Annotated in this window: 61 protein-coding genes, 2 pseudogenes and 1 other annotated feature (1 of these 64 cut by a window edge); of the genes and pseudogenes, 21 read left to right on the forward strand and 42 right to left on the reverse strand. The window is 41.4% G+C overall.

Features of this window, described 5'->3' with window-relative positions; translation table 11 throughout:
• Positions 1 to 306 precede the first annotated feature (306 nt).
• Positions 307 to 1,437, forward strand: a complete 1,131-nt coding sequence (locus DWY31_RS05210) for an ROK family transcriptional regulator (protein WP_118519715.1) — start codon at positions 307 to 309, stop codon at positions 1,435 to 1,437.
• Between the two features lie 6 nt (positions 1,438 to 1,443).
• Here the strand turns inward: DWY31_RS05210 and DWY31_RS14255 are convergent, their stop codons facing one another.
• The 9 genes from DWY31_RS14255 to DWY31_RS05255 form a co-directional block, all read right to left on the reverse strand.
• Complete coding sequence (locus tag DWY31_RS14255; protein ID WP_330422620.1) at positions 1,444 to 1,626, reverse strand: transglutaminase domain-containing protein; 183 nt, start codon at positions 1,624 to 1,626, stop codon at positions 1,444 to 1,446.
• A 293-nt stretch (positions 1,627 to 1,919) separates the two neighbouring features.
• A complete protein-coding gene (locus DWY31_RS05220) occupies positions 1,920 to 3,074 on the reverse strand; it encodes a sugar ABC transporter permease (RefSeq protein WP_021861525.1) in 1,155 nt (384 codons plus the stop codon).
• A 12-nt stretch (positions 3,075 to 3,086) separates the two neighbouring features.
• The gene (locus DWY31_RS05225; protein WP_021861524.1) at positions 3,087 to 4,637 is read right to left on the reverse strand and encodes a sugar ABC transporter ATP-binding protein; all 1,551 of its coding nucleotides are present in this window, start codon (positions 4,635 to 4,637) and stop codon (positions 3,087 to 3,089) included.
• Positions 4,638 to 4,663: 26 nt separating this feature from the next.
• On the reverse strand, positions 4,664 to 5,806 hold the full coding sequence (locus DWY31_RS05230) for a substrate-binding domain-containing protein (RefSeq protein ID WP_117537727.1): 1,143 nt from the start codon (positions 5,804 to 5,806) through the stop codon (positions 4,664 to 4,666).
• A gap of 209 nt (positions 5,807 to 6,015) precedes the next feature.
• Complete coding sequence (locus DWY31_RS05235) at positions 6,016 to 7,152, reverse strand: ROK family transcriptional regulator (protein ID WP_118519717.1); 1,137 nt, start codon at positions 7,150 to 7,152, stop codon at positions 6,016 to 6,018.
• 133 nt (positions 7,153 to 7,285) lie between these two features.
• Positions 7,286 to 8,311, reverse strand: a complete 1,026-nt coding sequence (locus tag DWY31_RS05240) for a threonine aldolase family protein (RefSeq protein WP_118519718.1) — start codon at positions 8,309 to 8,311, stop codon at positions 7,286 to 7,288.
• Between the two features lie 203 nt (positions 8,312 to 8,514).
• A complete protein-coding gene (gene rplL, locus DWY31_RS05245; protein WP_021861520.1) occupies positions 8,515 to 8,892 on the reverse strand; it encodes a 50S ribosomal protein L7/L12 in 378 nt (125 codons plus the stop codon).
• A gap of 38 nt (positions 8,893 to 8,930) precedes the next feature.
• A complete protein-coding gene (gene rplJ, locus DWY31_RS05250; RefSeq protein WP_021861519.1) occupies positions 8,931 to 9,464 on the reverse strand; it encodes a 50S ribosomal protein L10 in 534 nt (177 codons plus the stop codon).
• A 44-nt stretch (positions 9,465 to 9,508) separates the two neighbouring features.
• Positions 9,509 to 9,653 (reverse strand) — a sequence feature (ribosomal protein L10 leader region).
• A gap of 88 nt (positions 9,654 to 9,741) precedes the next feature.
• On the reverse strand, positions 9,742 to 10,989 hold the full coding sequence (locus tag DWY31_RS05255) for an aminotransferase class I/II-fold pyridoxal phosphate-dependent enzyme (RefSeq protein ID WP_118519719.1): 1,248 nt from the start codon (positions 10,987 to 10,989) through the stop codon (positions 9,742 to 9,744).
• A gap of 139 nt (positions 10,990 to 11,128) precedes the next feature.
• On the opposite strand from DWY31_RS05255, the gene DWY31_RS05260 reads away from it, so the two are divergent.
• On the forward strand, positions 11,129 to 12,082 hold the full coding sequence (locus tag DWY31_RS05260; protein ID WP_021861517.1) for a LysR family transcriptional regulator: 954 nt from the start codon (positions 11,129 to 11,131) through the stop codon (positions 12,080 to 12,082).
• Between the two features lie 101 nt (positions 12,083 to 12,183).
• Here DWY31_RS05260 and DWY31_RS05265 read toward each other — a convergent pair whose 3' ends face one another.
• From DWY31_RS05265 to DWY31_RS05295, 7 genes are all read right to left on the reverse strand, one after another.
• Positions 12,184 to 12,918: a DUF975 family protein gene (locus DWY31_RS05265; RefSeq protein WP_021861516.1), complete on the reverse strand. Its 735-nt coding sequence runs from the start codon at positions 12,916 to 12,918 to the stop codon at positions 12,184 to 12,186.
• A 216-nt stretch (positions 12,919 to 13,134) separates the two neighbouring features.
• Positions 13,135 to 13,827 (reverse strand): 50S ribosomal protein L1, encoded by a 693-nt coding sequence (gene rplA / locus DWY31_RS05270; protein ID WP_021861515.1) that lies wholly within the window; start codon positions 13,825 to 13,827, stop codon positions 13,135 to 13,137.
• A 44-nt stretch (positions 13,828 to 13,871) separates the two neighbouring features.
• Positions 13,872 to 14,297 carry a 50S ribosomal protein L11 gene (rplK, locus tag DWY31_RS05275; protein ID WP_021861514.1) on the reverse strand — a complete coding sequence of 142 codons (426 nt, stop codon included), beginning with the start codon at positions 14,295 to 14,297 and terminating at the stop codon, positions 13,872 to 13,874.
• A 96-nt stretch (positions 14,298 to 14,393) separates the two neighbouring features.
• Positions 14,394 to 14,909 (reverse strand): transcription termination/antitermination protein NusG, encoded by a 516-nt coding sequence (gene nusG, locus DWY31_RS05280; RefSeq protein ID WP_021861513.1) that lies wholly within the window; start codon positions 14,907 to 14,909, stop codon positions 14,394 to 14,396.
• 28 nt (positions 14,910 to 14,937) lie between these two features.
• Positions 14,938 to 15,135 (reverse strand): preprotein translocase subunit SecE, encoded by a 198-nt coding sequence (gene secE / locus DWY31_RS05285; protein WP_021861512.1) that lies wholly within the window; start codon positions 15,133 to 15,135, stop codon positions 14,938 to 14,940.
• 24 nt (positions 15,136 to 15,159) lie between these two features.
• The gene (gene rpmG, locus DWY31_RS05290) at positions 15,160 to 15,309 is read right to left on the reverse strand and encodes a 50S ribosomal protein L33 (RefSeq protein ID WP_117537725.1); all 150 of its coding nucleotides are present in this window, start codon (positions 15,307 to 15,309) and stop codon (positions 15,160 to 15,162) included.
• Positions 15,310 to 15,461: 152 nt separating this feature from the next.
• On the reverse strand, positions 15,462 to 16,697 hold the full coding sequence (locus DWY31_RS05295) for a threonine/serine ThrE exporter family protein (protein WP_021861511.1): 1,236 nt from the start codon (positions 16,695 to 16,697) through the stop codon (positions 15,462 to 15,464).
• A 249-nt stretch (positions 16,698 to 16,946) separates the two neighbouring features.
• Here DWY31_RS05295 and DWY31_RS05300 point away from each other — a divergent pair, with 249 nt between their 5' ends.
• From DWY31_RS05300 to hcp, 3 genes are all read left to right on the forward strand, one after another.
• Positions 16,947 to 18,086, forward strand: a complete 1,140-nt coding sequence (locus DWY31_RS05300; protein WP_021861510.1) for a glucose-1-phosphate adenylyltransferase — start codon at positions 16,947 to 16,949, stop codon at positions 18,084 to 18,086.
• A 1-nt stretch (position 18,087) separates the two neighbouring features.
• Positions 18,088 to 19,203: a glucose-1-phosphate adenylyltransferase subunit GlgD gene (gene glgD / locus DWY31_RS05305; protein WP_118519720.1), complete on the forward strand. Its 1,116-nt coding sequence runs from the start codon at positions 18,088 to 18,090 to the stop codon at positions 19,201 to 19,203.
• 169 nt (positions 19,204 to 19,372) lie between these two features.
• Complete coding sequence (gene hcp / locus DWY31_RS05310; RefSeq protein ID WP_334294652.1) at positions 19,373 to 20,938, forward strand: hydroxylamine reductase; 1,566 nt, start codon at positions 19,373 to 19,375, stop codon at positions 20,936 to 20,938.
• Positions 20,939 to 21,014: 76 nt separating this feature from the next.
• Here the strand turns inward: hcp and DWY31_RS05315 are convergent, their stop codons facing one another.
• From DWY31_RS05315 to DWY31_RS05350, 8 genes are all read right to left on the reverse strand, one after another.
• Positions 21,015 to 22,898, reverse strand: coding sequence for an ABC transporter ATP-binding protein (locus tag DWY31_RS05315; protein ID WP_118288067.1), 1,884 nt, complete (start codon positions 22,896 to 22,898; stop codon positions 21,015 to 21,017).
• Positions 22,891 to 24,624 carry an ABC transporter ATP-binding protein gene (locus DWY31_RS05320; protein WP_117537722.1) on the reverse strand — a complete coding sequence of 578 codons (1,734 nt, stop codon included), beginning with the start codon at positions 24,622 to 24,624 and terminating at the stop codon, positions 22,891 to 22,893. The genes DWY31_RS05315 and DWY31_RS05320 overlap by 8 nt, the downstream gene beginning before the upstream one ends.
• A 58-nt stretch (positions 24,625 to 24,682) precedes the next feature.
• Positions 24,683 to 25,186 (reverse strand): MarR family winged helix-turn-helix transcriptional regulator, encoded by a 504-nt coding sequence (locus DWY31_RS05325; protein WP_118519721.1) that lies wholly within the window; start codon positions 25,184 to 25,186, stop codon positions 24,683 to 24,685.
• A 403-nt stretch (positions 25,187 to 25,589) separates the two neighbouring features.
• Positions 25,590 to 26,900 carry a sarcosine reductase complex component B subunit beta gene (grdF, locus tag DWY31_RS05330; RefSeq protein WP_118519722.1) on the reverse strand — a complete coding sequence of 437 codons (1,311 nt, stop codon included), beginning with the start codon at positions 26,898 to 26,900 and terminating at the stop codon, positions 25,590 to 25,592.
• A gap of 14 nt (positions 26,901 to 26,914) precedes the next feature.
• Positions 26,915 to 28,201 carry a sarcosine reductase complex component B subunit alpha gene (gene grdG / locus DWY31_RS05335; protein WP_118519723.1) on the reverse strand — a complete coding sequence of 429 codons (1,287 nt, stop codon included), beginning with the start codon at positions 28,199 to 28,201 and terminating at the stop codon, positions 26,915 to 26,917.
• Between the two features lie 90 nt (positions 28,202 to 28,291).
• The gene (locus tag DWY31_RS05340; RefSeq protein ID WP_021861500.1) at positions 28,292 to 28,681 is read right to left on the reverse strand and encodes a GrdX family protein; all 390 of its coding nucleotides are present in this window, start codon (positions 28,679 to 28,681) and stop codon (positions 28,292 to 28,294) included.
• Between the two features lie 561 nt (positions 28,682 to 29,242).
• Complete coding sequence (locus tag DWY31_RS05345) at positions 29,243 to 30,232, reverse strand: relA/SpoT domain protein (RefSeq protein ID WP_021861499.1); 990 nt, start codon at positions 30,230 to 30,232, stop codon at positions 29,243 to 29,245.
• A 147-nt stretch (positions 30,233 to 30,379) separates the two neighbouring features.
• A complete protein-coding gene (locus tag DWY31_RS05350) occupies positions 30,380 to 31,393 on the reverse strand; it encodes a hypothetical protein (RefSeq protein WP_118519724.1) in 1,014 nt (337 codons plus the stop codon).
• 278 nt (positions 31,394 to 31,671) lie between these two features.
• Between DWY31_RS05350 and DWY31_RS05355 the strand changes: the two genes are divergently transcribed.
• Positions 31,672 to 32,472 (forward strand): LytTR family DNA-binding domain-containing protein, encoded by an 801-nt coding sequence (locus DWY31_RS05355; RefSeq protein ID WP_118519725.1) that lies wholly within the window; start codon positions 31,672 to 31,674, stop codon positions 32,470 to 32,472.
• Here the strand turns inward: DWY31_RS05355 and DWY31_RS05360 are convergent.
• Both DWY31_RS05360 and lepB read right to left on the reverse strand, forming a co-directional pair.
• Positions 32,438 to 33,373 carry a DMT family transporter gene (locus tag DWY31_RS05360; RefSeq protein WP_118519726.1) on the reverse strand — a complete coding sequence of 312 codons (936 nt, stop codon included), beginning with the start codon at positions 33,371 to 33,373 and terminating at the stop codon, positions 32,438 to 32,440. The two genes, DWY31_RS05355 and DWY31_RS05360, sit on opposite strands and share 35 nt — an antisense overlap.
• Before the next feature lie 74 nt (positions 33,374 to 33,447).
• Complete coding sequence (lepB, locus tag DWY31_RS05365; protein WP_118519727.1) at positions 33,448 to 34,005, reverse strand: signal peptidase I; 558 nt, start codon at positions 34,003 to 34,005, stop codon at positions 33,448 to 33,450.
• Between the two features lie 303 nt (positions 34,006 to 34,308).
• Between lepB and DWY31_RS05370 the strand changes: the two genes are divergently transcribed.
• The 10 genes from DWY31_RS05370 to DWY31_RS05415 all read left to right on the forward strand — a co-directional run bounded on the left by DWY31_RS05370 (position 34,309) and on the right by DWY31_RS05415 (position 41,473).
• Entirely contained in the window at positions 34,309 to 35,010 is a 702-nt protein-coding gene (locus DWY31_RS05370) for a GGDEF domain-containing protein (RefSeq protein ID WP_118519728.1), read from the forward strand.
• A gap of 4 nt (positions 35,011 to 35,014) precedes the next feature.
• Positions 35,015 to 35,608, forward strand: coding sequence for an RNA polymerase sigma factor (locus DWY31_RS05375; RefSeq protein WP_226977313.1), 594 nt, complete (start codon positions 35,015 to 35,017; stop codon positions 35,606 to 35,608).
• Positions 35,601 to 36,338: a hypothetical protein gene (locus tag DWY31_RS05380; RefSeq protein WP_021861492.1), complete on the forward strand. Its 738-nt coding sequence runs from the start codon at positions 35,601 to 35,603 to the stop codon at positions 36,336 to 36,338. Before DWY31_RS05375 ends, DWY31_RS05380 begins: the two co-directional genes overlap by 8 nt.
• A gap of 28 nt (positions 36,339 to 36,366) precedes the next feature.
• Positions 36,367 to 37,302 carry a transglutaminase domain-containing protein gene (locus tag DWY31_RS05385; RefSeq protein WP_243060427.1) on the forward strand — a complete coding sequence of 312 codons (936 nt, stop codon included), beginning with the start codon at positions 36,367 to 36,369 and terminating at the stop codon, positions 37,300 to 37,302.
• A gap of 64 nt (positions 37,303 to 37,366) precedes the next feature.
• Complete coding sequence (locus DWY31_RS05390; protein ID WP_021861490.1) at positions 37,367 to 38,413, forward strand: type II secretion system F family protein; 1,047 nt, start codon at positions 37,367 to 37,369, stop codon at positions 38,411 to 38,413.
• A 214-nt stretch (positions 38,414 to 38,627) separates the two neighbouring features.
• Positions 38,628 to 38,828, forward strand: a complete 201-nt coding sequence (locus DWY31_RS14140; protein WP_243060429.1) for a hypothetical protein — start codon at positions 38,628 to 38,630, stop codon at positions 38,826 to 38,828.
• Positions 38,828 to 39,343, forward strand: a complete 516-nt coding sequence (locus tag DWY31_RS05400; RefSeq protein WP_118519731.1) for a DUF4860 domain-containing protein — start codon at positions 38,828 to 38,830, stop codon at positions 39,341 to 39,343. The genes DWY31_RS14140 and DWY31_RS05400 overlap by 1 nt, the downstream gene beginning before the upstream one ends.
• A complete protein-coding gene (locus tag DWY31_RS05405; protein WP_118519732.1) occupies positions 39,340 to 39,849 on the forward strand; it encodes a PulJ/GspJ family protein in 510 nt (169 codons plus the stop codon). Before DWY31_RS05400 ends, DWY31_RS05405 begins: the two co-directional genes overlap by 4 nt.
• Before the next feature lie 5 nt (positions 39,850 to 39,854).
• Positions 39,855 to 40,394, forward strand: coding sequence for a hypothetical protein (locus DWY31_RS05410; protein ID WP_118519733.1), 540 nt, complete (start codon positions 39,855 to 39,857; stop codon positions 40,392 to 40,394).
• A 17-nt stretch (positions 40,395 to 40,411) separates the two neighbouring features.
• Positions 40,412 to 41,473, forward strand: coding sequence for a type IV pilus twitching motility protein PilT (locus DWY31_RS05415; protein WP_118519734.1), 1,062 nt, complete (start codon positions 40,412 to 40,414; stop codon positions 41,471 to 41,473).
• A gap of 56 nt (positions 41,474 to 41,529) precedes the next feature.
• Here the strand turns inward: DWY31_RS05415 and DWY31_RS05420 are convergent, their stop codons facing one another.
• The 3 genes from DWY31_RS05420 to DWY31_RS05430 form a co-directional block, all read right to left on the reverse strand.
• Positions 41,530 to 42,390 (reverse strand): Ig-like domain-containing protein, encoded by an 861-nt coding sequence (locus DWY31_RS05420; protein ID WP_118519735.1) that lies wholly within the window; start codon positions 42,388 to 42,390, stop codon positions 41,530 to 41,532.
• Positions 42,391 to 42,471: 81 nt separating this feature from the next.
• Positions 42,472 to 42,822 (reverse strand): Ig-like domain-containing protein, encoded by a 351-nt coding sequence (locus DWY31_RS05425; protein WP_118519736.1) that lies wholly within the window; start codon positions 42,820 to 42,822, stop codon positions 42,472 to 42,474.
• An 88-nt stretch (positions 42,823 to 42,910) separates the two neighbouring features.
• Positions 42,911 to 44,251 carry an MATE family efflux transporter gene (locus DWY31_RS05430; protein WP_118519737.1) on the reverse strand — a complete coding sequence of 447 codons (1,341 nt, stop codon included), beginning with the start codon at positions 44,249 to 44,251 and terminating at the stop codon, positions 42,911 to 42,913.
• Between the two features lie 194 nt (positions 44,252 to 44,445).
• On the opposite strand from DWY31_RS05430, the gene DWY31_RS05435 reads away from it, so the two are divergent.
• Complete coding sequence (locus tag DWY31_RS05435) at positions 44,446 to 45,360, forward strand: DMT family transporter (RefSeq protein ID WP_158575488.1); 915 nt, start codon at positions 44,446 to 44,448, stop codon at positions 45,358 to 45,360.
• Between the two features lie 326 nt (positions 45,361 to 45,686).
• On the opposite strand, the pseudogene DWY31_RS14460 reads toward DWY31_RS05435, so the two are convergent.
• From DWY31_RS14460 to DWY31_RS05455, 3 genes and pseudogenes are all read right to left on the reverse strand, one after another.
• Positions 45,687 to 45,854 (reverse strand): annotated as a pseudogene (locus DWY31_RS14460) (ATP-binding protein); the annotation flags it as partial.
• Positions 45,842 to 46,432 (reverse strand): cytidylate kinase-like family protein, encoded by a 591-nt coding sequence (locus tag DWY31_RS05450; RefSeq protein WP_118288081.1) that lies wholly within the window; start codon positions 46,430 to 46,432, stop codon positions 45,842 to 45,844. The gene DWY31_RS05450 and the pseudogene DWY31_RS14460, both read right to left, overlap by 13 nt.
• 13 nt (positions 46,433 to 46,445) lie before the next feature.
• Positions 46,446 to 47,813, reverse strand: a complete 1,368-nt coding sequence (locus tag DWY31_RS05455; RefSeq protein ID WP_118519739.1) for an MATE family efflux transporter — start codon at positions 47,811 to 47,813, stop codon at positions 46,446 to 46,448.
• A 408-nt stretch (positions 47,814 to 48,221) separates the two neighbouring features.
• On the opposite strand from DWY31_RS05455, the gene DWY31_RS14590 reads away from it, so the two are divergent.
• A complete protein-coding gene (locus tag DWY31_RS14590; protein WP_243060430.1) occupies positions 48,222 to 48,641 on the forward strand; it encodes a nitroreductase family protein in 420 nt (139 codons plus the stop codon).
• A 78-nt stretch (positions 48,642 to 48,719) separates the two neighbouring features.
• Here the strand turns inward: DWY31_RS14590 and DWY31_RS05465 are convergent, their stop codons facing one another.
• Complete coding sequence (locus tag DWY31_RS05465; RefSeq protein WP_330422611.1) at positions 48,720 to 49,820, reverse strand: PDDEXK nuclease domain-containing protein; 1,101 nt, start codon at positions 49,818 to 49,820, stop codon at positions 48,720 to 48,722.
• A 25-nt stretch (positions 49,821 to 49,845) separates the two neighbouring features.
• A pseudogene (locus DWY31_RS14470) lies at positions 49,846 to 50,797 on the reverse strand (Fic family protein).
• Between the two features lie 680 nt (positions 50,798 to 51,477).
• Here DWY31_RS14470 and DWY31_RS05480 point away from each other — a divergent pair.
• The gene (locus DWY31_RS05480) at positions 51,478 to 51,864 is read left to right on the forward strand and encodes a dCTP deaminase domain-containing protein (RefSeq protein ID WP_279220066.1); all 387 of its coding nucleotides are present in this window, start codon (positions 51,478 to 51,480) and stop codon (positions 51,862 to 51,864) included.
• 4 nt (positions 51,865 to 51,868) lie between these two features.
• Entirely contained in the window at positions 51,869 to 52,147 is a 279-nt protein-coding gene (locus DWY31_RS05485) for a helix-turn-helix domain-containing protein (RefSeq protein ID WP_118519741.1), read from the forward strand.
• A 62-nt stretch (positions 52,148 to 52,209) separates the two neighbouring features.
• On the opposite strand, the gene DWY31_RS05490 is transcribed toward DWY31_RS05485, so the two are convergent.
• The 8 genes from DWY31_RS05490 to DWY31_RS05525 all read right to left on the reverse strand — a co-directional run bounded on the left by DWY31_RS05490 (position 52,210) and on the right by DWY31_RS05525 (position 56,655).
• Positions 52,210 to 52,641 (reverse strand): hypothetical protein, encoded by a 432-nt coding sequence (locus tag DWY31_RS05490; RefSeq protein WP_118519742.1) that lies wholly within the window; start codon positions 52,639 to 52,641, stop codon positions 52,210 to 52,212.
• Between the two features lie 17 nt (positions 52,642 to 52,658).
• Positions 52,659 to 53,837, reverse strand: a complete 1,179-nt coding sequence (locus tag DWY31_RS14015; protein ID WP_199671925.1) for an HNH endonuclease domain-containing protein — start codon at positions 53,835 to 53,837, stop codon at positions 52,659 to 52,661.
• Positions 53,798 to 54,400: a class I SAM-dependent methyltransferase gene (locus DWY31_RS05500; RefSeq protein ID WP_118519831.1), complete on the reverse strand. Its 603-nt coding sequence runs from the start codon at positions 54,398 to 54,400 to the stop codon at positions 53,798 to 53,800. Before DWY31_RS05500 ends, DWY31_RS14015 begins: the two co-directional genes overlap by 40 nt.
• Before the next feature lie 394 nt (positions 54,401 to 54,794).
• The gene (locus DWY31_RS05505) at positions 54,795 to 55,277 is read right to left on the reverse strand and encodes a 3'-5' exonuclease (protein WP_243060436.1); all 483 of its coding nucleotides are present in this window, start codon (positions 55,275 to 55,277) and stop codon (positions 54,795 to 54,797) included.
• Between the two features lie 23 nt (positions 55,278 to 55,300).
• The gene (locus DWY31_RS05510) at positions 55,301 to 55,618 is read right to left on the reverse strand and encodes a hypothetical protein (RefSeq protein ID WP_199671927.1); all 318 of its coding nucleotides are present in this window, start codon (positions 55,616 to 55,618) and stop codon (positions 55,301 to 55,303) included.
• A gap of 203 nt (positions 55,619 to 55,821) precedes the next feature.
• On the reverse strand, positions 55,822 to 56,085 hold the full coding sequence (locus tag DWY31_RS05515) for a hypothetical protein (protein ID WP_117537674.1): 264 nt from the start codon (positions 56,083 to 56,085) through the stop codon (positions 55,822 to 55,824).
• Positions 56,085 to 56,405, reverse strand: coding sequence for an HIRAN domain-containing protein (locus DWY31_RS05520; RefSeq protein WP_118519834.1), 321 nt, complete (start codon positions 56,403 to 56,405; stop codon positions 56,085 to 56,087). Before DWY31_RS05520 ends, DWY31_RS05515 begins: the two co-directional genes overlap by 1 nt.
• Before the next feature lie 16 nt (positions 56,406 to 56,421).
• Positions 56,422 to 56,655 carry a hypothetical protein gene (locus DWY31_RS05525; RefSeq protein ID WP_118519743.1) on the reverse strand — a complete coding sequence of 78 codons (234 nt, stop codon included), beginning with the start codon at positions 56,653 to 56,655 and terminating at the stop codon, positions 56,422 to 56,424.
• A gap of 379 nt (positions 56,656 to 57,034) precedes the next feature.
• Between DWY31_RS05525 and DWY31_RS05530 the strand changes: the two genes are divergently transcribed.
• Positions 57,035 to 57,184: the start of a helix-turn-helix domain-containing protein gene (locus DWY31_RS05530; protein WP_028087387.1), read on the forward strand. 366 nt of this gene lie beyond the right edge of the window; only the first 150 of its 516 coding nucleotides appear in the window; its start codon is at positions 57,035 to 57,037; its stop codon lies beyond the right edge, outside the window.

Below are 57,184 nucleotides of genomic sequence, written 5' to 3' on the forward strand. Positions count from 1 at the left end.
CCCTCACCGGCTCTTGGTGTGTCCACCATCTCAAATCTGTAGTCTCCAGGTGCATACGCTACGATTGCTTTCATTTTCTCTGGTAAATTGCTCATTTCTTTTCCTCCTTGATTCAAATCTTCTTCGTCACTTTTTTAATTTACTTCTGTAAACCTCTTTTACATAAGTGTATTTCTTTTTTCTATTTTTGTCAATTATCACAAATTTACTATTATTTTTTTTATTTTTTATGCACTTTGCACTATCATTGTCCATCTAATTTTGTGATATACTTCCTTTAAGAACGAATTTGAATGAGGTGCGATTATGAGTCCAATGACAACATCTGATGTAAAAAAGAATAACAAGCAGGCACTTCTCCGCCATATTTATGAAAACGAATCCAGTCAGCAACAGGTTTTATGTGAATTGCTGCATCTGAGCCGTCCGACCGTGATCAATCTGATCCGTGAGTGTTCCGAAGAAGGGCTGATCGAGAAGAGCGGCTATTACGAATCCACCGGCGGACGAAAAGCGAATGCGATCGTATTTATCCCGGATTCTAAGATCTCCATCGGTGTCGAGTTACTGCAGGACTCTTATGAAATTACGGCAATTGACCTGTACGGGAATACGATCTGCACGGCATGGTATGAAATTGGTTTTGTCAACGAAGATTCTTATTTCCGGAATATCTGTAACAGCATTACACATTTTATTAACGGAAATAAAATTGACCATAAAAAAATCCTTGGAGTCGGCATTGTACTCCAGGGACTGATTTCTGCAGACGGAACGACTGTCACTTACGGTAAGATTTTAAATTGTACAGGACTTCATATTTCTGTATTTACAGATCATCTTCCGTACCCGTGCAAATTTTTCCACGATGCGGAAGCTGCCGCGCAGTTTGAACTGTGGTCTCATCCTTCTTTGAAGGACTTCATTTACCTGAATATCCGCAGTCATCTAAGCGGTGCACTGATTGTAAACCGTAGCTCTCTTAAAGGCACAGATCTGAAGAGCGGTGTCTTTGAGCATATGACTCTGATTCCGAATGGCCGCCCATGTTACTGCGGCCGCCGTGGCTGCATGGAAACTTACTGTTCTACACAGCCACTTATTGACGTGACCGGGCATCTGCATACATTTTTTGAAGAATTAAGAAAAGGCAACCGCACTTGTCAGGAATGTTGGAATACCTATCTCCTGAATCTTGCGACTGCCATTAATAACCTGCGTATGTTTATTGATTATCCGGTACTGATCGGTGGTACGCTCTCTCCGTATCTTACGAAAGAAGATATCGATACTCTGCACCGTTATGCATCTGAAAAATCTGCCTTTCCTACGGAACAGCGTTTTATCCGTCAGGGACAGAATCAGAAAGCGCTCCGATGCGAGGGCGCCGCGATCAGTTATGTCAAAGAATATCTGCATGAAATTATGAATCTGTAGTCTCCCTCACAAGTTCTTCCAGATAACTGTCCGTAGCTCTGCCGTATCATAATAATAGCCCGGTGTGACATCTACCGGAAGCCATCCCACACCGTCAAAATAAACTTTCGCCCATGCATGCATATCTTCTCCCGACAACAGCTCATGTCCGTCATCGCTCTGCGCAATCTGGTAATCTTTCCAGAAAATATTATTTACCGTCTGTTACTTTCTACAAAGTACCTGTTGTGTAAAAATAATCTATCGATGCACTGCTCACCTGGATCTTTACATCATTTTCAGACAGTTTATCTTTTCCGCCAATCCGGTAATAGTCGGACACCTGCTTCAGCGGATCAAAATTTTTCTCCTTAAGCCAGTCTGACGGACTTCACTGTTAGTCTGAAAATTCATCTGCATAATTTCATTATAAAATGCCGGAGTCTTTCTCTTCTCATTCTGAAAGAGAAAGACTCCGGCATTTTATTTCCTATTATTCCGTTTTATGCTTTTCCTGTTTTCTTATTAGAAACTACATCGAAAATTACAGCAGCAAGAAGTACAACTCCTTTTACTACATACTGCCACTGATCCGGCAGTCCGTAAATTGACATTCCCTGATTGATAACACCCAGCAGAACGGCACCGACCATAACTCCTCCGACAGTTCCTGAGCCACCATATGCAGAAGCTCCTCCGATGAAGCAAGATGCGATGGCATCCATCTCATATGTATTTCCCATGTTTCCATCTACAGAACCGATTCTGGCAGCTACCAGCAGACCAGACAGACCAGCCAATGCACTCATCAGGAAGTAAGCCCAGAAATACACTCTTCTAGGATCAATTCCTGAAAGCTTTGTCGCCTTCTCATTTCCACCAACTGCATAGAAATAACGTCCAAATACAGTAGATGAAGTAACAAAAGCGAAGATAATGACAACTGCAAGAATCCAGAGTAACATGACCGGAATTCCTTTGAACTGTGAAAGTTTCCATCCATATATAACAATTAATGCATCAATAATGATCAATTTGATTAGCATGGAAATAAATGGTTTCGTTTCATAGCCATGTTTTTTCTTTCCATAATAACTAAAGAGCATACAAGCAGCAATAACTACTGCAACAATTACTGCAACGATCAGAGAGGAAGTACATGCTCTTGGTTTTTCACCTGGCATTCTTAAGTATGAAGAGAAAATATCCAGGAATTTTTCATTTGTAATACCACATGTTTTGGAATCCAGTACCGCACGTGCCAGACCTCTGTATAAAAACATACCTGCCAGTGTACAGATAAACGGAGGAACATGGATATATCCAATTAAAATACCCTGAAACAGTCCGATAACCAGTGCAGCAGCCATTGCCATTATGATCGCAACAACCGGTGATTTGCCGGACTGCAATGCTGTTGCTGCCAGCGCAGCGGAGAGACATAAGGTTGCTCCTACTGACAGATCTACGTTACCACCTGTTAAAATACATAAAAGCATTCCACATGCCATTACCATTACATATGCGTTCTGCAAAAGTAAGTTGGAGATATTCTGTGCAAGAATCAGTCTACCCCCTGTCAATACTGTAAAAAATATAAATACAATAACCAATGCAATAACCATGGTATATTGTTTTAATGTTGACTTCAGTTTCATGCCGTTACCTCCTTAGTTTTCCTTTTCATCATTTGAGGAAAGAATCTTATCCATGATTCGCTCCTGCGTTGCTTCACTGGCTTCTAACTCTCCCACCAGTCTTCCTTCGTTCATAATATAAATTCGATCACACATTCCAAGAAGTTCCGGCAGTTCTGAAGAAATCATAACAACTGCTTTGCCTTCTTTTACCATTTCATTCATAATGCAGTAAATCTCATATTTTGCTCCTACGTCAATACCTCGTCCCGGCTCATCCAGGAATAAAACATCCGGTTCTGCGAACATCCATTTTGACAGGAGTACTTTCTGCTGATTTCCTCCTGACAGGTTACCGGCTTTCTGGAAAATCCCCGGTGTCTTTGTACGCATCCTTTTTACATACTCTTCGGCAACTTTATTCTCTTTATCTACATCGATCACACCAAAGCGATTAGATATTTTTTCCATTCTTGCCATTGTTGTATTCCGTGCAATTGTGTCACTTAGAATCAATCCGTTTGTTTTCCGGTCTTCCGTTGCATATGCCAGTCCATGTAAAATTGCATCTTTTTCATTTTTCAAATGAACTTCTTCACCTCGGATAAACTCCTGTCCGGAAATATGGCTTCCATAATTTTTTCCAAATAAAGACATTGCAAGTTCTGTTCTTCCGGCGCCCTGAAGCCCGGAGAATCCTACAATCTCTCCTCTGTTTACATGAAAGTTCACATGATCTACCATACATTTTTCTGTATAAACCGGATGATAAACAGTCCAGTCTTTCGCCTCAAAAAGTACTTCATCACTAATGTTATGCTCACGCTGCGGATAACGGTTGGACAATTCTCTTCCGACCATTCCCTTGATGATTCGTTCTTCATCTATGTTGTGATCTTTATTATCCATAGTTTCGATTGTTGATCCATCACGGACTACCGTAATCTTATCAGCAACATAAGCAACTTCGTTCAATTTGTGGGTAATGATGATCGCCGTCATTCCCTCTTCTTTGAATTTTAAAAGCATGTCCAGAAGCATCTTGGAATCTTTTTCGTTTAAAGATGCTGTAGGCTCATCCAGAATCAGAAGTTTTACATCTTTGGAAAGTGCTTTTGCGATCTCAACCAGTTGCTGTTTTCCGGTTCCGATGTCTTTGATCAACATGGAAGACTGTTCTTTTAAGCCTACTTTTTTCATATTTTCATCAGCCTGTTTGTACGCTTCATTCCAGTTAATTTTTCCGAATCTGTTTTTCCGTTCATTTCCAAGAAACATATTCTCCGCAATTGTCATTTCAGGAATCAACGCAAGTTCCTGGTGGATAATTACGATTTTTTTGTCCTCACTGTCATGAATATTATGGAACTGACAAACTTCTCCATTATATACAATATCTCCGGTGTATTCCCCGTAAGGAATCGTTCCGGAAAGAACATTCATAAGCGTTGATTTTCCGGCACCATTTTCACCGACCAGTGCATGAATCTCTCCTCTTTCGACTTTGAGATTTACATTGTCAAGCGCTTTTACTCCCGGATAAAGCTTTGTAATGTTCTTCATTTCCAGAATATAATCAGCCATCTCTTTCTTCCTCCCGTCTCATCAGGTTAATTTGCATTCTTCGGATATCCCTTCTTATCCAGTTTGTAATATCCTGTATCAATCAATTCTTTTTGAAGATTATCTTTTGTGACAACCACCGGAGTCAGCAGGTAAGACGGAACAACCTTTTTACCGTTATCATAAGTCTTTGTATCATACTTACATGAAAAATCCCAGTTGGCTTTTTTTATCAAATCCGCATCTGGTTTTTCTCCATTTAAGATTGCTTTTCCTACATCAATGGCTACTTCTGCTTCATTTGCTGATGTTTTGTAAATAGTCATCGTCTGTTTTCCATCTACAATCTTTGCAAGATTGGCTTCGTCCGCATCCTGCCCGGTAAGCAGTACTTTATTATCTCCGGCATAGTCCGAATCAATTGCCTGAAGTACTCCTAATGCTGTTGCATCATTGGAACATACCACTGCATCCAGTTGTTTTCCTTTGGAATAGTTAGATCCTAAAATATTCTGGAATCTGGTCATCGCAGTTGCCGTATCCCAGGCTTTTGTTGCAACCTGATCAAACTTTGTCTGTTTAGAAGGAACTTTCAGGATTCCTGCATCCAAGTAAGGTTTTAATGTGTCATAAGCACCATTAAAGAAATATGTCGCATTATTGTCTGCCGGATCACCTGCTGTAAATTCAATGTTATAACTCTTTGATTTGTCCTTCAGATCCAGTCCAAATTTGTCAATTACAAATTGTCCCTGCATCTGTCCAACCTTGTAATTATCAAAGGAAACATAATAATCAATTGCATCCGATTCACGGATCAGACGGTCGTATGCAATTACAGGAATTCCCATATCCTTTGCATCTCTTAATACTTGCGTCATAGACTCACCGTCGATCGTTGCTACCAGAAGCAGATTCACATCATCTGCGATCAGACTTTCTATATCCTTTACTTGCTGATCGATCTTGTTATCCGAATAAGTAAGCTCTACATTATACCCGGCATCTTCGAACTTCTTTTTCAGGTATGCACCATCACGGTTCCATCGTTCCAATGTCTTTGTCGGCATCGCAATTCCAACCGTCTTCTTTCCATCATTCTTCTTTGGTTCCATGATGCCGCTGCATGCGGTAAGCGAGAAGACCATTGCTACTGCCAGCAGTCCTGACAATATTCTTTTCACCTTCATCTCGTTCCTTCCTTTCTTTTTACTACTTTTGTAATTACTTATGAAATTATTTTTGTAAAACAACTTTCATAAGTAGAATATACCTGTATTCTACTTTTTTTTCAATAGCTTTTCGTTTTTTTGTTAAAAACAAACAATACCTTTTTTATTTTTTGTGCACTTTATATAATCAAAAAATATGCTGGAGCCTTTCGTACTCCGACATATTTTTATATATTTTCTATATATTCATTTGTAAAATGCCATGCGACACCCATCATGACAGCCCGTCTTGGGTATTGACCTATCTTAATATATTCTGCATCTTCCCCGAAAATACTCAGATCAGCAACCATCTCTTTTAATTTCCCCATATATGGCTGCAAATAGTATGACAGAAAACCGCCAAGTACAACATCACAGTCGAATGCGAGTCTTAAATTATTAATACCGACTGCCAGATGTTCCAGAACATCCTCCCAGATTTTCTGATATTCCGGATTATCTTCCAGATCTTCAAAGAATTTATCTATCGTGATTCCCAGCTCTGTGCTCAGTCTCAGTGCACTGCAGTAGGCTTCCAGACATCCTCTCTTTCCGCAGTTACAGATCTTCCCATTAGATTCTACTTTCATGTGTCCAAACTCAGCACTTCTGTGTGAAACTCCGTAAAAAGGTGCTCCATTTAAAAAAATAGCTCCCCCTACTCCTTCTTCCAGGAATAAATACACAAAATCCTTCTTTTTCTCTTCGGCATCCCGCGAAAGCCATTCTGCGACGCCACCACTAATTCCGTCATTTTCAAAATACAGCGGATATGGAATTTTTTTACAGATCTCTTCTATACGAAAATCTTTTAGTTTTATTGTTGGTGAAAGTATTAGATTCTTGGTATTTTCATCAAATACTCCTGGTATTGTAATTCCGACTCCCAACAGGCGTTTCCGGTCTACATGATTTTCTGTGAGAAATACTTCAAGCTGTTCTTCTGTAATCGCAAATACATCTGAATCTGTCTGATACTCCAGATCTATCTCCTTATATGCCAGTACATTCTGCTTCAGATCCGAGAGCAGAAATTTGAGTTGATTTGCTGACAGCGACACACCAAGCGCCATCTTAATATCCCCCTTTGCCACATAAGCTGCCGGTGGTCTTCCTCCCTGGGATTCTCTGATTTCTGCCATTTCTACCAGACCGGCCTCTTCTAACTCCAGAAGATTCTGGAGCACTGTTGGACGGCTGACATTCAGTGCATTTGCAATTTGCTGCTTGCTGACCGGTTCTTTGGAATAAAAAATATAGCGGTAGATATCATTTCTCATCTGCCGTCTTCTTTCTGTTGCCACAGGTTTTAACTTTTCCAAAACTATATCCTCCCTGTTGTATGACTGCAATTTATTATATACTCCGCAAAAAAACGTGTCAACTTGTCCATTGCAGCCTAGGAGAACGTCCTTTACAGGTGTATCGTTGAAATGTCACATATTTTCTGCAACTTTACAAAGCCGCGATTAATTCATCAACCTCTTCTTCTGTGCTGCTCCAGCTTGTACAGAAGCGCACGCAGACACGTTCTTCATCTACTACATGATCAAATTCATAAGTAAACTCTTCTGCAAGTTCGTCTGCCTTTTCATTTGTCAGAATTACAAATAACTGATTTGTAGGGCTGTCCATGTACAGCGGGATCGAAGCATCGGCAAATCCCTGTTTCAGTTTTGCTGCCAGATCATCTGCATGTTTTGTAAGTTCAAAATAAAGTCCATCTTTGAACAATGTATAAAACTGCACACCGAGCAGCCAGCCTTTTGCAAGGATTCCGCCACTCTGTTTCATGTAAGTGCGGAAATGGTCGCGCAAGTTTTTGTTTACAATTACAAGTGCTTCTCCAAATAAAGCGCCGCACTTCGTTCCACCTATGTAAAATACATCCGCGATCCGTGCAAGATCTTCCAGCGTCACATCACATGCACTGCATGAAAGCCAGTAACCAAGTCTTGCACCGTCCACGTACAGATATATATTGTACTGATCGCATACTTTCCGAATCTCTAAAAGCTCTTTCTTACTGTAGATAGTTCCATATTCGGAAGGCGAAGATAGAAATACAATCTTCGGAGCAGTCAAAAATTCCACCTGTCCGTGATCGTAATAATGTGCGGCTGTCTCTCTGACTGCTTCTGCCGTTAATTTTCCTTCTTTCGCAGGAACTGACAATATCTTATGCCCGGTATGTTCAATAGAACCTGCCTCATGGTGATTGATATGTCCGTTTTCTGCACAAATCACACTTTCATAAGGACGTAAGGCAGCAGTCATTACGGTAATATTCGCCGGTGTTCCCCCAACCATAAAATGAATATCTACATCTGCACCGCCAAGATATTTCCGGATCTCGTCGGCTCCTTTCTGACACCACTCATCTTCTCCATATCCCGCATAAGATTCTGTATTGATCTCACCAATCGCCTGAATAATCGCATTATGCGCGCCATGATTGTAATCATTGTTAAAACGTATCATTTGAAAACCTCCTGTTAAGTTTTGTGCTATTTCACTTTTATAACATATTCCTCAAACAAGTTCAACAGAAACTTGTTTGTATCATATTACTCAAATAAGTTAAGTTCAAACTTATTTATAACATATTACTTAAACAAGTTTCATATAAAAAAGAGTCCGCATAATGCGAACTCTTTTTACACTCAGTGTATGAAAACTCAAAATTATTTAAGGTTAACTTCTGCACCTTCGCCCTCAAGTTTAGCTTTGATTTCCTCAGCCTCAGCTTTAGAAGCGCCTTCTTTAACTACCTTCGGAGCTCCGTCTACTAATTCTTTAGCTTCTTTTAATCCAAGTCCTGTGATCTCACGAACAACTTTGATTACTTTAACTTTAGAAGATCCAGCAGATACTAATTCTACGTCGAACTCATCTTTCTCTTCTGCTGCTCCTGCTCCATCAGCTCCTGCTGCTGCAACTACTACACCTGCTGCTGCAGAAACACCAAATTCTTCTTCACATGCTTTTACTAAATCATTTAACTCTAATACTGATAACTCTTTGATTGCATCAATAAATTCAGCTGTTGTTAATTTTGCCATTTTATTATCCTCCATTTTTTAATATTTGTTATAATTGATTACTCCTCTGTCGGAGCTTCTTCTGCTGCTTCTTCAGCCGGAGCAGCTTCGCCTCCCTGCTCTGCGATCTGATTAAGAACACGAGCAAGATTGGTGATAGGTGACTGTAAGCTTCCAAGCAACTTGGACAGTAACTCTTCTCTTGAAGGAACTTTGGAAAGTTCTGTAAGTCCTGCTACATCGTAAACTGTACCTTCAACAACACCAGCTTTTAATTCAAGTGCTTTTGCATCTTTTGCAAATTTGCAAAGGATTCTTGCAGGAGCTGTAGCGTCATCTTTAGAAATTGCGATAGCGCTTGGACCTTCCAAGTGTTCATCTAAAGCTGCAAAATCAGTTCCTTCAAAAGCTCTTTTCATCATTGTGTTTTTACAAACTTTGTAGACGATACCAGCTTCTCTTAACTGTTTACGAAGAGCAGTGTCCTCTGCAACAGTCAGTCCACGATAGTCAACTAAGACAACGCTTGCTGCATCTTTGATATCTTCTGCAATAGCCTGTACGATTGGTTGTTTTAATTCAACTTTTGCCACGAATGGTGCACCTCCTTATAGATTTTGAGTTTTACACCGCCGATAGATAAAAAATAAAACCTCTACATCCTAAGACATAGAGGTTGTAAAGTCATACATTTTGTATCGATCTTTCCTCGGTAGGCGTCTGAATCTCATCCTTACATTCTTGCGAATACCTACTGTCTTCGGCAGTCCTTGAATAGGTTATCACACCTGCATGTATTTGTCAATACTTTTTTTGTATTCATCCGTTATTTTTTATGAACATTTTTATAATCTGTTTTCACGATCTGTTTTACGCAGATTTTCTCTCTATTTTAAAGGACTTTCTCTGGTCATAACCATCCAGGAACTCTCCCATACGTTTCATCGCATCAGAGAGAACTTCTGCCTGTGGAAGCATAACCAGACGGAAGTGATCCGGTCTGTGCCAATCAAATCCGCTTCCCGGTACAAGCAGAATATTTGTCTCATGAAGCAGATCACTTGCAAACTGCTTGTCATCTGTAATGTGGAACTTATCTACATCCAGTTTCGGGAAGATATAGAATGCACTGTTGTTCTTTACAAATGAAAGTCCGTCGATCTTCTCAAGCTCACGGATCGTTGCTTCTCTCTGCTCGTAGATTCTTCCACCCGGGCGAACCATGGACATCGGTGTCTCCATATCATCAAGTGCAGCCGGGATAACAATCTGTCCCAGTGTATTTGCGCACAAGCGAAGAGATGTAAGCTGTACGATTCCCTGTTTGTAATCTTCTGTCAGTGCTCTCGGTCCGCTGATGATCATCCATCCACATCTGTATCCGCACAGGCAGTGGGATTTGGAAAGTCCGTTCAGCGTTACCATCGGCACATCATCCGCAAGTGATGCGATCGATGTATGCTCCAGTCCGTCCATTACAAGGCGGTCGTAGATTTCATCGGCAAATACCATGATTCCGGCTTCTCTTGCGACTTCAACGATCTGTTCCAGAATCTCTCTTGGATATAACATTCCGGTCGGATTATTCGGATTGATCACAACGATTGCTTTTGTTCTGGATGTGATCTTAGAACGGATATCGTCGATATCCGGATACCAGTTTGCCTTCTCATCGCAAACATAGAACACCGGTTTTCCTCCTGCAAGATATACAGAATTTCCCCAAATTGAATAACTCGGTGTCGGTACAAGCACTTCATCGCCATCATTTAAAAGTGGCATTAATGCAAACGAAACAACCTCACTGACTCCATTACCAATAAATACATCATCAGCTGTTACGCCTTTGATTCCTTTTGATCTGTGATATGAGCTAATCGCTTCACGGGACTGCGGCATCCCCCTGAAATCACAATAGCCTACCCCATCAGCTGTGTGATGCTCCAGCGCATCTTCAATGCTCTTCGGCTGTTTAAAACCAAATGTTGCCGGATTACCGGTATTCAATTTCAGCACGTCGATTCCCTTTGCCTGCATGTTCATAGCTTCAACAAATAATGGTCCTCTGATATCTGAGTGTACATGTTCCATTCTCTTTGCTCTTAAGATTTTATTCATTGTATTCCCCACCTTTATATTTTATATCATTATTTGTTTATCTTTCTCTTGTTGCTATTATCATAACGCAGTAGTATACTATATTCAAATATTTATAATTATATAAATGTTATATCACTTTAACTATAAGGAGTATTTTATGTTTACGTGGAAGAAATATATTTATGAAGTTTACAGAGAAAAGAGCTTTTCAAAAGCCGCGCAGAACCTTTATATCAGCCAGCCTTCTTTAAGCGCCCGTGTAAAGAAAGTAGAGAAAGAAATCGGGTTTCCTTTGTTCGACCGCAGCACCAGCCCACTGCAGCTTACAGAAGTCGGGGAAGTTTATATAAAAGCTGCGGAAGAGATTTTCCAGATTGAGCAGCGGGTGGAAAATTACATCAACAATCTGACTACACTGAAAACCGGAAGTCTGTCGCTTGGCGCCAGCACGCTCTTCGCCGGTTATGTTCTGCCACCGATCGTCACAGATTTTAAGAAAAAATTCCCTGACGTTGACATCCAGATCACAGAGGGAAATACAACGCTTCTGGAATCTTTGCTCAGCAATAACTCCGTTGACTTCGTAATCGACAACTATCATTATGACAGTACACTTTACAGCCGTGAACTCTACTGCATGGAAAATATTTTTCTCGCTGTCCCACGTCATTTCCGCGAAAACGAAAAGCTTGAATCATACCAGTTATCTCATGAATCAATCCAAAACAAGGACTATCTGAAAGGTACCTGCCCTGCTGTGCCACTGGAACATTTTTCAAAGCTTCCTTTTATCACTCTTGCACCGGGAAATGACACAAGGATCCGTGCAGACAGGCTGTGCCGCGAAGCAGGCTTTCATCCACATATTATTCTGGAACTGGATCAGCAGTCCACCGCCTACATGGCTGCATCCACACAGCTCGGTGCCACATTTATTAGCGATATGCTTGTAAGACAGCTCCCGGCATTTGAGCATTTCGTTTATTACAAATTAGCCGGTGACAGCGCCCACCGTCAGGTTTATTTCTACTACAAGAACCACAAATATAAAACAAGAGCCATGGAAGAATTTCTCTCCATGACTCATCTTCAGAATCTGCCATCTGCATAATTGCCGACTTCATTGCTGTAGCAGAAAGCTACTATACAAAAACAGGCTTGCAAATACTTCATAATAGACTTTGCAAGCCTGTCAGCTTTTAATATTCCGTTCTAATGAATCCATCCCTGCTGGAATGCTTTTTCTTTATTATATGCGTACAATTCAGCATACGTTGCATATACATATGGATATACATAGAAAACACCTGCAATTCCACATGTTATAATAGTTAAAATATACCAACCAATAAAGGACAGTCCCAGCATAAATGCATTTGCTTTCTCTCCGTCCATCATCTGTTTACTCAATGCAAATGCCTCTCTACTGTCCATACCCGGATTTTCCGCAAGAATATACGGAACCATCAGGTATTCAAAACTCTTTACAATCCCCGGAATGATCAGCAGTAATGTCCACAGGAAAGTATATAAGTCTTTCAGAAACATTGTCTTTACAATATTCAGATAATTGCCAGACTTGAATCCGTCAAAAATTGTTCCGACTGTCGGCGCTGAATCTCTGTTCTGGATAAAGAAGCGGTCTCCACCAACTTCCATTACATTACTGACAAATAAGCTAAACAATACTGCAAGGATAGCTACTACTCCCAAGATGCTGACTGCCATTCCTGCAAGCCCTGTTGGAATGCTCATAATGTAGTCTGTAGCAGATGTTGAACCCGAAAATGTATTCGTCGCCAGGCTCGACACATCTGATGCATTACTGGCTACAGATGTGCCACCCCCTGTAAGTAAACTAACCACAAGCGTTGCTCCGACACACGGCCAGTAATTTCTACGGAAAGCATTCTTTCCATTCATTTTCAATTCTGTGTTTAAATACATAACCCTCGTCCTCCTTCTCATCTTCAGTATGCAGAAACGCTGCAAGCTGTTACATTCTGAAAGATAATCCCATCTTACTATCTTTCGACACGAAACACAAGGCTCTTCATAAATTCTTAATCTTTCCTTCAACGCTAAAACAAAAAAGAGCCTTCGCTCCGCGGATGAACACTTCATCCGTTTTGCAAAGACTCCATGATATTATTCTGCCTTTAATTAAGCAAGTTTCATTGGGTTAACCTTAACACCAGGTCCCATTGTAGATGTCAGAACAACACTCTTTAAGTACTGTCCTTTAACAGCTGCTGGTCTTGCTTTGTTAATTGCATCGATAAGCGTCTGGAAGTTGTCCGCAAGTTGTTCTTCAGTAAAGGATGCTTTACCTACTGGCACATGGATAATGTTTGTTTTATCAAGTCTGTACTCAATCTTACCGGCTTTGATTTCCTGAACAGCTTTTGTAACGTCCATAGTTACTGTACCAGCCTTCGGGTTCGGCATAAGTCCTTTTGGTCCAAGTACACGACCAAGACGACCAACAACACCCATCATATCTGGTGTAGCTACTACTACGTCAAATTCGAACCAGTTCTCGTTCTGGATCTTCGGAATGAGTTCTTCTCCTCCAACATAATCAGCTCCAGCTGCTTTAGCTTCTTCAGCTTTAGCATCTTTAGCAAATACTAAGATACGAACTTTTTTACCTGTTCCGTGTGGCAGTACAACTGCTCCACGAATCTGCTGGTCAGCGTGACGTCCGTCACATCCGGTTCTGATATGAGCTTCGATTGTTTCATCGAATTTTGCTACTGCAGTTTTCTTTACTAATGCTACTGCATCAGCAGCATCATACAGAGTTGCTCTGTCGATTGCTTTTGCAGCTTCAACGTATTTCTTTCCTCTTTTCATTCTAAATAAACCTCCTTGTGGTATTATCGGGAAAACCCTCCCACTTATTCTTCAACTGTTACACCCATGCTGCGGCAAGTTCCTGCGATCATGCTCATAGCAGATTCAACAGATGCAGCATTTAAGTCCGGCATCTTAAGCTCAGCGATTTCCTGAACCTGTGCTTTTGTAATAGTAGCAACTTTCTTCTTATTCGGAACGCCTGATCCAGATTTGATGTTGCAGGCTTTCTTAATCAGAACTGCTGCCGGTGGTGTCTTTGTGATGAAGCTGAAGCTTCTGTCATTATAAACAGTAATTACTACAGGGATGATCATATCTCCCTGATCTGCTGTCTTAGCGTTGAACTGTTTTGTAAATTCAACGATGTTTACACCGTGCTGACCAAGAGCTGGTCCAACCGGTGGTGCCGGAGTTGCTTTTCCAGCAGGAATCTGTAATTTAATGTAACCTTGTACTTTTTTTGCCATTTCAATTACCTCCTTGTGGTGATTGCGGGACTTACGTGTACCCTCCCACATCTTCTTCTAACTTTCGTAATGGGTACAGAATAAATCTCTGTGCTCTTACATCTTTTTAACTTCTGCGAAACCAATTTCTACCGGCGTTTCGCGGCCGAACAGTTCAACATTGATCGTCAGGCTCTGCTTCTGCGGGTTAATCGTCTGAATAACACCAACAGTGTCAGCCCATGCTCCGGCAATAACCTGAATGGTATCTCCTTCTTCAAAATCTACCACAATGTTGTCCTGTGCAATTCCAAGTGGAGCCATCTCAGCGTCTGTAAGCGGAACCGGTTTTGATCCAGGTCCGACAAATCCCGTTACTCCTCTTGTATTACGCACAACATACCAAGTGTCGTCATTCATGATCATATGAATGAGCACGTATCCCGGAAACATCTTCTTCTGAGTTGCTTTCTGCACTCCGTTCTTGAGTTCCACTACATCCTGCATCGGAACACGAACCTCCAGGATCTGATCTTCCAGATGTCTGTTTTCAACTGTCTTATCAATGTTGGCTTTTACTTTGTTCTCATACCCTGAATAAGTATGAACTACATACCATCTTGCTTCTGACATAATCTCACCTTTCCTGTTCGTTTCTTAATTAGCCAAGATTGACTAATATATCGATACCATGCTGTACCAGGAAATCAATCAGTGCAATAATCGCGCCCAGAATTGCCGAAGTGATAACAACGGCTGCCGAGTGTTTCACAAGTGTCATCTGATCTGGCCACACGATCTTTTTGAATTCACTGCTAAGACCTTTAAACCAGCTTTTTTTCTGAGTCTTTTCACTCATGACATTCACACTCCTTCTTGGCGATTATTTTGTTTCCTTGTGCAATGTGTGTGACTTACAGAATCTGCAGTATTTCTTTGTTTCCATGCGCTCCGGATGAGATTTCTTATCCTTTGTCATGTTGTAGTTACGCTGCTTGCATTCTGTACATTCCAATGTGATTCTTGTACGCACAACTTCCACCTCGCTTCATATTTCTTAAGTTAACGTGTTGCTGGCAGTTTGCGAGACTGCCTCGTCTTTTTTAGGCATAAAAAAAAGACCTACTTCCATTCGCCATCATAGTGTACCATACACCAGGTGAAAAAGCAAGCCTTTTTCTTCTATTATGAATGTTTTCCTATATGATATTCTCTCTTCATAGCCCGCATAATCGTTCTGGATGCCACATCAACGATAAGGAATCCAAAAGCAATTGCCAGACATGTTTCAAACAATACCATCGTCTCGCTGATTGCCATTGCTTTATCATTGCTGGTGATTCCATACATCATATAGTAGAGATTCGGTCCGGGAATCAGCGGGAACACAGACGCAGTCAGGAAGATCGTTGACGGCGCGCGGTTGACTCTCGACATGATAAATGCAAAAAATCCTACGAATACGGCTCCCAGTAAGGTTGCAATAAAGTTACTCGGTCTGATCGCATATACTCCGGCATAAATCGCCCAGGTAAAGAAAGCACCTACTCCGGAATACCACACCTGTCTCCCACGGATCTTAAACCAGAATGCAAATCCAATACAGGCAATCGTACAGGATATCAGCTGGATTGGTATACTGTGATTTAAAATAAAGCCTTCCGCTGATACACCTTTCAGCATGATCATCGCAAGCGCCGTACCGAATGCAATTCCTGCAGCTCCCAGCATCGAATTCATGATATTGATCGTTCCGGAAATGAAATCTCTCTGCAAAAGCTCCCGGATACCGTTCGTTGTGCCAAGTCCACTGATCAGCAGCATAACGATGCCGATCATAATCCTCTCCGGATGACTTCCAAGCCCCATCCGGACAGACTCTATAATGATCACTTCTGATAAAAAAGACAGGATCAGGTTGTAAATCATCAGATTCTCTTCTCTTCTGCTTAACCATCCGCCTACAATAACGATCATCAGCGATACGATCACTGCAACGATTGCATCCGCAAAATTGCATCCAAAGAACACGGCAAATCCGGTTCCGCCCATCACGGCAGCAAAATACTTCGTATATGGTTTCTGCTGTGGTCTTCTCATAACTTCCAGATATTTTTCCCGAAGTTCCTTGTCGTCCGGTTTATTTTGGCAAACATATCTGCACAGATTATTGAGATAATCCAGTCTGTCAAAATTCGTATCTGTCGATTCGATATGACGGATCTGTGTAAGGATCTCTCCATCCGGCGTCTCCACCGTGATCTGAATGTTGCTTGGTATAACAAATACATCATATTTTACAAAACCATAACTCTTACATATTCTATATAAACTGTCATCTATTCGGAAGTTCTCAGCCCCACTCATCAGCATAGCTTCTCCGATATCAAGGATTCCCTGTAGCAATCTCTGATAATCCATTGCATTTCCTCCCTTTCTCAAATAAATCTCTCTATTTTATAATCCGATTTTACCGTATAAATCTAGCACATTTATAACTATTAGACAATAGTAATCAATGATTAACATTTATTGTTTTTATCTATAAACAATTTTCGCTATATTGTCTCTTTTTTCACAAAAATTTTAGTAAAAACATTGCAATACAATTGCGTCTGATAGCAAAAAATTGTATAATTATTTTATCGAGTAAGAAAGAGAGGGCTCACTATGAAACATAATAATATGTTAGCAATGATTTTAGCTGGTGGCAGAGGATCCCGACTGCATGAGCTGACTAACAAAGTGGCAAAACCAGCCGTATCTTACGGTGGCAAATATCGCATTGTTGATTTCCCGCTCAGCAACTGTGCCAACAGTGGAATAGATGTTGTAGGTGTCTTAACACAGTATGAATCCATTCTTCTAAACAGTTATGTAGCTGCAGGTCGCCGCTGGGGACTTGACGCAAAAGAAAGCGGTGTCTATGTACTGCCTCCTCGCGAGAAAGCAGACACCAATCTGGATGTTTACCGCGGTACTGCCGATGCGATTTCACAGAACATTGATTTCATCGACACATACGATCCGGAATATGTACTTGTTCTTTCCGGCGATCACATTTATAAGATGAATTATGCGAAGATGCTGGAAGAGCACAAGGCACACAATGCCGATGCGACAATTGCAGTTATCCAGGTCCCGATGAAAGAAGCTAGCCGTTTCGGTATCATGAACACAAACGAAGAAGGACAGATTATAGAATTCGAGGAGAAACCGGAAAAACCGAAGAGTAATCTGGCTTCTATGGGAATTTACATATTTAATTGGAAACTTCTCCGTAAGATGCTGATTGCTGATATGAAGGATACGGATTCCAGCCATGATTTTGGTAAAGATATTATCCCTACATTATTAAATGATGGCAAATATCTTTATGCATACAAGTTCAAAGGGTACTGGAAAGATGTCGGAACGATCGATTCTCTCTGGGAAGCTAATATGGATCTTCTGGATGCCAACAACGAACTGGATCTGGGCGATCCGACATGGAAAATCTATACCGAGGATGTTACAGCTCTTCCTCAGTATATCGGACCGGATGCCGACATCACCCGCGCATTTATTACACAGGGCTGTATGGTAGACGGCGAAGTGAAAAATTCTGTCCTTTTCACCGGTGCAAGAGTCAATCCTGGTGCAAAGGTCATCGACAGCGTACTGATGCCGGGCGTAGAGGTTGAAGAAGGCGCTGTTATCACCCGCGCACTTGTCGCAGACGGTGTTAAGATTGGCAAAGACGCCGTTGTAGGAAGCGCAGACAGCGAACATATTGAACTTGTGTCCAAGCGCGTAAAGGGGGTTGAATAATATGGCAAAAGCATTTGGAATTGTAAATTTTGCGGGAAACCATGTCCGCGTTGAAGGATTGCAGAGTTATCGTCCGGTCGCAGCAGTTTCCTTTCTGGGAAGATACCGTGTTGTAGACTTTCCTATTTCAAATATGAGTAATAGCGGCATTGACCACATTCAGGTTTACGTAAGAAGAAAGCCACGTTCTCTGAACGACCATCTTGGAACAGGAAGACATTACAACATTAACTCTAAGCGTGGACGTTTACATACTTTATTTTCTATGACTGGCAACGAACAGGATCTTTATAATAATGATATTGCAGCATTTTACGATAATATGGAATGTATTGAATCAGAAGATTTCCCATATGTTGTAATCGCTCCAAGCTATATGATCTACTGTCAGGATTATACTGATCTGATTGAGACACACATTGAATCCGGTGCTGATATTACAATGTTATATCACACAGTTGACAATGCCAAACGCGCTTTCATCAACTGTAATGTTCTGAACCTGAACAAGCAGAAAGGCGTACTGGACATGGAGCCGAACCGTGGGACAGCAAAGACACGAAATATCTCCATGGATACTTATATAATGAAGAAAGAGCTTTTCATTGAACTGATTCACAAAGCAAAGAAAACTTCTTCCTTATATACACTTGCAGATATCATTAACATGGAATGTGGCGAACTTGATATCCGTGGTGTTTCCCACAGAGGTTATTTTGCTGCAATCTCTGATTTTGAAAGTTATTATAATGCAAATATCTCTCTGATTGATTTTAAGACAGCAAGAAGCCTCTTTAGTAAAGACTGGCCAATTTATACACGTACAAACGATTCCGCACCGACACATTATTTTGAAAGTGCAGATGTAAAAAATTCTGTTATTTCCAACGGAAGCTCAATTGAGGGAACGGTTGAACATTCTGTTATGGGACGTGGTTGCCAGATTGAAGAGGGCGCTGTCGTGAAGAATTGTGTTGTTCTTTCCGGCGTCAAGATCGGCAAAGGTGTTCATGTTGAGAATATGGTCATCGACCGCAATGCCAAACTGATCCATACACCAGAGATTATTGCGGATCCGGGTCATCCAAGATATATCAAACGCGGTGATACTTTATAACATAATACCAGTGTCAAAAAACTGAAACTACGATGTACTTTTCTAAAACTAAGACATTCACCTCCTGCCGGAGAAATTCTGGCAGGAGATTTTTTATTCCTGTATATTTTCCCCAATTTTACAAATCCTATATTATACTACAAAGAAAGGATGACAACCTATGAATAAAATGTTTTGTTTTCAATGCCAGCAGACCGCTCACAATACCGGCTGTGAAGGAAATGCCGGCGTCTGTGGCAAAAAATGTGGCACTGCAAATGCGCAGGATGCACTCACAAACGCACTGATTGGTCTTGCCCGCGCAGTAAATAAAAAGACACCTTCTGAACAATCTGACCGACTCGTGCTGAAAGGACTTTTTACAACGATCACAAATGTGAATTTCCATGAAGACAATGTGCGCAAACTGACACAGGAAATACAAGCGGAAAGAAACGCGATCGATGCTTCCGCAGAAGAATATGACATCCGAAATATCTGGGAAAATCATGAGGATATCCGCTCTTTGAAATCTCTGATCCTCTTCGGACTGCGCGGCATGGCTGCCTATGCTTATCATGCACTGGCGCTTGGCTACACTGACCGGGATGTTCTGAATTATTTCTACGAAGCGCTTGCTGTTCTCGGTGAACCGTCAGATACTAGTAAAGAAAACTTCGAAAGACTTCTCTCCTACGTCCTGAAAACCGGAGAGGTCAATTACCGATGCATGGAGCTTCTGGACAAAGCCAATACGGAAAGCTATGGAACTCCCGTTCCGACTGAAGTTCCACTTACGATTGAAAAAGGACCTTTTATTGTTGTAAGTGGACACGATCTTCACGATTTGAAATTGCTTCTGGAACAGACAAACGATACGGGCATCAACATTTATACACACAGTGAAATGCTACCTGCCCACGGCTACCCGGAGCTTAAGAAATATCCACATCTGAAAGGAAATTTCGGAACTGCATGGCAGAACCAGCAATTTGAATTTCACAACATTCCGGCACCAATCCTGTTCACAACAAACTGCCTCATGCCGGTAAGACAGAGCTATTGCGACCGTGTATTTACCACCTCCATCGTCTCTTACCCAGAACTTATCCACATCGGAGAAGAGAAAGATTTTACACCGGTTATTGAAAAAGCACTGGAATGTGGCGGTTACGGTAAAGACCATCCGATGTACGGCGTCAATGGCGGCAATACTGTTATGACCGGATTTGCGCACGGCACTGTCTTAAAAGAAGCCGGCAGGATCATTAATCTTGTAAAAAACGGGAAAATCCGTCATTTCTTCCTGATCGGTGGCTGCGACGGTGCGGCTCCGGGGCGGAACTACTACACCGAATTTGCCAAAAAGACACCTTCCGATACATTGATTCTCACGCTTGCCTGCGGCAAGTACCGGATCAATGATCTGCATCTGGGAGAAATAGACGGACTTCCCCGTATTATGGATATGGGACAGTGTAATGATGCTTACAGTGCGATTCAAGTGGCGCTGGCTCTCGCCGATGCCTTTCACTGCAGCGTCAATGAACTGCCCCTGACTCTTGTATTGTCATGGTATGAGCAGAAAGCGGTCTGCATCCTGCTCACACTGTTATATCTTGGTATCCGGAATATCCTTCTCGGGCCTACACTCCCTGCATTTGTCTCACCAAATGTTTTGGAAGTATTAAAAGAAACGTATCAGCTGACACCAATTTCCACACCAGAGGCAGATCTGAAACGCATCCTCGGATAGTATTGCTTCTTCGGAATTCGCCTAAGCAAAAACCTCCTGCCAGAGTTCATGATTCTGGCAGGAGGTTTGCTTTTATTTATGATAATTCCAATTTTCCGGTATAGAGCTGGTAGTACGTGCCCTTATTCTTAATGAGATCTTCGTGATCACCTCTCTCGATGATCTTACCGTGCTCCAGAACAATGATCGCGTTACTGTTACGGATCGTAGAGAGCCGATGTGCGATCACAAATACGGTACGTCCTTTCATCAGGTTATCCATTCCCTTCTGTACGATACTCTCTGTACGTGTATCAATGCTAGAAGTCGCTTCATCCAGGATCAGTACCGGCGGATTGGCAACAGCAGCTCTTGCAATCGACAAAAGCTGTCTCTGTCCCTGTGAGAGTTCCTCACCGTCTCCGCTTAACAATGTCTGGTAACCGTGCGGCAGCATTTTAATAAACTGATCTGCATGCGCCAGTTTCGCCGCCTCGTATACCTGCTCGTCAGTCGCATTCAGATTACCATAACGGATATTGTCCATGATTGTTCCGGTAAATAAATGCGTATCTTGCAGTACAATTCCAAGAGACCGTCTCAGATCATCCTTCTTGATCTTGTCAATATTGATTCCGTCATAGCGGATCTTGCCTTCCTGAATATCGTAGAAACGGTTGATCAGGTTTGTGATCGTTGTCTTACCGGCTCCGGTCGATCCGACAAATGCCAGTTTCTGTCCCGGTTTTGCAAATAGACTGATGTCATGCAGAATTACTTTATCATCTTTGTATCCAAACGTTACATCTTCAAAGCGGACATCTCCGGTCAGCTCTGTATATGTCACACTTCCATCTGCGCTGTGCGGATGTTTCCATGCCCACATACCGGTTCTCTCTTTGCACTCAGTAATATTTCCATCTGCATCTTTCTTCGCATTGACCAGTGTGACATAACCCTCGTCCTTCTCCGGTTCTTCATCAATCAATGCAAAGATACGTTCTGCACCGGCAAGCGCCATAACAATCGAGTTAAACTGCTGCGCCACCTGCATGAACGGCTGTGTAAAGCTCTTCGTAAACTGAAGATATGATGCCATAACGCCAAGCGTAATTCCTCCGACCCCTGCTACAGAGAGGAAACCGCCAAGAACTGCCGTCAGTACAAACTGTAAGTTACCGATATTTCCGATAACCGGTCCCATCATATTTGCAAATTTATTTGCCTGGGAAGCACTCTCGAACAACGCTTCATTCAGCTCATCAAATTCCTGTTCAGAAATTCGTTCATGGTTGAACACTTTGACAACGCGCTGTCCGTTCATCCGTTCTTCTACAAATCCTGTTACATCCGCAAGTGAATTCTGCTGTTTCACAAAATATTTTCCACTGTTTCCACCGATTTTTCCTGTCACCTTCATCATAATTCCAATCACAACAAATGCAAGAACTGTCAGGATCGGACTTAACACAAGCATGGAAATGAAAGTTACGATGATCGTAAACAGAGACATCAACGCCTGCGGGATTGCCTGGCTGATCATCTGCCTTAACGCATCTGTATCATTTGTGTAAAGACTCATGATGGAACCATTGGTACGCTCGTCAAAATAGCGGATCGGCAGTGTCTGCATATGTTCAAACATATCGTCACGGACACGTTTTAACACGCCCTGACCGATATAAACCATCAATCTTGTGTATGTGAATGTCGCCAGCACTCCGGCGATAAAAATGCATGCCAGCACACCAAGTGCCTGATACAGTTCTGTGTAATTCGGATTCTGCTGCCCGATCAACGGAATAATATAATCATCCAGCATAAATTTCAACGACAGTGAAACGGAAATACTTGCTACCGCACTGATCAGAATACAGATAAATACAAGCACAAATCGGAATTTATAAGTTTCTGTCACATATTTCAGAAGCCGCTTTGCTGTCTTGATATCATTTTTAGAAATTCTCTTTTTCTTATTCATCTTCGCCGCCTCCTTTCACCTGTGACTCATAAACTTCCCGATAAATATCATTTGTCTTCAGCAACTCTTCCGATGTTCCGACACCCATCACCTTACCGTCATCCAGCACGATGATCTGATCTGCATCTTCTATAGAAGAAATACGCTGTGCGATAATGATCTTCGTCGTATCCGGAATCTCCTCCCGGAATGCTTTACGGATCAGCGCATCCGTCTTTGTATCTACTGCGCTCGTTGAATCGTCCAGAATAAGGATTTTCGGCTTCTTCAGCAATGCTCTTGCAATACAGAGACGCTGTTTCTGTCCACCGGATACATTGTTACCGCCCTGCACGATCTGCGTATTATATCCGTCCGGAAATTCCTGTACAAATCCGTCTGCCTGTGCAAGACGGCATACTCTTTTTACTTCCTCTTCGCTTGCATCTTTATCACCCCAGCGGATGTTGTCGTATATCGTCCCGGTAAATAATACATTTTTCTGAAGTACCATGGACACCTGGTCACGCAGCACTTTCAGATCATAATCTCTGACATCCACGCCACCGACTTTTACCTGTCCGCCTGTGACATCATAAAGTCTTGGAATGAGCTGAACAAGTGTAGACTTCGCACTTCCGGTTCCTCCGATGATACCGATCGTCTGACCGGATTTAATATGAAGATTTATATCTTTCAGCGACAGATTTCCGCCTTCTCCGGCATAGCTGAAATTCACATGATTGAAAACAATCTCGCCATTGTCTACCGTCTTTACTGCATTTTCCTTATCCTGCATCTCCGGTACTTCTTCCAGCACCTCTGTAATACGGTCTGTGGATGCCTGCGCAATCATGATCATAACAAATACAAATGTAACCATCATCAGTGCACCAATGATCTGCAATGCGTATACAATAATACTGGTCAGTTCTCCTGTCTCCATCTGACCACCGATAATACTCTTTCCACCGATCAGAACAAGCAGGATAACAACTGTATACATGACGAACTGCATTACCGGTGAGTTCCACGCAACAATCTTCTCTGCCTTTGTGAACAGATTATACACATACTGGGAAATGCCGTGAAATTTCTTCACTTCATAGTCTTCTCTTACAAATGCCTTTACCACACGGGATGCATTTACATTTTCCTGCACGGAATTATTTAACACATCGTACTCATCAAATACTTTGATAAAATGCGGATGTGCTTTTTTTGCAATAAATATCAGTGTTCCGCCAAGCACCGGCACTACGATCAGAAACAGTAACGCTGCTTTCTTATTCAGAAGAAGTGTCATCACCCACGATAAGATCACCATGATCGGCGCTCTTGCTAACAGACGAATGCTCATCATATACGCCATCTGCACGTTCGTAATATCTGTTGTCATACGTGTAACCAGTCCGGATGTGGAGAAATGATCGATATTATGGAACGAAAATTCCTGTATCTTATAGAAAATATCATGACGCAGATTCTTCGCATATCCGGCTCCGGCAACAGCTGCCATATTTCCTGCCTGCACACCAAAAAACAATGCCAGCATTGCCATGACCACCAGGATAACTCCTCTCTGTATGATGTAATTCATATCTCCCTGTGCGATTCCCACATCAATGATCTTTGCCATCTCAAGCGGGATCAAAACTTCCATAAAAACTTCCAGAACTACAAGAAGAGGTGCCATGACAGACTGCTTTTTGTATTCTCTGACAGATTTCAACAATGTTTTGTTCATCGTTATCTCCTCCTTTTCATTTTTCTATCTCATAACTTTTTATTGTTTAGCTGTTTTCTTATTTATCTGCTTTCTTTTTTGCTATTTCTTCTTTTGCCGCCTTTTCTCCTTCGGCAAGGTTCCGATACATGAGATACATAACCTTCTTGCATGTCAGTACATCTTCTTCAGAAATACCTGCGACCAGCATTGCTTCGGTCTGGTGAATGTGCTCCATAATAAATTTGTGCACTTTTTCAGCCTTCCCTGTCGGAACTATCCGTTTCAGCCGGGCATCAGACTCTACCGCTTCACGCGTGATAAATCCATGCTCTTCCATTAATTTCAGTATTCCGGTCGCTGTAGACTTGCGGATACAGAATTCTTCTTCCACATCTTTCTGGTAAATATCCTTGTGCTCAGATTCCAGCAAAATAAATTTGAGCACGTGTCTCTGCATTGCTGTGAGTTCTTCCGTATCGTCAAATGGCATCCCACAATTGTGCCGTTTCATCTGATGAGAAAGTATATGGATCAGCCTTCCCATATGCATCTCTTTGATTTTCTGATCTGGATCCTGCATATTTGATTCCTCCTTGTAATCTATGTACAAACCTGGTTATATGCTCTGATATCCCTTCCCGGTCACACATTTTAATTCCTGCGTAACAGTTAGTCTCCAAATAGTTCGTGTACTAACTGTTCGCATGCTAACTTATTATATGTGTCTTATTTTCAAATGTCAATATATTTTTTTAGACGGCTTCCTCGCTGCCATAATACTTCATACACCAGCTCGCTTAACAGCCAGGTGATGTACATTCGCCAAATACAGATTCTTGTGCAAGCACAAATCTGTACTTGGCTCATCGTATACACAAAGAGAGACAAAAAGAAGGGTTCTTCTTTTTGTCTCTCACGGGGCATGTATCTATAAATTTGTTATTGTCTTATAAATTTTACTTCTATTCTTCCAGATCTGATTACTAATTTTCAAATACTGTCTGGTCTGTAACTGGTGTCTGAAGTGCTTGCAAAGCCTTCTCAACCAAAGCATCCCTAATTTTATAAGATTCTGCTTCGCCTTCTGTCGGATCACCGAGCGGATACGGGATTCCAATCGCCGGAACGATTCGGTTCGCACCGATCGTGCGTGAAATCGGAACTACTGTACACACATGCACCACCGGGATACCATATGCTTCAATGCCTTTTACCATCGTTGCACCGCAACGTGTACAGGTACCTCAGGTACTTACAAGAATAACTGCATCTACATGATCTTCTACCAGCTTCTTACCAATATCCGTGCCGAATTTTGCTGCTGAATTGGTAGCCGTTCCAGTTCCGGTCGTACTTGCAAAATACGGATACAATTTACCAATCTCTCCGTCCTTTTCCTTCTTCCGGAGAACATCCAGTGGAATAACGAGATTTGGATCTTCCATTACAAACTGTCTGTCATATCCACCATGGATTGTTGTATAATCATCCTTTGACATTGTTTCCATTCCCTCGATCGGATACCAGCCAAATTTGGTTGCATTGGATGATTCGATATGATCCGGATTGTCAAGTGGCACGATACCGCCGGAAGTTACAATGGCGATCGTTGCCTTGCTCATATCCTTGATAGCTTCTGCCGGAGGAACACGGTCGAACTTCGGCATCGGAAGGTCTGTGGAAAATTCTTCTCCGGCAATCTTCTTAAGAAGCATCTGGATTCCTCTCTCAGAACCTCTCTCATCCGCAAAATAATTAACACGGATTCCTCTCTCCAGATATCCTTCCTCTGCTGGTCCAAGGATCTCTTCACCTGTCGCAAGCTTACGGATCAGATTCACAAATTTCGGTACTGCTTTACGCATTGTTGCTGCAGAATTACCTGTCTCTACGAGAATCACATCCTGACGGAACATATCCGTTCCCGGATTTTCCTTATACATACCGGACACAACCGGAATGCCAAGTCTTTCTTCCACTGCCTTGCATATTGTTCCGCATGCTACTCCATAACGTCCCGCATTAAATGCCGGTCCTGCAACAAATACGTCCGGATGATAACGTTTCACCATCTCTACAATTGTATCTGTCGCTTCATCCAGATTCTCTCCAAAATAGTTATCACCACAGATCACAGTCGCAACGATCTCATAATCGTCTCCGAGTCCCTGTGCCAGTGCCAGTCCCGGTCCAATGACCTTCTCTTGTACTTCCGGTTCATAATCTGCTTTATCTTCTCCACCGATACCGCCGAAGAACTGATTCAGATAATGTACAATTCGATATGCTGCCATGTTTCACCCCTCCTTTAGTATCCTTTTGCTGCCAGTTTGTTGTAGCCGTTCGCAATTGTAGATGCGATAATGATCTGCAGTTCTGCTTCAAATGAACCGTCTTCGTTCATACAGCCTGCCCAGCCGCCGATCTGGCTCTCGATATATTCTGTTGTTCCGATTACCTTATCCATTGCCGGGAAATGAAGTGTTGCATTACCCTGTCCACAAGATGCAAGTGCTGTTGCTTCATCACAGGTATCTGCCAGAGAAGCTGATTTCCCATCCTTACCTGGGAACTCATCTGTAATCAGGCAAACTTTCGTTCCGGCTCTTTCTACTTTCTTACAATTCATCATCAGATCTGTATCCGGATTGCCATATCCCTCTTCTGTGATCAGCACTCCGTCCAGTCCTATCCACTGACACAGCTTCGCAACCATATCAGAATGACGTTCCTTATCCGCAAGAAATACATTTTCATTCGTCAGAATCACGCCCATGAAATTGAGATCTTTTCCATGATGTCTGTATAAATCTTCAATAACCGGATTGTGCAGATGATGATAGCTGGTTACTTTATCACACGGTGCCACACAGTTACCGGATACGATTGCGCCATCCATGATCTCTGTCGGATACATAAATGTCGGTACGATCTGTTTTGCATCCACTCCATAATAATAAGTATCATGCAGCAATCCCTGTGACTGAAGCATATGTACATATCCGATCTTCGGAAGATCCGGGTATTGCTGTGCTTGCTCCAGAATTGGCTTTGTCTCATACACTTCCAGTGTGTCCGGTTCGATATTTCTTGCAAGTTCGCCGAGATATGTCGCAACTTTGAGGCCTGCCATACGTCCCGCACGTTCATAAACATGTGTTTCCAGACCTTCTTTTGGTTCGATCACCACGCACACATTGAGCGTCTTTGAAAACGGACAATAATCTGCTGCCGGTCCGCTCATATCAATGACACCTTCCTGAAATCCTACGATTCGTCCCACTGTAACAACACAGCAGCCGGATAATGCATGTGTTCTTCCACTTCCAACCTGTGGAGACACTTTTCCGATCACACCTGGGAACATCTCACCGCCACTGACTTTTACACGTGGTTCGATTACGTCTTTTACCGGCGTGATTCTTGTCTTCTCACCCGGTTTTGCAAGTTCCAGATGGCAGCCAATCAATTTGTCATCTTCCAACACAAGGCGTTCTACTTCTTCCTTATTGATAGAAAGCACATGATCATCCACGCAGGACTTGTCACCAAACCGGATATCCCTGATTTCAATTTTACCTAACTCCAGTTTCATACTTCCTTTCCTCCTCATTCTGCTTTACTTTAAAGCTATTTTTATCTCTGTTATAAATACCTTGCTATCGTCTCTGCACTGTCTGCTGCGCTAAACGATCCTTGGCATAACATTCTGAACTATGGATAAATCAATGGTCTTGAAATCATCCTCTACTTTTTTGGGGTAGGAAGCCGGGGACGGTGCTATCTCCTGCCAGCGTCTGTATACTTCCAGACATTTTTCAATCAACAGGATTGCCTTCATCGCATCTTCCCCGCTTCCCGGGTATACAATTACAGACCGATATGGCGTCTGGTTCGGTTTCAGGCTCGATGCCTGCGGATGTGTCAGCAGAATATGGCGGTCATAAACCATATCCCGCGTTGCGATCAGAACTTCTTCATACGTCTGTTTTAAAATAACTTGCATCTCATCTTTGTATGCTTCAAACACGCGGTCATTATTCGTAATTATGATTGCTTTCTCTCGTTCGTACATACGCTTTTCCTCTGTAGATATCTATATTACAAGGTATCATTTTTATAAAAATTGTTAGAACAAAGTGCCCTCTGTTCCGCCTTTATATTGTTTTATTCGGTGTGTTTGTATTATAATGTTTTTCTATAAATATAATCTTTCATTTGCTTTTTCTATCAAATTCAATGTAGCACAATCTTTATGTAGTTTCAATGGATTTTCTTAACATTTTGTTATTTTTTTATCTATTTTTACCATAAAATTATTCAAGCAAAAGTGCCGCAGGCACAACGGGCTCGCCTGTTTTGGTCCTCTGGTAGAAATAAATAAAAAAGTCCTTGACAGAAACTAAAATAATTTCTGTCAAGGACAAGTTCTGCATTGGAAAAATATATATCTCCGGCTTATACCACCCGCGGTGCCACCTTGATTCACAGCATGACCTGTGCGCGCATGAATGCTTTGATCTCCGCTTCATTGGTTTAGTATGTTAAATTGTTTTTTATAATTTAGCACAACATTATTCTGTTACCAAACTATTTTTATTAAATGCGCCGCACTAAATGCGTCGCACGCTGATAACTAGTCAATCAGGTCATTCTGATATCTGGATAAATGCTCGTACGGCAGAATCTGACGTCCCCTGTACAGACCACAGCCGTCATTAATCAGACTGTTGTTCACTGCTGCGAACATATTGACATCCAGGTCTTTTAACTCCAGATTGACAAGCCGTTTTCCACGCTCATATGCTTCATCAAAATACAGGTTCTCGCCCTCCGGAATAACTTTCCTTCTTGTACGCTCCTGCTCCTGCTTCTTCTCGTAAGCCTTATGATTTGCCGCACCAATCTCTGCAATATCGTCCATTGTCTTCGTCCGAAGCTGCACTTCCATATAGCTTCGTGAACTGTTATCGTAAAATGTAATATGGAGAGACTGGTATCCACTCTCAATATGATTAGAAATATAATCTCTGTAATACGGGCGGACATTATCATGAAGCTGCTCTGACTTACTCTCCAGCACGCCTCTTGCCGACTCTGCCGAAAATCCCTGTGCTTCCAGAAATCCCGGCAACACATTGGCAATCTGATACAGATACTCGATCTCTTCCTTCTCCCATTCTGCTTCATTTTTCACGTTGCATTTCGGAAGAGAAACTACGATTCGATATGCAATAAAATCACGAAAACAGTTTAATTTTTCTTTTAATTCGGAAATGGTCGGATAGCGCCCGTATTTCTCGTAACATTCATAGACACATTCCACGATATAACCATTGAATTTCTCTTCCGCACGGAGCAGTGATTTGATCCTGCCTTTGAATGTAAATGCAAGAAACGGATATTCCTTTGCCATATATTTGTAAAATTCACGGATCTTCTGTGACTGTGCTGTCAGGAAGTCGTTGTGTTCCAGCATTTCCTGAATCTGGATCAGAAAATTACTGTGGATCAGATCAATCTCATTGCCGGTACGTTTTGCTTCTTTTCTAAGATCTACGATATATTTGTGTAAAATCTTAAAGACTGTATTTCCGGAATATAAATAATCGTTTAATGTTATCATTCGCATCACCTCTTAAACTTATTTCATTATAACAGATGAGCATATGTGTTGCAGTACAATCTTTCTGTAATTTAAGCGTTCAAAAAGAAAGGGCACCACACGAATTTCGTGTAATACCCTTTGAAACGGATTAACTACTATAAAATGTCACTGCAGCATATATTTCTTCAATTGCCGCCGATTGGCAATTCCCAGCTTTTTGTAAACCGCTTTTAGCGTCCGGTTAAGCTGATTCTGTTCAATTCCCATATGTTCGGCAATCTCCACATTCATCCAGCCTCTGTTTGCCAGCATAGCTACTACAAATTCTTCTTTCGTAAGTACACTGAGTTTCCCGCCGACTGCTTTTGCTCCTTCTCCTTTGCTTCTAAGGCCATGCCATTTCTGCCATCCGTAACTGAAACGTTCCATGATCCGGAATATCCGGTCGAATTCTTCCGGCGACTCTTCTTTTATATATTGTTCCACCAGCCCCTGTAAAAGTCCATGATGTTCACCGATTCCTTCCAGCAGTCCATCCGGCTCTGCCAGTTCCCATGCTGCCCGAAAATGCTCTTCGGCTTCTTTCGTTTTCTTCATACTGACAGCGTCCATCGCTGCCACAAGGTGAAGATATATAGACGAAACCGGATATAACTGCGGGCTGAATGCAAGCCCTGTCTCTACGATTCCGCGGGAGCGCTCATACTCTCCCTTCTGATAAGCATCATATGCGATAAAGTAACATCCCCATAACCGCAATCCTTTTGGAAGATCTGTTAGATATTCAAAGATCAGAGGTGCTTCCCAGTCTTCGATATGAAGCAGCACTTTTGCCACACTTCCGGCAAATGCCGCATATGCTCTCTCTTTGCGATCTTCTGAATGAAGCAGCACATCAGCCGTCACTTTCATAACATGTGCACCTGCTTTTACTGCCTCTACTCCTCCTAACGAAAAATCAGAAAAAATATAGATCAGACATGCCGACATTCTGAATACAAGATCTTCATCCTGCAGATATTTCTCGGAAATTTCTGCCGCCTTCTCACTTTCTCCCCGAAAATAATAAAATTCCGCACGTGCCATTTCCCTGTGTGCAGAATCTTCCAGATTGTCAATGAGAGTTCTTGCTTCACCCGGAACATAGGATGTTCCCATAAACCATAACTTATGTTCCATAATACTTCATCTTCTTTCTGTCTTAATTTTTCACCTTATTTTAAATTTACTCTCTTTTAAATATAATTTTAATTTTCCGCTTTTATGCTTATTTCGGGGCAGATCCCTTTACTGACACTTCATATAATACCAGCAGATTGCTACCTGTTTTGGTTTCCTTGGTATAATAATATTGCATTTTTACATCCCTTGCAATAAAATATAAAAAACGACTTGTTTTCTTTAAAATTTCACTTGCCTTTTATGAACTGGAATCTGCATTTTGGGAAGGGAATTCTATGAATATTGAAAAATATACCATTTGCAGTGCTGCAATTTTATTAGAATATTATGACAACAAAATCCAGTCATTCCTTGAAAACTGCCACGATGATATTCTGTGGCTTGGACCAGCGCATGATCAGATGATCCGCGGAAAAGATAATCTGATAGATGCATTTCAGAAAGAAAAACATGAACTGCGTTTTACTGTTTCAAATCTCGTTGTCTATCCGCTCGACACAGGCAGTCCTTCTGCTCTGGACGTGCTTCTTACTTTTCAGTTGGATACTTTCTGGCCGGATGGCAGTTCAAATCGCGTCCATCAAAGAATTTCTATGCTATGGGCTATGCAAAATAATATCCCACGCATCCGGCTTTGCCACATTTCCAATGCGATTGCCTATGATCCGCGGGATACTATCTATCCTGTTCATTATGCTGAAACCTATAAATCCATGGTTCTATCCGGGCAGATAAAGCGCAGAAGAGTTACTTTTCATGGAAAAGACCGCTCCATGATTTATCTGAAACCGGATCTGATTCTGTATGTAGAATCCTGTGGTTCTCATACTCTGCTGCACACTTCGACGCAGACATTTGAATGTGTTGAACGTCTGTCCGCTCTATGCAAACGCTGTGAACCGGAACTGATCCGCTGTCACGAAAGTTATCTGGTGAACCTGACTTACGTCGCCAGTATCCAGCGGTTCTCCTTTACACTTACCAATGGGGTCTCTATTCCGATACCTGAGAAACGATACACGCATATAAAAAAGCTGCTGGCTAATTTTTCTTCTTCCCCGGAAGTGAAAGAATAATAACTGCACCGATGATTCCTGCAAATCCTAAAAGATCCATGAATTCAAAGGAAACGCCCATAAATAATACAGATGCAAGTGTTGCTGTCAGTGGTTCTACCGATGCAAATAGACTCGCCCTTGTTCCGCCGATCAGACGCAGCCCTTCCATGTAGCATCCGAAAGAAAGCACGGTTCCCATGATGATTACGACCGTTACGCACAGAAATGTCTGCCAGTCCCATATAATCTGCGCCGTGATTGTCCACGGTCTTACAATTGGAATTAGTCCGATTCCGCTGATTAACATACCCCAGCCAACGATCGCAAATGTTCCGTATTCGCTCATCAGATTACCCGGAAGCAGATTATAAAATACGGTCGCAAGCGCAGATGCAAGTCCAAGAAACAGAGTTGTTTTGGACACTGTAAGCTGTGTCAGATCTCCGTGCGTTGCGATCAGTATGACTCCGCCAAATGCAAGAACCAGTGCAATACGCTCTGATACTTCCGGCAATTTCCGGTTGACAAGCGATGTGTACAGCATGATGATAACCGGTGCCACATACTGCAATACTGTTGCGATACCTGCATTTGAATCATCTACTGCCATATAATATGTCATCTGGCAGGCCGCAATACCGATCATACCATACAACATCATCCGGATCACATGTCTTGGATTCTTCCATATGCGGAAAGTATCTTTTTTCTGTTTTGCAACTACTGTGGACAGAAGGATCAATCCCGCAATAATCAGACGCACATTTACCAGCCACTGTGGTGTCATCCCTCTGTGTTCAAATGAATATTTCCCAAAAACTCCTGCAAGCCCCCAAAAGACACCGCCTAATATTGTCAAAGCGGTGCCTCTCATCTTCTCACGGCGTTCAAATTGTTCCGTAAGTTCTGTATATCCCATTTTCTCATCCTCATTCTCTCATTGTACTCTTATCTGTTCGGATATTTATCCTATTCGTCAGCGTAGCATATTTTTTAAAAGATTTCTATAGACCATCTGATCTTTCCCTTGATGTTTTTTATCTTCACAGTGCCAATCTCTCTGGAATCCCTGGAAACCTCTCGGTTATCACCGAGCACAAAAACCTGCTTATCTTCTACCGTCAGTGGATAGGTGATCTTATCAGACTTTGCTTCCGTTTTACCGACTGCCTGCGGTGTCGTAACTTCTTCTCCGTTGACATAGATCTTTTCACGGTCAATATTAACGGTATCCCCTGCTACAGCAATCACTCTCTTCACATATACATCCCCGTTCGGCATATCGAGCGCCACGATGTCTCCGGCTTTGTATTCGCTGTTATGTCTCTCATAAATAACTATATTCTTGTCATGCAGTGTCGGATACATCGATTCTCCGTCAACTGTCGATATCCCCATAAAAAAATGGAAAAGACCTATGATAACAACAAAAACGAGCAGGAACTGCATTATCACGATCAGTCGTTGTTTCCAGCGTTCTTTTGCTTTTTTCTTCTTCATGACCGGATCTACATCTTCCAGCACTTTTTGCTTAATACTCTCTATCTCCATCTTGTAAAACCTTCTTCCTGTTTCTTTTACCTTCCTTATTATAATGATTTTATCCTTATATCTCAACACCCAATCCATGTGAAAATCTGTGACTGTCGAAATATGGTATTCCCTTATTATTTGTGATATAATATACAAATGATATCAGAGAAATACATTCATATATCATTACAGAAACTTAGTTCTGCAGATATATGAGCGTAAAACTCGGACAAGAAGTAACACACGGGGATTTTCAGCCTGAAACTATAGACATAAGCAACACCCGTCAATGGACCTGAATTGAACGGAGGATTCACAATTATGAAAAAGTACACGTCATTCAAGGTTCTCCAGCTTGCAATACTGGCGATCCTTACCATCTTAAGTCTGTTTCTCCTTCTGAAACCAGAAGTGAAACAGTTCGTATTTTCATCCCGCCCTGCCACGATTTTGTTTTTTGTCGTATGGGTACTGTTATTGGTCAGCTTTATTTTCCTGCTGATCGATTTTAACCTTATCTCAACAATTAAACTGAACTATCATAACTTATACGGTGTCGCTTATTCCGATCCGATATCCGGTATGCCAAACCGTTTCAGCTGTGATACAGTCATTGAGAAATATTACGACGAGAAACTTCCGGAGAACATCGGCTGTATTATGATCGATCTTTCCAATCTTTCAGAGATTAATAACCTTTACACACATGCTACCGGCAACCGTCTGTTGAAAGATTTTTCCAATATTCTTTCCACTGCGGCAACGTCTTTATGTTTTGTCGGTCGCAACGGTGGTAATAAGTTTCTTGCGATCTTTGAAGACTGTACCGATGAAAATATAGATCTTTTTATCCAGCGCATTGAAAACCGGGTTGCCCAGCACAATCAGGCACCGGATTCTATTGCCATTGAATATCACACCGGTATCGCACTGAATCGTAATGAACATCTGGATCAGATTACCCGGCTGATCGCACTTGCAAACAAACGTATATCCAGATCAACGAATGTACAAAGGAGTTAGACGCATGGAACTTGATTATGATTACATTGCAAAACTGGTACGCAAAACGCAGGAAGGCGACAGCGATGCATTTGCAGAATTATATACTGCTACTTATCAGTCGCAGTACCGTTTTGCCTATCAATATGTAAAAGATCCTTATCTTGCACAGGACATCCTGCAGGAAGTTTACATTTTAGTATTAAAGAATCTGGACACACTGAAGAATCCGCGTCTCTTTGTATCCTGGTTGCACCAGATCACATTCCGGATCTGTTTTGACACTTGGCAGAAAAGGAAACGGCAGGAACAGGAACTGGATTATATATCCTCCGGTCAGACATCTGATTTTTCAGAATCTTTCTCGGATATCATGACGAATCCGGAGAAGCATATTCTGAACAAAGATGCAAAAGCACGGCTGATGCAGGCGATCCAGTCACTGCCTCCACAATATTCGCAGGCGATCATCATGCGCTATTACAATAATATGAGCATCGAAGATATTGCCGTTGCGATGGATTACAGCCGGAGTACTGCCAAACGGCGTTTGCGCAAAGGGCGCAAACTTCTGGAAAACATGCTCCACGAAGAAAAAGGAGGGATTTGTTTTGAATAAAGATTATACTTCTGAGTTAGACCTTCACGCATCTTCTTTTGACAATACAGACATTCCTGCTTTGGATTCGAAGACTGCGAACCAGCTTCTGAACAACGTTTTTAACGCATGCGACATGGAACCGAGCACAATTCCGGTCGAAGTTCTGGAAGACTGGGGCAATTACAAGAAAACGACCTTTGGTTTCGGACGGACGCTGGCCTATCTGTGCACACTGCTTCTGATCTTAATGCCGCTTTTATTCATTAAGCCAACGATTATTGCAGAACGTACCAAAGTAGACTCTGCACAGTCCGCTGTTTACAATATCCGGGTAAAGACACTGCTCCCGATCCGGGAAGTTACCGCTGACCTGGATGGACATCCGGTCGCTTTAACGAAGAAAGATACGCATACTTATACTGCGGAAGTTACTTCTAACGGAACACTGACAATCCATGCAGAAGGCATGAACGCACAGACTTCCTTACGTAGTTACAAAGTTTCCAGTCTGGATACCGAGAAACCGAAACTTCTGGACTCCTACTCCCGTCACGGAGTTGTATATCTGGACGTATCCGACACATATTCCGGTATCAACTACGATGCGATTTCCGGTCTTGTCCCGAAGAGTATCAACAAGAAAACCGGTACCATTTCTTTTATGATACCGAAGCAACCGACAACTATTAAGATTCCGGATAATGCCGGTAATGAACTGGAATTGTTGCTCTCTCCGGTTAAGAAATAACGTACATTTTAAAAAGGAGAATCCCGATATGACTATGAAAAAGACATCACATGCTTTGCCTGTTATATTACTTATCGGGATTCTTCTTTTTGTATTATCCGGCTGTTCGTCTTCCCATTCAAATGAAGTCGATCATTCCGGGCCAAAGCGTGATTCCACGCCAAAAGTATTATCTCCGTCTGCCCCCGGCAAAAAAATTTACAAAAATAACAGTGCATCCATCGATGCGTCACATATTTCCGAAGCATATATCATGGTAAAATATACCGGCGGCAAATCCAAAGTAAAATTACAGATTGCCGGACCGGATCAAGCAAATTATACTTATCTTCTGAGTAAAGACGCCGGTTATATGGCATTTCCACTCAATGCCGGAAATGGCAGTTATTCACTCAGTATTCTGGAAAATGTAAGCGGAGATTCTTATGCAGTCGCTCTGGAGCAGACCATTTCCGCAAAGATCGAGGATAGGTTTCTTCCTTTCCTCTACCCGAACCAGTATGTCTGGTTCACTGCGAAATCAAATGCAGTAAAAAAAGGGCAGAAACTTGCGGAAAATACATGGACGGATCTGGAAGTCGTACAGAATGTTTATAACTATGTGACGAAACATGTCGCTTACGATAACGCCAAAGCTGAAAACGTTTCTTATGGATATATTCCAAATGTAGATGAAACTTTGAAAACCGGCAAAGGCATCTGTTTCGATTATGCAGCTCTTATGACTTCCATGCTGCGTTCCCAGCGGATTCCGACCAAACTGGAAGTCGGTTATGCCGGTGAAACTTACCACGCCTGGATCAGCACTTATGTAGATGACAAAGGCTGGGTGGATGATATCATCAAATTTGACGGAAAAGACTGGCAACTTATGGATCCAACACTTGCCGCCAGCAACGACAAAGAGTCCGTCAAGAAATATGTAAATGACAAAAATCATTACGTTGTGAAATTCAACTATTAAATACAATGATCGGGTTATGATATACCAGGCATACAAAACTGCTGTAACCCGGAAAGGAGTAATTATGACCGAGACACACACGCCTCTCTCCAATGCCGAGACCGCGGCATTCTGTTCGCAGATTGCTATGATCCTGCGATCCGGTATTTCTTCTATAGAGGGAATTTCTATCATGCTGGAAGATACAACCGAACCAGAAGAGAAGAGATTACTGGAAAGCATCAACACCATGCTTCTGAATACCGGTTCCCTGCACCTTGCACTAGAAGATACACACGCATTTCCGGACTATATGATCCAGATGGTACAGATTGGGGAACAGGCAGGAAAACTGGATGAAGTTATGACTTCCCTTGCGGACTATTATGAGAAAGAAGCTGCGCTAAACCAGACGATCCACAATGCAGTTACCTATCCTTTACTTATGATCTTTATGATGATCCTCGTCATCCTTGTACTGGTGACAAGAGTTATGCCGATCTTCAATCAGGTATTTGCCCAGCTCGGCAGAGAAATGAGCGGATTATCACTGGGTATCCTGCGATTTGGTCAGTTCTTAAACGCACACATCGTCGTCTGCGGCATTGTCCTTGTACTGCTTGCTGCCGGCGCTGCTTACCTGTTCTGGACAAAACGTGGACACCAGCTGCTCCTTGGATTTATGGGAAAACTTCACGGCGGCCGTTCTCTTCAGGATCAAATCGGCGCATGTCGTTTTGCAAGTGGTATGGCACTGACTTTAAGCAGCGGACTGACACCTGCGGAATGTCTGAAACTCTCCATTCCACTTATCAAGAAAGGAGCTTTCCGCACCCGTCTGGAAGCCTGCTCCGAAGCAGTTACAAATGGCGAAGATCTGTGCGAAACACTTCTTTCCAATCACATTTTCTCAGGAATTTATGCCAAAATGGCATCCATCGGTTCTAAGACCGGTGTGTTGGAAGAAGTGATGAACAAGATCGCCGGACAGTACGAAGAAGAGATCGATAACCGGCTCTCCAGAATGATCACTGCGATCGAACCGACACTTGTCATCATTCTGTCCGTGATCGTCGGCATCATTCTTCTGTCTGTCATGCTACCACTCATCAGCATCATGGCAACATTATAATACCTGGTTTCTTAACATGAATAAGAAATCTGTTCCCCGGTAATTGATACATCAAGATAGAAAGGAACGACTAAAGATGTCCCGTCGTTTTATTAAAAACCGGCAAACTTCATATTTGCGGAATGTTCTGATTTCCATCGCTTTATTTCTTGCTGTCTTTGGATTTTTCTCATACGGAATCGTATCCGTCCAGAAAGACATGGAGAAAAACGAGATGGAAACGCTGCAGTCTGCCGTTACCCGCGATATCACCCGCTGTTATGCGCAGGAAGGCACTTATCCGGAGAGTCTGACATATTTGAAAAAACATTATGGCCTGACTTATGACTCTTCCAAATATTTTGTGGATTACCAGCCATTGGGCGCCAATATTATGCCTGACGTTACGATCATCCGGAAAGGAGGCGGAAACTAATGCGTTTTGAACGTTCGAGAAAACATATGATAGACTTTATATTTCCGCTGACACTTTTACTTGTATTTGCGGTTTCCGCACTGATCGTACTGCTTCTGTCTGCACGTATTTACGCCGCACAGACGGAACAGGCAGATAAAAATTACCAGACTACCACACCACTTTCCTATATTACGGAAAAATTTCGCGCAAATGACACATACGGCGTTGTATCTGTCGAGAAACGTGAAGGCATGGAATGTCTTGCTTTCCACATGCCGGCTGATACTTCTGCTGATAATAACGGAAATACAGATACTACCGGCTATACAACATATCTCTATACAGATGGCGGGTGGCTGAAAGAACTGGTCGTACGAGATGACGCTGACGCTTCTCTTAAAGCTGGAAAGAAAGTGATCGAAGCCCGTGATCTGACCGTCACACGAAAGAAAAACGGACTGTACCGCATTATGATAACCGAAAAAAATGGCACACAAGTCAGCCGCCTGCTTGCAGAAAGGAGCCATTCATGAAACAACAGAATCACAAGCGCTCCGGCATCTTTCTGCTGGAAATTATGATCGCCATACTGTTTTTTGCACTGACCGGTGCTGTATGCCTGCGCACTTTCGTCAAAGCACATACACTGAGTACACAGGCTACCGAAACGGAACAGGCGCTTTCCCGTCTGGAAGATGTTGCCGGGCTTTTAAATACAATAGACGCGGCAGAGTTAAAAGATGAAAAGACATTTTCAGAGACTCTTGAAAGTGAATTTCCGGCCTGTGAAATGGATGGCAGAAACGCTGTTATTTATTATGATACAGACTGGAAATCCTGCCTGCCGGAAAAAGCATTCTACCAGATTCAGTTACAGACAACAGATAAAGAAGATTCCATGTGCCATTTTCAGATCAAAGCTCTGCGCCTCGCAGAAGGCACTGCCAGTATATCTTCCAGTAAATCTTCTGAGAAACAGTCAGGCAGGGCAGCTTCTGAAATTACACATTTAACACTAAAGCGCTACGCAAAGGATTGATGATTATGAATACATCAGGTTCAAAACAGAAAAATTTTCCAATTACAAATATCGGATCGGTCACTCTGCTGATGATCTTCATTGTATTGTGTATGATCACCTTTGCAGCGCTGTCACTTTCCAGTGCCGCTTCGGATTATCAGACCGCCCGGAAATCCGCCACTCATGCGCAGGAGTATTACAAAGCATCAGGTCGTGCGGAAGAGACTCTTGCAAAAATCGATCAGGTACTTAAAAACTGTTACCTTCAGACTTCCGATATTGCCGGATATTACAAAAATATCAAACAGCATTATAAAAACAATTCGGATATTACTTTAAAGAGAACTTCGGATTTCCTTACATTGACTTATCAGACGAAGATCAATGATAAACAGGCATTGCAGACACGCCTGCTGATTCTGCATCCGTCTGAGCAGACAGACAAACGCAGCCTCTCCTCTGCAAAAACTGCAACTCCTGATCTGTACCGCATCACTGGCTGGCAGACACTTTCAACTGCAGACTGGAACGGAGACAATTCTTTGAACTTACTTAAAAAATAAAAAGGAGACTTTTATTTATGATAACACTCGCTTCACAATTACTTGAAAAAACGGTAAGCTCCAACGCTTCCGATGTTTTTATCGTTGCCGGGCTTCCGGTTTCCATGCGGTTAAATGGCATCATTGTACATGAGGATGAAGAACGCCTGAAACCGAATGATACTGCCGAGATTATTAAACAGATTTACCAGATGGCAAATGAGCGCGACATGCAGACACTTCTTGCTACCGGAGATGATGATTTTTCATTTTCCATTCCGGGACTTTCCCGTTTCCGTGTCAGTGCCTTCAAACAGAGAGGTTCTCTATCCGCCGTCATCCGAGTGATCTCGTTCTCTCTGCCGGATGCAAAGGAGCAGGGAATCCCTCAGCAGATCATTGATTTTGCCGACTTTTCCAAAGGTCTGGTACTCGTCACCGGTCCTGCCGGAAGCGGTAAATCTACAACACTTGCCTGCGTGATCGACCACATCAACCAGACACGCCATGAACACATTATCACACTGGAAGATCCACTGGAATTTCTTCACCGCCACAATAAAAGTATTGTCAGCCAGCGCGAGATTTCTGTCGATACCGTCAGCTATGTAACGGCGTTGCGTGCATCTCTGCGCCAGAGCCCGGATGTCATTCTCCTTGGCGAAATGCGTGATTTCGAGACGATACAGGTTGCCATGACGGCTGCCGAAACCGGACACCTGATTTTCTCAACTTTACATACGATCGGTGCCGCCAATACGATCGACCGTATCATCGATGTATTCCCGCCGAACCAGCAACGACAGATTGCAGTCCAGTTATCCATGGTTCTGCAGGCTGTTATATCACAGCAGCTTGTCCCTACTATTGGCGGACACCAAGTTCCGGCATTTGAAATTATGACGGTAACACCTGCCATCCGCAATATGATCCGTGATAATAAAATCCCGCAGATTGATGGTATGATCTATTCTTCCGCCACACCGGAACTGATTTCCATGGATGCGAGCCTCTTGAAACTTTATAAGGATGGTACGATCGCCAAGGATACTGCGCTGACTTATGCGACGAATCCGGAGATGTTGAAGCGGAGGTTATAATAATAACAAGGCAGGTCAAATTGACCTGCCTTATCTATTCTCTTTGTTCACTTTTTTTAGTATTTTGTAAATCCGATTTTCTTCATGGAATAGCCGTATTTTCCTAAAAGTTTATCGTAGTATTTGAATGCTGTTTTTGTATAGCTGACTGCTTTTGTCCAGTCTTTTTCACGAGGCTTTCCGCTGTACTCCAGTTCATCATCACTTTCGCTCATCAGTTCACCTTCCAAACATTTTGTCAAATTCATTCCCTTACGGTTTCCATCGTAAGATTTGTCAAGCTTTCCTAAAATAAAGATAACATAATCTTCCTTAAGTTTCATATCAATTATTTGTAATTCCCCTGCTTTATCTTTTACGATATCCATCATGATTGCTGTACCTGTCATCTTGTCCGCTTTTTCGTTCATGTCTATATAACTGAATTCCATCTGCCATTTTTGGGGATATGCAATAATATTAATATCTTTTTCATTATTTTTTCCTTGTTTAGAAGTCATGGAAAGCATGTACATTCCATCGCCCTGATTTTTTCCTTTTTCTCTTACCAGATCATACAGCTTTCTCGCACGGTAATTTTCCTTTGTGACAACTGCCACTTTACATTTTAATTTCTTACCTTTTACTTTTGCAGTAATTGTACATTTGCCAAGTTTTACTGCTTTTACTGTTCCTTTGGAACTGACCTTTGCAATTTTCTTATTGCTGCTGGACCATTTGATTTTGGCACTTGTATTCTTCACTTTCAGTTTCGTACTCTGTCCCGGATACATTGCAGCACTTGTCTTGCTGAGTTTTGGTTTAACGGCTGCTTTTGCTTCCCCACTCCAGCCACCAAATGCAAGCGTCACCGCCATTGCAATCACCAGTAACCCTGCCGACAGACGTTTCCATACGTTTCTTCTGTTTTCTTTCATGCCTTCTTCCTCCCAATTTGTTTTTTATCTCTACATTAAGAAAAGCCTTCTAATCACACAACTTTTCTTAGAAAGAGCATCTTAGTATCTCTGCTTTGTGACAACCTGCACACGACACTTTAATGTCTTACCCTTGACTTTCGCGGAAATCAGACATCTGCCGGTTCTGACCGCACGCACCATTCCTCTTGGGCTGACCTGCGCAACCTTCGTGTTGCTACTGGACCATTTGGCTCTTGCCCTCGTATTATTCACGGCAAGTTTCTCATTCTGTCCTGCATACATATAGAGGCTGGTCGTATTCAGATTCGGTCTTGAAACACTCCTTGCCTTAACACCGATCCATCCACTCAGTGAAAATGTAACAGCCAGCGCAATTATCAGAATACCGGTTGCAAGCTGCTCCCACCAGGTCTTATTTCCTTTCCACATATTATTCCTCCATTTCTTACTACCCCATATAAAAATTATACTTTACTAAAGAAGCTTTCGTCAATTATTTTCAGACCATTATTTTCTTTTATTGTATTTTTTCAGTCTTTTTAAATGCAGGCATGCGAAAAATCTGTATCAGCAGCGGAATTACCATAATAAACCAGACCAGCGGCTCCGCGAGAATCACTCCTGTATAGCCAAGCCACGGCACCAGTGTAAAAGCAATGATAATTTTCCCGATCATTTCCAGAGAACTGGACACAAGCGGTGTTACATGATCGCCAAGTCCCTGCATCGCATTTCGCAAAATACAGATGATCGTTGTCACGAAATAAAAAATGGTATTGAATTTCAAATAGTTAGTCGCATTCAGAAGCACAATTTTATTGTGCGTTCCTGTTACGAGATAGACAAGGAAATCACCGATCGTATAACTTGCGACTGCAGACATAGCCGACCAGATAAATGTATACAGAAGTGCCACTTTGATTCCCTGCTTTACACGGTCCATCTTGCCTGCGCCCATATTCTGACCGCAGTAGGTTGCCATCGTCTGCCCAAATACGCTGAACATGATCATAAACATTTCCGACAATTTTCTTGCCGCCGTGTGTGCAATAATAATTTCTTTTCCAAGCTGATTGATTGCCGTCTGCAAGGTCAGCGATCCGATATTGATAAGGGAACTCATAAATCCCATCGACAGACCGGCGCTTAACATTTCCTTTCGCATGGCCGGATTGACATGACAGAAGTCTTCCTTTGACAGGCGGAGAATTTCGTATTTGTGCATCATGTAAAACCAGCAGATGACAAATGCCAGCCCTTGTGCAAGAACGGTTGCGATTGCCGCACCTCTCACACCACTGTGCAGTACAACTACGAAAAATAAATCTCCGGCGATATTTAACGCGACCGATACTGCGAGAATAATGAGCGGTGTCACAGTGTCCCCGATGGCACGCAACACTGCCGCACAGGCATCATATAAAAAGGTTGCAAGCAGCCCGGCTATGATAATAATAATGTAAGATCTTGCCATTGGCAGCAATTTTTCCGGTATATTTAAGAATTGCAGAATTTGTCGCAGAAATGCAAGTCCAAGCACAGTAAAGAATACCGAAATTCCTGTTCCAAGAACTAACGACTGGGCAAATGATTTCCGCATCTGTTCGATATCTCCGGCGCCGAATTTCTGTGCCGTGATAATGGCAAATCCATTTGACAATCCAAGCAGGAAACCGATAATCAGTCCACTTAACGTGCTCGTTGCTCCGACTGCTGCAAGTGCATTTCCTCCAAGGAAGGAGCCGACGATTCGTGTATCGGCAAGACTGTATGTCAATTGTAGTAAATTTCCTAAAAAAATCGGTACTGCAAATGTAAATACAAGTACCGATGGTTTTCCTTTTGTTAAATCTTTCATCTTACGCTTCTTACTCTCTTTCGCTCTTTGCTTTCACTTTAATTTAAGTTTCTGTCCTTCGGATATTTTCCGGTCTATTTTAGCACACCCTTTCTTCTCTGTAAAATACTTTTGACCCTAATGTCATGCTTTTGTGGTATGATAATTCCATGAAATACGAATTGCAACACAGATTGATAAGGAAATTAATTAACATGAAAGCACAAACATTATTAAAAGCAAAAAAATATACTGGGATTCTTCCCTTTCTCTCCGGCATCTGCTGGGGCGCTACAGGAATTTTTGTCCGAACTCTGGAAAATGCCGGAGTTGATAATTTCACGATCATCAGCTGCCGTATGCTTCTCGCAGCTCTCATTACAGGCATCTGTATGCTCATCTACAACCGCTCTCTGTTCCATGTAAACCTTAAGGATCTCTGGCTTTTTATTGCGAGCGGCATGATCGGAATGACGGCACTCAGCATTTTTTATAATATTTCGGTTTCCAGCAGTTCTCTGGCACTTGCGGCAGTTCTTCTTGCCATGTGTCCGGTTTTTGTACTGTTTCTGGCGGCAATATTTTTCCATGAAAAAATCACAGGACGCAAAACCGGCTGCGTCATTCTGGCGCTCACCGGCTGCGTACTGGTCAGTGGTGTATTTGAAAAAGGCGGACTTGCATGGTCTGTCCGCGGCATCGTCTGCGGTCTTCTCGCCTGCTTTTTCTATGCCTCATATAGCCTTGTCAGCAAACGCATGACACAGAAAAACTATCATTTCCTGACGATTACTTTCTATGGTACTTTATTTTCCGGACTGTCCATGCTTCCATTTTCAAATATGCATACTATCCGTGCTTTATGCACACCGGCTTATTTCTCCTATGCCGGTGTCATGTTTGTACATGCGCTGATCTCCTCTGTCCTTCCGTATGCGCTTTTCTCGCTTTCCATGCGCTATATGGAAACCGGCAAAGCTTCCATCCTCGCATCCAGTGAGCCTGCTGCCGCTATGATTTTCGGCGCAGTGCTCTACTCCGAGACGCCAAGTCTGCTCTCCGTATTGGGGCTTTGCTTTACGATCGCAGCGGTCGTGCTATTGAATGTACCGGAAAAGGATGTGAAGTAATCAATATCTATTTCTTTATATTTTTGTATTCTATAAACCTACGATTTTATCATCAACCCGAAAGATTTACACAGGCTGTTGTTGAGGGCATTCCCGTTTCAGAAATGTTAAATCGTTCCTTTTATGAAGTCTTTGAAAATGGAGATAAAAAATGGCTTGTTACTTATGCGGATGTAGCGTTAAACGGCAATAAGCATATCCTGCAGGATTATAGTCCGGAAATCGACAAGACTCTGACCATCTACTGTTTTCAACCTGCCAGCGGATATTGTGCATGTGTATTGATTCCGTCTTAGCTTTCTTCTATTTGGCGCATGCGATCACAAAACATCAACAGAAAACTGCCTGATATTCAACTCATTATATATGATATTCTCCATTATATGAGTCATTTCCTGCCGACGGGAACCTATTCTTGCATTTCCAAGTCCAATATCTTCGCAGTAATATTTATTTGGCGAGTCAAAATAGGATTTCCCTTTTACATCATATCGCATTCCATAATTATCTTCTCACACCTGTCATATCCAAGCTGTGAACTGTTCAGGCACAACGTATAATTACTGGCTTTTCCCCATTTCTGCTCGGTGTAAAAGTTATAATTTGTCATACGTCTTTTATCTGTGTCTGTCATCATTTTGACAGCTTCCTTCTTTTCAACATTATATAATCCCATGATACGCTGTATTTTTTCCGGCATATCCCCATGAATAAACACATTTAACACATCATCCCTGTCTTTAAGAATATAATCAGCATTTCTTCCAATGATTACACAAGGCTCCTTTTGGGCCAACTTCAAAATAACTTTTCTCTGTGCCTCATATACGATATCTTCTATGGACTTTCCTGTAATGTCACGTCCGGCAAATGCATATGCAAATAAGCCTTTCTTTGGGGATAACTCTGCATTTTCTTTAATATACTCTGGTGACAATCCTGACTGTTCTGCAATCTGTCCAATGATATCCTTATCATAATACGCAATGCCAAGCTTCTTTGCCACTTCTTCACCGATAAATCGACCACCGCTTCCAAACTCTCTGCTGATTGTAATAATTCTTTTTGCCATTTTTTATTCCTCCTTATTTTAAAACATCTACTTTATTCTTTCTGATTCTCTTTAAAAATACATATCCTACCAGACATGAAATAACCTCAGTTATTGGAAATGCCCACCAGATAAGGAAAACTCCCATCTGACCATTTCTGACAAACGCAGAAAAAATTCCAGCCAGTGGCAGGATAATGATAAGCTGTCTCAGAAGAGAGATAACCAATGATTCAACGCCGCCATCCAGTGCCTGATAAATTCCCTGATAAGCAACATTTATTCCAGCAAACAGAAAGCTTATTGAGATTATCCTCATTGCTCCGATAAAATATTCCCTTGACTGTCCTGCATTGAACAAAGTTGCAAAAGCTCCAGGGAAAATTTCCGTAATTGCAATTCCTAGAATCATTAGTACAACGGTATAGAGCAGTCCATACCTGATTCCATCCTGAATTCTCTTTTTACTTCTCATACCATAAGCAAATGCAATAATCGGAGTGATTGCATCTCTAAGCCCAAAGGCAAGGAATAATACAAACTGCTGTACTTTATAGAACAATCCATATGCAGTCTGTGCGGAAGGACTGAATTTCAAAATCAGATTCATCACATATACCATGATAGACATAAGTGCCTGTGCAATAATTGCAGGAAGTCCAATTGCATATATTTCCTTGATTATTCCGCTATCCGGTTTCATATACTCTACATCATGTTCAAATTCCTTATTCAGTTTCATATGAAATACAAACAATAATATTGCAGACGCAACCTGTCCAATAACAGTTGCATATGCAGCTCCCTTCACTCCCATTTCAGGAACCGGTCCAATACCATAAATCATGATCGGATCAAGGATAATATTTACCACCGCACCCACAACCTGACCGATTGTAGAATATAGTGAACGTCCTGTTGCCTGTAAGAGTTTTTCAAATATCGAAAAGAAAATAATTCCAAATGAAATTACGCAGCATATTCTTAAGTAGTTTGTTCCCATTGATATAACTTCAGGGTCAATTGTCTGTGATGAAATATATGCTCTTACTCCGAAAATTCCAAACAACAGGCACACCGCATAAATAATCACCCCAAGAAACAAACTGTTTCCCGCAACTTTTGCTGCTTTTTTACCATTTCCCTGTCCAAGTGTTCTTGCAAGAAGTGCATTTGTTCCCACACCTGTTCCGATTCCAACTGCTACCATGAGCATCTGAACCGGAAATACCAGTGTAAGTGCATTAAGTGCCGCCTCACTTCCTGATCTCATGTTTCCAACAAATGCACTGTCTACAATGTTGTAAACCGCCTGCAATGCCATAGATAAGATCATCGGTATTCCCATCTGAACCATGAGCTTATTTACCGGCATCTCCTTCATCTTGTTACTTTCTGCCATTTTATAATCCTCCTTGTTTTGCGAAGCAAAATCCAAACCCTTTGGTGAGGAGAGGATTCAGCCTCCCTTTTCTACATAAAAAAAGTGTGCACTTACCTCATAAGCTGGACTTACGCTGATAAGCTACACACTTTAAAATGCATTATATATTTTCATAATGTGCAACAGCATGCGCACAAAAAAACGAGTAGCAAAACTGGATTTACGCTAGTTTGCCACTCGTTTATAAGTTATTATATTTTTCTTTTAAAAAAATGTCAAACAAAAATTTTCTTGCATTTTTTCTCTTTTATGCATTATCATAGGCACGAAATAAAGAAACCAAGCCGGCTTTTAAAGCGTGAAATCACGAGGAACAGCTTATCCTCACCGATTTCGCGCTTATTTTTTTACCAAACAGGAGGTCACATGAACACCAAAAACAAACTGGCAGATATCTTCTGTACTTTACCAAAACAATTATTACAGCTATTCTCCGCAAGCCCGGAAATGCTGGTGCTTGGCATTCCGGCACTCAGGATTATTTCCATTTCCTTTGTATTTGCCGCTGTCACAATTTTATGCGGATACTTTGTTTCTGGATTAGGAAATGGTATGGTTGATATGAGTGCTTCTGTAGAAAATCTCTTACTGGAAGCAGACGCCCTCGGACTAGGTGCTGTCTGGCTTGGAATTGCTCTTCTGAAAGAACGAATGAAGGCTGTCCGTACAGTATTGAACGTGCCTGAAAATCTGGACGCTTTCGCTATTATTCCATGCGGCTATCCGGAAGCGGTTCATACTCAGCAGGATCGTTTTGACAAGAAGCGGATACACTATGTTTTGTAATGACAAAGGCATGAACTCCTGATTTTTTTGTTCAATGACCTTAGATTTTGCAATTTGTGCAGACCGTCTGCACAAATTCTATTCTGTTTCCTTTTCTTCGTTATCCTGCTGCTGAAGATAAAACATTGCCTTTTGGGTTTCAATCTCCGCTCTCAGTTCTTCTTTTGTCGGTAAGTATAATTTGTACTTGGAAGCAAATAATTGTTCATTGCCGTGCATAACAGAATAACGGGCAATATCATCATCTGTATCAGAACAAAGGACAATACCGATTGTTGGGTTATCGTCCTCGCTGCGTTTCAGTTCATCATACATACGGATATACATATCCATCTGTCCTACATCTTGATGTGTTATCTTCTCTGTTTTCAAATCAATAAGGACAAAGCATTTCAGTATGTAATTGTAGAATACAAGGTCGATATAGTAGTCCTGCTTCTCCGTGTGAATGTGCTGTTGCCTTGCCACAAAAGCATATCCCTTTCCAAGCTCCATCAAAAATTTCTGCAAATTGGAAAGAATACTTTTCTCAAGGTCGCTCTCTGTAAAATCTGTATTCTGCGAAAATCCTAAGAACTCCGCAACTACCGGATTTTTGATGAACTCCAACTTATCATTCTGATACGGTGCAGTCAGTTCCTTCATTTCACTTTCTACAAGCTCTTTTTTCTGAGTCCCCAGCATACGATAATAATACTGAGAAGAAATGTTCCTCTGCAAGGTACGGACACTCCAAGTCTGTTCTGCGGCTTCTTTCTCATACCAGTCACGAGCTTCAAGGTCTTTGACCTGTAATAATGTTCTATAATGCGACCACGAAAGCAGAACGCCGGATTGTCTACACGCCGTGTCGACAATTTCAGGAAAGGTTTTATAAAACTTCAGACAATGATATAAATTACTTCTATCATATCCTTTTCCATATCGCTGAGTCAGTTCTTTAGAAATTTTCTTTATTACCTCTAACCCATACTCCGAGCGTTCATCTCCACCTAATTCTTCTTCTGCTATTCTGTAACCAATCAACCAATTTCTCTGCACAAGCAATGTATTGACAGCCTGATATGCAGCTTTTTGTGAGGACTCAATAATCCCACACATATCATTTAAGATGTCATCAGTTTTAACAAAATTATCCATAAAACTATTTTGACCGATTTTTTCTAATTTATTCTCCATAGCCATCGCTCCTTGGAATTTCTAATTACTTCTTGAATTTATATTTTCCTTTTCCGTAACCGGATACTGGTTCAATAATATCTGCCTTTACCAAATTGGAAAGAAGTTTTGAAGCACCTGAACCTTTCAGCTCAAGAAGTTCCATAACCGCACTTCTTCCAAACACCTCATCAAAGCCAAACTTCTCAAAAAGTCTATGGATATGAATCGTCGTTTTTACCGAAAAATCACTACTTTTTTCGGAAAGTACACTTTCAATATCCACTTTTTCATCTTGAATGTCCACTTTTTTATCCCCAATGTCCACTTTTTCTTCGTTCAAAAGTCCACTTATATGAAGTTTTCGATTATGAAGCTCGTTTTTCTCGTTCAAAAGTAGATTTCTGAGAAACGCTTCCAGATACTCTGTTGTTTCGTGAATGCCTTTTTGCAGATTCGTATAATTTGCACGGACAAGTGCATTTCTGAAATACCACGCATTTTCTGCAAAAATATCATTGGTTGCAGAGAACCCAAGCGTCTTTAAATATTTGATGAAGAACACTGCCGTACATAACGGTTGCTCCATCAAGCACCCATTCTTTCTTTGTGATGTTGTAATCTCTAATCTTTCCGGCGTGTTTATAAATACCCTGAAAAAGTTTACGGTGGATAGAGATATACTCGTTTGGCGAAAATGAGAACGCTGTTTCAGAAAGAATTTCTGCGATACGGGACGAAACCTTATCCGCTTCTTCGGTACGTTCATCATCAGACAAATGGACAGGTCTTTCTTCATAATAACTGTCGATAAGGGTCTGTGCTTCTTTCATCGTGATTTTGCCTTCAATATTCTGAATGGCAGTATCAATCAGATATTTAGATGGTTTAAGTCCGTCCACTGCCTGAAGTCCGATTGCCGTACTCCAAGCATAACCCTTATGAGCTTTATCCGGTTCAGACTCCCTCAAATATTCCTTAAACGGGTCTTTTTCCATATCCACTACCTCGCTTCATAGTCTTATAAGTCAAATCTACATTATTCGCTTTCCTGCATACCCTCATCGGCTTTTGCAATCATCTGTCTGTACTGTTCTTTCACACTTTCCGGTGCAAGTATCTGTACCTTCCTGTAAAATGCTCACTTTTTTCTTTACCATTCCATATTATCATAAAACAGCCTATCTTCCAATGACAGAAGTGCTTCTACAACAGTAAAAATCGTTTGTCAAAAAGTACACTTTCATGTAAAATACCCACCTTACAATAATCTAGCTTTTTCGAAATTTCTGCTCGATATCGAAAAGTTGATAACGGCATATTACATTCTTTTGCTGCCGTTGTACCTGTTATTTTCCCATTTTTCCAACGTTGATATACATTATGAAAATTATCTGGCAAAAGTGGTCACACACATAAGGGTCGCCAAGAAAAGCGACGTGACTCTTTTGAATTTTGACTTTATCATTGCGTTTCCTCCTGTAAAAGTTCATCCATACAGCCGCAAGTATCAGCAAAAATATAAAGGCAGCCTTATATGGATAAACCACATGAGGAAGCCACCGGTTACAAGCATCGTTCCACTGATAAATTCATGAACACATTTAAGAAAACTGTCATGGATTGCTCATCAGGAAGGAGGTGAACAGCCATAAAGATTAAACTGATTGACTTTGGGCTGAAAGCAAATCATCATCCCTTCCGACCACATGAAAATGATGCCGATGCTGATGTATTCATGCCTTATGATTGCGTATTAAAACCAGGTGAGGTTGCAAGAATCCCACTAGGATTCGGTCTCATCATCCCGGATGGATTTGCCGGATATGTCTTTCCACGAAGCAGCATGGCAGCAAAAGGACTGGTATGTGAACTTCCACCGATTGACTCCGGTTATCGTGGTGAGATCCATGCCATTATAAGCAACGTGAGCACATCTTCTCAGACCATTCATAAAGACACTCGCGTCGGTCAGCTGGTAATTACACCGGTCGTGATCGCAGACTTTGTCCTGGACCTCGGTGAAGAACGAGGAACCGGGGCTTTCGAAAGCTCAGGAGAATAATACTATGATTACATTTAGAAGAAAATTAAAACACTTAAGACAGAAAAATCATCTCACCCAGAAAGAACTTGGCATGGCTGTTGGATTTCCCGACAGCTGTGCTGATGTCCGGATTGCTCAGTATGAAAGCGATGTCCGAACACCAAAAGAGGATCTTATGAAACTCTTCGCATCAACGCTTGGTATTCCAGTTGAACTCTTTACCGTACCGATACTCTCAAGACCTAGGGAGTATGAGGCGGCGGAGTATTGGAGGTATGAGCTGGGGGCAGAGTTGGATTAAATATCGTCATACCAAAAGGAGGCAACGGATTTTCCGCTGCCTCTCTTTAATTCTTGTTATGATCATCGAATATCATCTAAGATTTCCAGCGTTCCATAAGATTCCCAAAACGAATCTCGTTTCTGTCTTTTCAATTTCTGCTTTTCCTGATTTCTGATACGTTCTGGATGTTTATAATATTCATTCATAATCATGAAATAGTCCTGTGCATCCACAATCCTTTTTTTCTGATTTTTATCGGCATACTTCCGGATTTTTGACAATGCGCTAAAATGTTGTAATGCTAACTCATATCTGTCTTCTCTTGTTTTGTTATTTTTAGATTCTAACACAAGACGAGCACTTTCTTCCAAAATTCGAATATGCTGACATATATAGCTTTCTGTAGCATTCTTTAAAAGAGCATCATCAACCTGCATATCCGGCTTAATTCCTTGAATCACAATGGGTGCCCAAGTATCTTTTTCTTTCCGAGATAAACCAAACAATCCCATCGTATCATGATCTCCTTCTATCCATAGTTCCAGATTTCATATCCCTGTCTTCTAGCCGAATCATATACCGGCATCATGTTCTTTTCTAGAATGTTATAAAAAACTTCTTTTGAATTACCTTTACGGTACAATTCCTGACCAGCCCAGATAGAATGCAGATTATCCCGATAACATGCTTTAAATCGTTTATGAAGTTCCGGTCTTTCATTTATCATTTCATACATCAGATACTGGTTTCCGGCAAAAACTTCAAAAAAAGGATTCCACTTTGGTAATCGATTGCTTTTTGACGAATTTAAGGAAGAGTCCATCGGCATCAGATTCCACAACTCATCATTCATTACAAAAGACCATGGAATAAAATGATCTACATCATACTGCTTTTCTTTTACTGGCTGTCCCGTGAAAACATCTCTTATTTCCTGCACTTTCATAATTCCCTGCCACAACTTCCGCACATTTGACAGCTTTCGCATTTTTTCATCCATTGGAGCAAGCTTATAAATCAGGCCAGGCACTTCAGGATTATTATTTTGAAGCCATTTCACTTTTTCATATTGAATCCAGCCAAGGATATTAACTGTATTATCTTGAATCATTGCTACCCAGTCTGGATGAAAATGCACCTCTTTTTTTAATTTGCTGCTATCACCCAATACATATGGCAAAGGAGTTACCAATTCATTTATCTTTTGAATGTACGCTGTAATGCGTTTGACACTTCCCCAGTCCGGTACTTCATTACTCCTTGTAAAAAAACCTGCCAGTGCTCTATATGGCACCATATTAGTCAACTGTTCTTTTGTTTTCTTTAAATCTGTCTGATGTTCCCGAATAGCATTCTTTATTTCGATCTTAGATGCATTTGCTTGAAGATTACTAAGTTCTGTCAGCTGCAAAATTGCCCTTTCCAGACCATCTCTAACCAATCCATCTGCCTGTATTCCACTAAGGTGAATATGAAATTCTCGTACTGAATACCAAGCATTCGCTATCATTTCATCAATAATCTCATCAAATGTTGTCTCATTTTTTCCTTCTGAAATAATATGTACCACGGCCTCCAGCCAGTAAAACTTGTAGCAATAAGAGGGATCTTTCATCATCTGAGAAAAAGCTTCAATATCCAGTTGATTATAATAGTTTGCTTCAATATTCAACAAACATCTGTCTTGCGAAGCAATATATTCAACCATCTTTCATCACCTCTTCCTTCTCTCACATCTCCGGTGATCCACATTTTTTCTATCTGTAGTCCAGAAATCTGTCTTACAAACTCTTCAAACAGCCCTTCTGTAAAATCCGTAAAATATCGACCATTTCGTTCACCTTCAAATGTACCATATTTGAACGATGTATAAATTATGCCATTCGTTTTTAATGCTTGATGCATTTTATGAAATATATCTGGTAATTTTTCTCTGGATAGATGAAGAATGGAAGCACATGCCCAGATTCCATCATATTGATTTCGGTCATCAAGTTCTTCAAACAGCATCTGTTTTACTTGGATGCCTGTGTATTCAGTTGCCATTTTACAAAGCACATCTGATCCATCTGTTGCGGTTACATGATAACCATGATTTAGAAAATACTTTGTATCACGTCCAGATCCACAACCAAAATCCAAAATAAAAGCATCCGGAGAGAGATGCTTTGTGAATATTTGCTGTACTTCCGAAAAATCTACATTCTTTGTAGTTTCAGAAAAAACAGCAGCATTACTATTATAATAATTTAGTGTTATAGCATCACTCATATTCATACCATCCCTTTCCGACTTTATTATCCAGTCAATAATTACCTGCTCAGAATCAACTTTACTGCATTGATCAAGTCCTGTGAGTTTTTCCATATAATGTTCTTCACCAAATGATAACTCAAGTATACCATAGGTGGGAGACATATAATGCATCTTTTCACACAAAACTTATCGAAAAATAAACTGTTTTCAGCTTTTGTAATCTACGTAACCTATCCATACTAGACCAGTTGTAAATTCAACTCTGCAAGCAATTCTCCAAGATTACACGAAAGATGTTCTGTCGGCTTTTCCGGCATCTCATAACTAACTGATAGTCCGGATTCAGTTCCAGCTTTTCAATCAGATAACCGGTATTTACTGCATCATCTAATCCATCATGGAATCTTCCTTACGGTTCGATTTCTGCCCGCCCCAATGCTTCTTCCAAACTAAGCTGTCTGGTTAATTCATATCTCTTTGTAAAAACTGCCTGATAGTTAATCCAGTTCTCTTTTTCTACAAAAGCAAGAAGCTTTTCGTCCGTGATTTTCTTTGCTTTAATCTCATGCACAATCTGATCTCTGTCAGATTCGCTCCATGCATAGATCTTATACTCCCGTTCTCCAAGCCAGTCAATCATATGTAACAATGCTTCCTGTATCCGTGGAGCATTTTTCACCTGCGAATTCCTAATACCAGTCAATGATTCAATAAAATGATCGATAACTCCATATTCCGGGTGTACATATTGACAGAGTGTACTGATCCTTTTAAAATTTTCATCCAATAATACTGCACCAATCTGTATGGTTTCGTTTGCATATTTATAAGATCTCTGCCGATAATCTCTCGGCACATTACACATTTCCAGATCTATGATCAGATTGTACATGTTGACTCCTTCTTTCTTAAGTATCAGTCATCGTAGTGGTTCCAGCCACCTAATATTCCAGGATTGCTGTGACCAGTTTTATGCCCTTTGTCATCATAATGATTTGCTCCACCCAATATACCAGGTCTGGTTGATCCAGTTTTTTGTCCGTGGCTGTCATAATGATTCATTCCTCCAAAGATGCCAGGTCTACTCTCACCGGTTTTATGACCATTTGTATCGTAATTGCTATATCCTCCCAAGATATTGGGTTTACTTTCTCCGACCTTTCTTCCATTCGCATCATAATGCTTGATTTCTCCAAATAATCCTTTTCTGCTATATCCTTCTTTTTTACTCATTTGTTCGTTCCTCCTAAAAAAATTTATATCCTGTTTATTACAGATTAAAATACGTTATTCTCTGAATAGCTCAGTAACCAAATGTGTATATTCTGGAAGCTGATCCATATATGGCTTTAATTCTTCTTTAATCTTTTTCCGTTCGTCTGAGGAACAATCTTCTGATTTCTTCATTCTGTTCTTTTGTATACATTTCTTCTCCCTTACTCACACTTTTCTATTTTCTCTTCGATTTTCATTTTCCGATGATCTAGAATATCACTAATTATTATCAGGGCTTCCGAAATAACTACTAAGAGCAGCCCTGCTTTTGCAAGATTTTTTCCTTGTTCATCATCGCTTTCTTTTGCTTCTTTGGCTGACCTTGCAAGCAAACCAATTAAACTGATATTAGCCAGACGCTGAATATTTCTGTTTATTGCTCTATTTTCATAATAGATTTTTCTCAATATCTCTTTGTTTTTCATTATTGCTCCTCATCTTTTACCAGACTCTTTTTACAAATTTTGCAGATTGTCCCAGCTGGTGTAGCAAGTATTACCTTTGCATATGCAACATCTCCAATCTTGTCGTAGAGACGTCCGGCACTCATCGACTCACCAATAACAGTATAAGAGCTGTTCGCCACATACCCGATTTTTCCAAGGCCTTCATAAGTAACTTTAATTGCTTCCTTGTCATACTCATTATTAGGTTCTTTCTCCAGTCTGATTTTCGTACCCTTTTCAAGAAAATCATTTCCGAAATAATGTTTTGTTCCTGTCAGTGTGATAAATACTTTTGCCATTGTAAACGCTCCTTCTTTAGAAATCATATTCATCCGGATCCAGTCCGGCATCTTCTAGTGCTTCTCTTCGTTCATCTGCATCCATAAACTCCAATTCGTCTGGATCCAGGCCCGATAATTCTAACTCCGTCTGTACGTCAGAATCGTCTTTCAGTAGTTCATTTAGAAAGGTAAATTCCATTGCACTTTCCAGTGGACTAATATTTCCATCATGGTTCAGATCAAACATACTTCCGAATATTCCTTTCATAGCAGCTCCTCCTTTAATCGTTCATGTATTCATAGTAATCGGATTCACTGGCAAACAAGATATATTTACCATCTACCAATCCCATGTAACCATCACCAGTGTTAAAACCTTTCATTGCCAACTCCTCCATTTCTTTGAATTTTATGATTTAATCTTCTTTGATGGTTACAGTGTATATCAATAGGTGGGGCATAAAAATCCCACGTAATTTTCGATTTTTTTAGCAACCAGCAGTCTTTCTGGCTTCCTATCCATTTATAACCTTGTTGTTTACTGATGCTTCCAGTATAATAAAATCCATAAAGGAAATACACGCACAGCATGCGGACTTACTACCCGATAATCCTCATGTTTTGCGATATACAGGGAGGTTATTCTCATGGGGAAACAATCTACAAGAGAAAATAAAACAATTTATCAGATTTGCCGGGAAGAAGCCGGTCTTACCAGATCAGAAGCCAGCGAAAAAATGACTGCTGTTTCTGATTCTAAAATTGAAAAATTTGAATATGAAATGCAGGAACCTACA

The sequence above is a fragment of the Dorea sp. AF24-7LB genome (assembly GCF_003478575.1).
Taxonomy (GTDB): Bacteria; Bacillota; Clostridia; order Lachnospirales; family Lachnospiraceae; genus Dorea_D; species Dorea_D hominis.

What these genes read in the sequence shown, in the direction of transcription:
- DWY31_RS05220 (WP_021861525.1), bottom strand. Translation starts at nt 3,074, where the DNA reads ATGAAACTGAAGTCAACATTAAAACAATATACCATGGTTATTGCATTG.
- rplK (WP_021861514.1), bottom strand. Translation starts at nt 14,297, where the DNA reads ATGGCAAAAAAAGTACAAGGTTACATTAAATTACAGATTCCTGCTGGA.
- DWY31_RS05510 (WP_199671927.1), bottom strand. Translation starts at nt 55,618, where the DNA reads ATGAGTAAAAAAGAAGGATATAGCAGAAAAGGATTATTTGGAGAAATC.
- DWY31_RS14140 (WP_243060429.1), top strand. Translation starts at nt 38,628, where the DNA reads ATGGAAACGCTGCAGTCTGCCGTTACCCGCGATATCACCCGCTGTTAT.
- DWY31_RS05370 (WP_118519728.1), top strand. Translation starts at nt 34,309, where the DNA reads ATGAAAAAGTACACGTCATTCAAGGTTCTCCAGCTTGCAATACTGGCG.
- DWY31_RS05415 (WP_118519734.1), top strand. Translation starts at nt 40,412, where the DNA reads ATGATAACACTCGCTTCACAATTACTTGAAAAAACGGTAAGCTCCAAC.
- DWY31_RS05375 (WP_226977313.1), top strand. Translation starts at nt 35,015, where the DNA reads ATGGAACTTGATTATGATTACATTGCAAAACTGGTACGCAAAACGCAG.
- DWY31_RS05295 (WP_021861511.1), bottom strand. Translation starts at nt 16,697, where the DNA reads ATGGATTATCAGAGATTGCTACAGGGAATCCTTGATATCGGAGAAGCT.
- DWY31_RS05420 (WP_118519735.1), bottom strand. Translation starts at nt 42,390, where the DNA reads ATGAAAGAAAACAGAAGAAACGTATGGAAACGTCTGTCGGCAGGGTTA.
- DWY31_RS05265 (WP_021861516.1), bottom strand. Translation starts at nt 12,918, where the DNA reads ATGTATTTAAACACAGAATTGAAAATGAATGGAAAGAATGCTTTCCGT.
- DWY31_RS05320 (WP_117537722.1), bottom strand. Translation starts at nt 24,624, where the DNA reads ATGAACAAAACATTGTTGAAATCTGTCAGAGAATACAAAAAGCAGTCT.
- DWY31_RS14015 (WP_199671925.1), bottom strand. Translation starts at nt 53,837, where the DNA reads ATGGTTGAATATATTGCTTCGCAAGACAGATGTTTGTTGAATATTGAA.
- DWY31_RS05455 (WP_118519739.1), bottom strand. Translation starts at nt 47,813, where the DNA reads ATGGCAGAAAGTAACAAGATGAAGGAGATGCCGGTAAATAAGCTCATG.
- DWY31_RS05515 (WP_117537674.1), bottom strand. Translation starts at nt 56,085, where the DNA reads ATGAAAAACAAAGAGATATTGAGAAAAATCTATTATGAAAATAGAGCA.
- DWY31_RS05490 (WP_118519742.1), bottom strand. Translation starts at nt 52,641, where the DNA reads ATGGGATTGTTTGGTTTATCTCGGAAAGAAAAAGATACTTGGGCACCC.
- DWY31_RS14590 (WP_243060430.1), top strand. Translation starts at nt 48,222, where the DNA reads ATGAACACCAAAAACAAACTGGCAGATATCTTCTGTACTTTACCAAAA.
- DWY31_RS05260 (WP_021861517.1), top strand. Translation starts at nt 11,129, where the DNA reads ATGTTTACGTGGAAGAAATATATTTATGAAGTTTACAGAGAAAAGAGC.
- DWY31_RS05520 (WP_118519834.1), bottom strand. Translation starts at nt 56,405, where the DNA reads ATGGCAAAAGTATTTATCACACTGACAGGAACAAAACATTATTTCGGA.
- DWY31_RS05485 (WP_118519741.1), top strand. Translation starts at nt 51,869, where the DNA reads ATGATTACATTTAGAAGAAAATTAAAACACTTAAGACAGAAAAATCAT.
- glgD (WP_118519720.1), top strand. Translation starts at nt 18,088, where the DNA reads ATGGCAAAAGCATTTGGAATTGTAAATTTTGCGGGAAACCATGTCCGC.
- DWY31_RS05240 (WP_118519718.1), bottom strand. Translation starts at nt 8,311, where the DNA reads ATGATACGTTTTAACAATGATTACAATCATGGCGCGCATAATGCGATT.
- DWY31_RS05465 (WP_330422611.1), bottom strand. Translation starts at nt 49,820, where the DNA reads ATGGAGAATAAATTAGAAAAAATCGGTCAAAATAGTTTTATGGATAAT.
- DWY31_RS05345 (WP_021861499.1), bottom strand. Translation starts at nt 30,232, where the DNA reads ATGATAACATTAAACGATTATTTATATTCCGGAAATACAGTCTTTAAG.
- DWY31_RS05400 (WP_118519731.1), top strand. Translation starts at nt 38,828, where the DNA reads ATGCGTTTTGAACGTTCGAGAAAACATATGATAGACTTTATATTTCCG.
- DWY31_RS05255 (WP_118519719.1), bottom strand. Translation starts at nt 10,989, where the DNA reads ATGAATAAAATCTTAAGAGCAAAGAGAATGGAACATGTACACTCAGAT.
- rplA (WP_021861515.1), bottom strand. Translation starts at nt 13,827, where the DNA reads ATGAAAAGAGGAAAGAAATACGTTGAAGCTGCAAAAGCAATCGACAGA.
- DWY31_RS05355 (WP_118519725.1), top strand. Translation starts at nt 31,672, where the DNA reads ATGAATATTGAAAAATATACCATTTGCAGTGCTGCAATTTTATTAGAA.
- DWY31_RS05450 (WP_118288081.1), bottom strand. Translation starts at nt 46,432, where the DNA reads ATGGCAAAAAGAATTATTACAATCAGCAGAGAGTTTGGAAGCGGTGGT.
- DWY31_RS05340 (WP_021861500.1), bottom strand. Translation starts at nt 28,681, where the DNA reads ATGTACGAACGAGAGAAAGCAATCATAATTACGAATAATGACCGCGTG.
- DWY31_RS05225 (WP_021861524.1), bottom strand. Translation starts at nt 4,637, where the DNA reads ATGGCTGATTATATTCTGGAAATGAAGAACATTACAAAGCTTTATCCG.
- secE (WP_021861512.1), bottom strand. Translation starts at nt 15,135, where the DNA reads ATGAGTGAAAAGACTCAGAAAAAAAGCTGGTTTAAAGGTCTTAGCAGT.
- DWY31_RS05360 (WP_118519726.1), bottom strand. Translation starts at nt 33,373, where the DNA reads ATGGGATATACAGAACTTACGGAACAATTTGAACGCCGTGAGAAGATG.
- DWY31_RS05425 (WP_118519736.1), bottom strand. Translation starts at nt 42,822, where the DNA reads ATGTGGAAAGGAAATAAGACCTGGTGGGAGCAGCTTGCAACCGGTATT.
- DWY31_RS05390 (WP_021861490.1), top strand. Translation starts at nt 37,367, where the DNA reads ATGACCGAGACACACACGCCTCTCTCCAATGCCGAGACCGCGGCATTC.
- DWY31_RS05210 (WP_118519715.1), top strand. Translation starts at nt 307, where the DNA reads ATGAGTCCAATGACAACATCTGATGTAAAAAAGAATAACAAGCAGGCA.
- hcp (WP_334294652.1), top strand. Translation starts at nt 19,373, where the DNA reads ATGTTTTGTTTTCAATGCCAGCAGACCGCTCACAATACCGGCTGTGAA.
- DWY31_RS05325 (WP_118519721.1), bottom strand. Translation starts at nt 25,186, where the DNA reads ATGCAGGATCCAGATCAGAAAATCAAAGAGATGCATATGGGAAGGCTG.
- DWY31_RS05385 (WP_243060427.1), top strand. Translation starts at nt 36,367, where the DNA reads ATGACTATGAAAAAGACATCACATGCTTTGCCTGTTATATTACTTATC.
- DWY31_RS05315 (WP_118288067.1), bottom strand. Translation starts at nt 22,898, where the DNA reads ATGAATAAGAAAAAGAGAATTTCTAAAAATGATATCAAGACAGCAAAG.
- DWY31_RS05230 (WP_117537727.1), bottom strand. Translation starts at nt 5,806, where the DNA reads ATGAAGGTGAAAAGAATATTGTCAGGACTGCTGGCAGTAGCAATGGTC.
- DWY31_RS05405 (WP_118519732.1), top strand. Translation starts at nt 39,340, where the DNA reads ATGAAACAACAGAATCACAAGCGCTCCGGCATCTTTCTGCTGGAAATT.
- DWY31_RS05500 (WP_118519831.1), bottom strand. Translation starts at nt 54,400, where the DNA reads ATGAGTGATGCTATAACACTAAATTATTATAATAGTAATGCTGCTGTT.
- DWY31_RS05300 (WP_021861510.1), top strand. Translation starts at nt 16,947, where the DNA reads ATGAAACATAATAATATGTTAGCAATGATTTTAGCTGGTGGCAGAGGA.
- DWY31_RS05410 (WP_118519733.1), top strand. Translation starts at nt 39,855, where the DNA reads ATGAATACATCAGGTTCAAAACAGAAAAATTTTCCAATTACAAATATC.
- rplL (WP_021861520.1), bottom strand. Translation starts at nt 8,892, where the DNA reads ATGGCAAAATTAACAACAGCTGAATTTATTGATGCAATCAAAGAGTTA.
- lepB (WP_118519727.1), bottom strand. Translation starts at nt 34,005, where the DNA reads ATGGAGATAGAGAGTATTAAGCAAAAAGTGCTGGAAGATGTAGATCCG.
- DWY31_RS05435 (WP_158575488.1), top strand. Translation starts at nt 44,446, where the DNA reads ATGAAAGCACAAACATTATTAAAAGCAAAAAAATATACTGGGATTCTT.
- grdG (WP_118519723.1), bottom strand. Translation starts at nt 28,201, where the DNA reads ATGAAACTGGAGTTAGGTAAAATTGAAATCAGGGATATCCGGTTTGGT.
- DWY31_RS05525 (WP_118519743.1), bottom strand. Translation starts at nt 56,655, where the DNA reads ATGAAAGGAATATTCGGAAGTATGTTTGATCTGAACCATGATGGAAAT.
- nusG (WP_021861513.1), bottom strand. Translation starts at nt 14,909, where the DNA reads ATGTCAGAAGCAAGATGGTATGTAGTTCATACTTATTCAGGGTATGAG.
- DWY31_RS05505 (WP_243060436.1), bottom strand. Translation starts at nt 55,277, where the DNA reads ATGTACAATCTGATCATAGATCTGGAAATGTGTAATGTGCCGAGAGAT.
- DWY31_RS05350 (WP_118519724.1), bottom strand. Translation starts at nt 31,393, where the DNA reads ATGGAACATAAGTTATGGTTTATGGGAACATCCTATGTTCCGGGTGAA.
- DWY31_RS05430 (WP_118519737.1), bottom strand. Translation starts at nt 44,251, where the DNA reads ATGAAAGATTTAACAAAAGGAAAACCATCGGTACTTGTATTTACATTT.